At 62.5% G+C, this 55,584-nt stretch carries 54 protein-coding genes and 1 pseudogene (1 of these 55 only partly in view); 30 read left to right on the top strand and 25 right to left on the bottom strand.

The features are described from left to right. Positions 1-777, bottom strand: partial view of an NAD(P)/FAD-dependent oxidoreductase gene (locus AC4LFW_RS16090; protein ID WP_491820341.1) — the 5' portion only. The gene continues 534 nt to the left of window position 1, outside the view; only the first 777 of its 1,311 coding nucleotides appear in the window; its start codon is at positions 775-777; its stop codon lies off the left edge, out of view. Between the two features lie 112 nt (positions 778-889). After that, entirely contained in the window at positions 890-1,378 is a 489-nt protein-coding gene (locus tag AC4LFW_RS16085) for an Lrp/AsnC ligand binding domain-containing protein (protein ID WP_045431082.1), read from the bottom strand. A 149-nt stretch (positions 1,379-1,527) separates the two neighbouring features. Here AC4LFW_RS16085 and AC4LFW_RS16080 point away from each other — a divergent pair, with 149 nt between their 5' ends. From AC4LFW_RS16080 to AC4LFW_RS16060, 5 genes are all read left to right on the top strand, one after another. Then, complete coding sequence (locus AC4LFW_RS16080; RefSeq protein ID WP_491820340.1) at positions 1,528-2,826, top strand: D-amino acid dehydrogenase; 1,299 nt, start codon at positions 1,528-1,530, stop codon at positions 2,824-2,826. Next, the gene (locus AC4LFW_RS16075) at positions 2,801-3,157 is read left to right on the top strand and encodes a RidA family protein (protein ID WP_491820339.1); all 357 of its coding nucleotides are present in this window, start codon (positions 2,801-2,803) and stop codon (positions 3,155-3,157) included. Before AC4LFW_RS16080 ends, AC4LFW_RS16075 begins: the two co-directional genes overlap by 26 nt. 105 nt (positions 3,158-3,262) lie before the next feature. Then, complete coding sequence (locus tag AC4LFW_RS16070; protein ID WP_491820338.1) at positions 3,263-3,811, top strand: cupin domain-containing protein; 549 nt, start codon at positions 3,263-3,265, stop codon at positions 3,809-3,811. A 163-nt stretch (positions 3,812-3,974) separates the two neighbouring features. Then, positions 3,975-4,397: a c-type cytochrome gene (locus AC4LFW_RS16065; RefSeq protein WP_491820336.1), complete on the top strand. Its 423-nt coding sequence runs from the start codon at positions 3,975-3,977 to the stop codon at positions 4,395-4,397. A gap of 142 nt (positions 4,398-4,539) precedes the next feature. Further along, positions 4,540-5,058: a cupin domain-containing protein gene (locus AC4LFW_RS16060; RefSeq protein WP_491820335.1), complete on the top strand. Its 519-nt coding sequence runs from the start codon at positions 4,540-4,542 to the stop codon at positions 5,056-5,058. 9 nt (positions 5,059-5,067) lie between these two features. Here AC4LFW_RS16060 and xpt read toward each other — a convergent pair whose 3' ends face one another. The 4 genes from xpt to AC4LFW_RS16040 all read right to left on the bottom strand — a co-directional run bounded on the left by xpt (position 5,068) and on the right by AC4LFW_RS16040 (position 9,584). Continuing rightward, positions 5,068-5,640, bottom strand: coding sequence for a xanthine phosphoribosyltransferase (gene xpt / locus AC4LFW_RS16055; RefSeq protein ID WP_491820333.1), 573 nt, complete (start codon positions 5,638-5,640; stop codon positions 5,068-5,070). 190 nt (positions 5,641-5,830) lie between these two features. After that, positions 5,831-6,421, bottom strand: coding sequence for a 3-keto-disaccharide hydrolase (locus AC4LFW_RS16050; protein ID WP_491820332.1), 591 nt, complete (start codon positions 6,419-6,421; stop codon positions 5,831-5,833). Positions 6,422-6,426: 5 nt separating this feature from the next. Continuing rightward, positions 6,427-8,046, bottom strand: a complete 1,620-nt coding sequence (locus AC4LFW_RS16045; RefSeq protein ID WP_491820331.1) for an alpha-amylase family protein — start codon at positions 8,044-8,046, stop codon at positions 6,427-6,429. A 2-nt stretch (positions 8,047-8,048) separates the two neighbouring features. Next, the gene (locus tag AC4LFW_RS16040) at positions 8,049-9,584 is read right to left on the bottom strand and encodes an alpha-amylase family glycosyl hydrolase (RefSeq protein WP_491820330.1); all 1,536 of its coding nucleotides are present in this window, start codon (positions 9,582-9,584) and stop codon (positions 8,049-8,051) included. A gap of 175 nt (positions 9,585-9,759) precedes the next feature. Here AC4LFW_RS16040 and gap point away from each other — a divergent pair, with 175 nt between their 5' ends. Next, positions 9,760-10,767 (top strand): type I glyceraldehyde-3-phosphate dehydrogenase, encoded by a 1,008-nt coding sequence (gene gap / locus AC4LFW_RS16035; RefSeq protein ID WP_491820328.1) that lies wholly within the window; start codon positions 9,760-9,762, stop codon positions 10,765-10,767. 60 nt (positions 10,768-10,827) lie between these two features. On the opposite strand, the gene AC4LFW_RS16030 is transcribed toward gap, so the two are convergent. Further along, on the bottom strand, positions 10,828-11,595 hold the full coding sequence (locus tag AC4LFW_RS16030; RefSeq protein ID WP_491820327.1) for an IclR family transcriptional regulator: 768 nt from the start codon (positions 11,593-11,595) through the stop codon (positions 10,828-10,830). A gap of 105 nt (positions 11,596-11,700) precedes the next feature. On the opposite strand from AC4LFW_RS16030, the gene AC4LFW_RS16025 reads away from it, so the two are divergent. The 6 genes from AC4LFW_RS16025 (at position 11,701) to AC4LFW_RS16000 (ending at position 18,757) form a co-directional block, all read left to right on the top strand. Then, a complete protein-coding gene (locus AC4LFW_RS16025) occupies positions 11,701-13,257 on the top strand; it encodes an MFS transporter (protein ID WP_491820326.1) in 1,557 nt (518 codons plus the stop codon). A gap of 6 nt (positions 13,258-13,263) precedes the next feature. Next, entirely contained in the window at positions 13,264-14,277 is a 1,014-nt protein-coding gene (locus AC4LFW_RS16020) for an HlyD family secretion protein (RefSeq protein WP_491820325.1), read from the top strand. Positions 14,278-14,356: 79 nt separating this feature from the next. Next, positions 14,357-14,968, top strand: coding sequence for a cyclodeaminase/cyclohydrolase family protein (locus tag AC4LFW_RS16015; protein WP_491820324.1), 612 nt, complete (start codon positions 14,357-14,359; stop codon positions 14,966-14,968). A 247-nt stretch (positions 14,969-15,215) separates the two neighbouring features. Further along, on the top strand, positions 15,216-16,382 hold the full coding sequence (locus tag AC4LFW_RS16010) for an iron-containing alcohol dehydrogenase (protein WP_491820323.1): 1,167 nt from the start codon (positions 15,216-15,218) through the stop codon (positions 16,380-16,382). 3 nt (positions 16,383-16,385) lie between these two features. Continuing rightward, positions 16,386-17,888 (top strand): CoA-acylating methylmalonate-semialdehyde dehydrogenase, encoded by a 1,503-nt coding sequence (locus AC4LFW_RS16005; RefSeq protein WP_491820322.1) that lies wholly within the window; start codon positions 16,386-16,388, stop codon positions 17,886-17,888. A gap of 104 nt (positions 17,889-17,992) precedes the next feature. Beyond that, entirely contained in the window at positions 17,993-18,757 is a 765-nt protein-coding gene (locus AC4LFW_RS16000) for an IclR family transcriptional regulator (RefSeq protein WP_491820320.1), read from the top strand. Positions 18,758-18,905: 148 nt separating this feature from the next. On the opposite strand, the gene rep is transcribed toward AC4LFW_RS16000, so the two are convergent. Then, the gene (rep, locus tag AC4LFW_RS15995; protein WP_491820319.1) at positions 18,906-20,915 is read right to left on the bottom strand and encodes a DNA helicase Rep; all 2,010 of its coding nucleotides are present in this window, start codon (positions 20,913-20,915) and stop codon (positions 18,906-18,908) included. A 265-nt stretch (positions 20,916-21,180) separates the two neighbouring features. On the opposite strand from rep, the gene AC4LFW_RS15990 reads away from it, so the two are divergent. Next, on the top strand, positions 21,181-22,821 hold the full coding sequence (locus AC4LFW_RS15990) for a putative bifunctional diguanylate cyclase/phosphodiesterase (protein ID WP_491822146.1): 1,641 nt from the start codon (positions 21,181-21,183) through the stop codon (positions 22,819-22,821). Positions 22,822-22,854: 33 nt separating this feature from the next. Here AC4LFW_RS15990 and AC4LFW_RS15985 read toward each other — a convergent pair whose 3' ends face one another. From AC4LFW_RS15985 to AC4LFW_RS15975, 3 genes are all read right to left on the bottom strand, one after another. Then, entirely contained in the window at positions 22,855-24,825 is a 1,971-nt protein-coding gene (locus AC4LFW_RS15985; protein ID WP_491820318.1) for a BCCT family transporter, read from the bottom strand. Positions 24,826-25,049: 224 nt separating this feature from the next. After that, a complete protein-coding gene (locus AC4LFW_RS15980) occupies positions 25,050-26,549 on the bottom strand; it encodes a YifB family Mg chelatase-like AAA ATPase (protein ID WP_491820316.1) in 1,500 nt (499 codons plus the stop codon). 31 nt (positions 26,550-26,580) lie between these two features. Further along, complete coding sequence (locus tag AC4LFW_RS15975) at positions 26,581-26,844, bottom strand: accessory factor UbiK family protein (RefSeq protein ID WP_491820315.1); 264 nt, start codon at positions 26,842-26,844, stop codon at positions 26,581-26,583. A gap of 395 nt (positions 26,845-27,239) precedes the next feature. Between AC4LFW_RS15975 and glnK the strand changes: the two genes are divergently transcribed. From glnK to sutA, 5 genes are all read left to right on the top strand, one after another. After that, a complete protein-coding gene (glnK, locus tag AC4LFW_RS15970) occupies positions 27,240-27,578 on the top strand; it encodes a P-II family nitrogen regulator (protein ID WP_003096476.1) in 339 nt (112 codons plus the stop codon). Positions 27,579-27,701: 123 nt separating this feature from the next. After that, positions 27,702-29,018 (top strand): ammonium transporter, encoded by a 1,317-nt coding sequence (locus AC4LFW_RS15965; RefSeq protein ID WP_491820313.1) that lies wholly within the window; start codon positions 27,702-27,704, stop codon positions 29,016-29,018. A 79-nt stretch (positions 29,019-29,097) separates the two neighbouring features. Next, positions 29,098-30,351 (top strand): ammonium transporter, encoded by a 1,254-nt coding sequence (locus AC4LFW_RS15960; RefSeq protein ID WP_491820312.1) that lies wholly within the window; start codon positions 29,098-29,100, stop codon positions 30,349-30,351. A gap of 97 nt (positions 30,352-30,448) precedes the next feature. Continuing rightward, positions 30,449-30,874, top strand: a complete 426-nt coding sequence (locus AC4LFW_RS15955) for a secondary thiamine-phosphate synthase enzyme YjbQ (protein ID WP_491820311.1) — start codon at positions 30,449-30,451, stop codon at positions 30,872-30,874. A gap of 74 nt (positions 30,875-30,948) precedes the next feature. After that, a complete protein-coding gene (gene sutA, locus AC4LFW_RS15950) occupies positions 30,949-31,284 on the top strand; it encodes a dormancy-specific transcriptional regulator SutA (RefSeq protein WP_491820310.1) in 336 nt (111 codons plus the stop codon). A 111-nt stretch (positions 31,285-31,395) separates the two neighbouring features. Here the strand turns inward: sutA and AC4LFW_RS15945 are convergent, their stop codons facing one another. The 6 genes from AC4LFW_RS15945 to lptM are packed head-to-tail and all read right to left on the bottom strand — an operon-like array spanning position 31,396 to position 35,969. Continuing rightward, on the bottom strand, positions 31,396-32,091 hold the full coding sequence (locus AC4LFW_RS15945) for an HAD family hydrolase (protein ID WP_491820308.1): 696 nt from the start codon (positions 32,089-32,091) through the stop codon (positions 31,396-31,398). Then, positions 32,088-32,987 carry a tyrosine recombinase XerC gene (xerC, locus tag AC4LFW_RS15940; RefSeq protein WP_491822144.1) on the bottom strand — a complete coding sequence of 300 codons (900 nt, stop codon included), beginning with the start codon at positions 32,985-32,987 and terminating at the stop codon, positions 32,088-32,090. The genes AC4LFW_RS15945 and xerC overlap by 4 nt, the downstream gene beginning before the upstream one ends. A 50-nt stretch (positions 32,988-33,037) precedes the next feature. After that, a complete protein-coding gene (locus tag AC4LFW_RS15935) occupies positions 33,038-33,733 on the bottom strand; it encodes a DUF484 family protein (protein WP_491820307.1) in 696 nt (231 codons plus the stop codon). Beyond that, positions 33,730-34,560: a diaminopimelate epimerase gene (dapF, locus tag AC4LFW_RS15930; RefSeq protein WP_491820305.1), complete on the bottom strand. Its 831-nt coding sequence runs from the start codon at positions 34,558-34,560 to the stop codon at positions 33,730-33,732. Before dapF ends, AC4LFW_RS15935 begins: the two co-directional genes overlap by 4 nt. Positions 34,561-34,570: 10 nt before the next feature. Further along, entirely contained in the window at positions 34,571-35,818 is a 1,248-nt protein-coding gene (lysA, locus tag AC4LFW_RS15925; protein ID WP_491820304.1) for a diaminopimelate decarboxylase, read from the bottom strand. Between the two features lie 10 nt (positions 35,819-35,828). Beyond that, complete coding sequence (gene lptM, locus AC4LFW_RS15920; protein WP_019341253.1) at positions 35,829-35,969, bottom strand: LPS translocon maturation chaperone LptM; 141 nt, start codon at positions 35,967-35,969, stop codon at positions 35,829-35,831. Between the two features lie 200 nt (positions 35,970-36,169). On the opposite strand from lptM, the gene cyaY reads away from it, so the two are divergent. Next, positions 36,170-36,502 carry an iron donor protein CyaY gene (gene cyaY / locus AC4LFW_RS15915; protein ID WP_491820301.1) on the top strand — a complete coding sequence of 111 codons (333 nt, stop codon included), beginning with the start codon at positions 36,170-36,172 and terminating at the stop codon, positions 36,500-36,502. Positions 36,503-36,662: 160 nt separating this feature from the next. After that, positions 36,663-37,067 carry a nucleoside diphosphate kinase regulator gene (gene rnk / locus AC4LFW_RS15910; protein ID WP_491820300.1) on the top strand — a complete coding sequence of 135 codons (405 nt, stop codon included), beginning with the start codon at positions 36,663-36,665 and terminating at the stop codon, positions 37,065-37,067. 30 nt (positions 37,068-37,097) lie between these two features. Here rnk and AC4LFW_RS15905 read toward each other — a convergent pair whose 3' ends face one another. The 3 genes and pseudogenes from AC4LFW_RS15905 to AC4LFW_RS15895 all read right to left on the bottom strand — a co-directional run. Continuing rightward, positions 37,098-39,929, bottom strand: a complete 2,832-nt coding sequence (locus AC4LFW_RS15905) for a class I adenylate cyclase (RefSeq protein WP_491822142.1) — start codon at positions 39,927-39,929, stop codon at positions 37,098-37,100. A gap of 182 nt (positions 39,930-40,111) precedes the next feature. Next, complete coding sequence (locus tag AC4LFW_RS15900; protein ID WP_491820298.1) at positions 40,112-40,357, bottom strand: TIGR02647 family protein; 246 nt, start codon at positions 40,355-40,357, stop codon at positions 40,112-40,114. A gap of 78 nt (positions 40,358-40,435) precedes the next feature. Next, positions 40,436-40,699 (bottom strand): annotated as a pseudogene (locus AC4LFW_RS15895) (hypothetical protein); the annotation flags it as partial. 140 nt (positions 40,700-40,839) lie between these two features. Here AC4LFW_RS15895 and AC4LFW_RS15890 point away from each other — a divergent pair. After that, the gene (locus tag AC4LFW_RS15890) at positions 40,840-41,805 is read left to right on the top strand and encodes a magnesium transporter CorA family protein (RefSeq protein WP_491820297.1); all 966 of its coding nucleotides are present in this window, start codon (positions 40,840-40,842) and stop codon (positions 41,803-41,805) included. Here the strand turns inward: AC4LFW_RS15890 and AC4LFW_RS15885 are convergent, their stop codons facing one another. The 4 genes from AC4LFW_RS15885 to AC4LFW_RS15870 all read right to left on the bottom strand — a co-directional run bounded on the left by AC4LFW_RS15885 (position 41,806) and on the right by AC4LFW_RS15870 (position 46,364). Next, positions 41,806-42,333, bottom strand: coding sequence for a hypothetical protein (locus AC4LFW_RS15885; RefSeq protein WP_491820295.1), 528 nt, complete (start codon positions 42,331-42,333; stop codon positions 41,806-41,808). Positions 42,334-42,403: 70 nt separating this feature from the next. Beyond that, positions 42,404-42,886, bottom strand: coding sequence for a GNAT family N-acetyltransferase (locus AC4LFW_RS15880; RefSeq protein WP_491820293.1), 483 nt, complete (start codon positions 42,884-42,886; stop codon positions 42,404-42,406). Between the two features lie 54 nt (positions 42,887-42,940). Continuing rightward, positions 42,941-44,335 (bottom strand): argininosuccinate lyase, encoded by a 1,395-nt coding sequence (argH, locus tag AC4LFW_RS15875; RefSeq protein WP_491820292.1) that lies wholly within the window; start codon positions 44,333-44,335, stop codon positions 42,941-42,943. A 97-nt stretch (positions 44,336-44,432) separates the two neighbouring features. Then, positions 44,433-46,364: a methyl-accepting chemotaxis protein gene (locus tag AC4LFW_RS15870; protein WP_491820290.1), complete on the bottom strand. Its 1,932-nt coding sequence runs from the start codon at positions 46,362-46,364 to the stop codon at positions 44,433-44,435. A gap of 266 nt (positions 46,365-46,630) precedes the next feature. On the opposite strand from AC4LFW_RS15870, the gene AC4LFW_RS15865 reads away from it, so the two are divergent. The 9 genes from AC4LFW_RS15865 to AC4LFW_RS15825 all read left to right on the top strand — a co-directional run bounded on the left by AC4LFW_RS15865 (position 46,631) and on the right by AC4LFW_RS15825 (position 55,077). Continuing rightward, positions 46,631-47,713, top strand: coding sequence for a sensor histidine kinase (locus AC4LFW_RS15865; RefSeq protein WP_491820289.1), 1,083 nt, complete (start codon positions 46,631-46,633; stop codon positions 47,711-47,713). Continuing rightward, complete coding sequence (locus AC4LFW_RS15860; protein ID WP_491820288.1) at positions 47,710-48,456, top strand: LytR/AlgR family response regulator transcription factor; 747 nt, start codon at positions 47,710-47,712, stop codon at positions 48,454-48,456. The genes AC4LFW_RS15865 and AC4LFW_RS15860 overlap by 4 nt, the downstream gene beginning before the upstream one ends. Before the next feature lie 218 nt (positions 48,457-48,674). After that, a complete protein-coding gene (gene hemC, locus AC4LFW_RS15855; protein ID WP_491820286.1) occupies positions 48,675-49,613 on the top strand; it encodes a hydroxymethylbilane synthase in 939 nt (312 codons plus the stop codon). Then, positions 49,610-50,380 carry a uroporphyrinogen-III synthase gene (locus AC4LFW_RS15850; RefSeq protein WP_491820284.1) on the top strand — a complete coding sequence of 257 codons (771 nt, stop codon included), beginning with the start codon at positions 49,610-49,612 and terminating at the stop codon, positions 50,378-50,380. Before hemC ends, AC4LFW_RS15850 begins: the two co-directional genes overlap by 4 nt. A gap of 16 nt (positions 50,381-50,396) precedes the next feature. Continuing rightward, entirely contained in the window at positions 50,397-51,662 is a 1,266-nt protein-coding gene (locus tag AC4LFW_RS15845) for a uroporphyrinogen-III C-methyltransferase (RefSeq protein ID WP_491820282.1), read from the top strand. Beyond that, positions 51,659-52,897 carry a heme biosynthesis HemY N-terminal domain-containing protein gene (locus AC4LFW_RS15840; RefSeq protein ID WP_491820280.1) on the top strand — a complete coding sequence of 413 codons (1,239 nt, stop codon included), beginning with the start codon at positions 51,659-51,661 and terminating at the stop codon, positions 52,895-52,897. Before AC4LFW_RS15845 ends, AC4LFW_RS15840 begins: the two co-directional genes overlap by 4 nt. 115 nt (positions 52,898-53,012) lie before the next feature. Continuing rightward, entirely contained in the window at positions 53,013-53,504 is a 492-nt protein-coding gene (locus tag AC4LFW_RS15835) for a disulfide bond formation protein B (RefSeq protein ID WP_491820278.1), read from the top strand. A gap of 247 nt (positions 53,505-53,751) precedes the next feature. Then, positions 53,752-54,216, top strand: a complete 465-nt coding sequence (gene rsd / locus AC4LFW_RS15830) for a sigma D regulator (RefSeq protein WP_491820276.1) — start codon at positions 53,752-53,754, stop codon at positions 54,214-54,216. Between the two features lie 114 nt (positions 54,217-54,330). Then, on the top strand, positions 54,331-55,077 hold the full coding sequence (locus AC4LFW_RS15825) for an AlgP family protein (RefSeq protein WP_491820274.1): 747 nt from the start codon (positions 54,331-54,333) through the stop codon (positions 55,075-55,077). Here AC4LFW_RS15825 and AC4LFW_RS15820 read toward each other — a convergent pair. Further along, positions 55,050-55,535 (bottom strand): TIGR02444 family protein, encoded by a 486-nt coding sequence (locus tag AC4LFW_RS15820; RefSeq protein WP_491822140.1) that lies wholly within the window; start codon positions 55,533-55,535, stop codon positions 55,050-55,052. The two genes, AC4LFW_RS15825 and AC4LFW_RS15820, sit on opposite strands and share 28 nt — an antisense overlap. Positions 55,536-55,584: the final 49 nt, after the last annotated feature.

The raw sequence follows: 55,584 nt of genomic DNA, 5'->3' as shown, positions 1-55,584 counted from the left end.
CACCTTGCCCGCAAGCGATGTGTTCAGTTTGCCCAGATAAGCGTTGCAGGCCAGGACCAGCTGCCCAGCACGGACGCTGCCCCGCGCCGTGTGTACCTGAAGCTGCGGTCCGTATTGGATTCGTTCGACGGTGGACTCTTCGTACAACCGTACGCCCAGTGATTCTGCCGCCGCCGCTTCCCCCAGCGCCAGATTGAGCGGGTGCAGATGGCCGGAGCCCATATCGATCAAGCCTGCGATGTAACGATCCGAGCCGATGACGTCGCCCATGCCCTCTTTCGGTACGCGCCGCAACGGATGGGGATAGCCCAGGCGCTGGAGGTCGGCGTGATCGGCCTCAAAGCCGTCGACATGACGCTGCTTTGTCGCCAGGTCGCAGTAGCCCCAGGTCAGATCACACTCGATGCCATAGCGCTCGATGCGCTGGCGGACGATGTCCACCGCCTCGAAGCCCATGCGCTTGAGGCTGTCCACGCCATCGTCACCCAGCACTGGCTGGAATTGCTCGACGTCATGCCCGACGCCACGGATCAATTGGCCGCCGTTACGGCCGCTGGCGCCCCAACCGATCCGATGGGCTTCCAGCAACACCACGGACAGGCCGCGCTCAGCCAGCTCGATGGCGGTGTTCAGGCCGCTGAAACCGCCGCCGATAATGCACACGTCCGCCTGCTGCTCGCCCTGCAGGGGCGCGAATGCCAATGGCCGATTGGCGCTTGCAGCGTAGTAGGACGGGGCGTGGAGCTGTGCGGGTGCGGTCGGTTGCCGGGTCGTCATGGTCGAGCCTTGTTCGGTTTGCATGGGCCGAAGGGTAGACCGGATGTTTATTGCAGAGCAAAAGCAGCGCGGGACTGATGCCAAATCAGGCTGCTCACGGTTGCTTACGGCTCTATTCCGGCACCGGCAGTTCGAGCGATTCCTTGACCTCTTCCATGACGATGTAGCTCTTGGATTCGCGCACATGGGGCAGCTTGAGCAGGATGTCGCCGAGCAGCTTGCGGTATGAAGCCATTTCCGAAATTCTCGCCTTGATCAGGTAGTCGAAATCACCCGACACCAAATGGCATTCCAGCACATGTGGCAGCTTGAGCACGGCACGGCGGAACTCCTCGAAGATGTCGCCGGACTTGTAGGCCAGGCTGATTTCGACGAACACCAGCAATCCGCCTTTCAGATGCTGCGGATTCAGCCGTGCGGTGTAGCCCATGATGATGCCTTCGCGCTCCAGACGTCGAACGCGCTCCGTACACGGCGTGGTCGACAGGCCGATACGCTCGCCCAGCTCGGTAAACGGCATCCGCCCTTCGGCCTGCAGCAGGCGGAGGATCTGGCGGTCGATCTTGTCCAGCTCGCGCCGGGTCTGATGCTTGGTCCGCATAGGCGTATCGCCTCTGAAGTTGCCGTTAGCGGCGTGAATAAATCGCAAATATAGCCTTTTATATAGCGAAAACCACTGCCAGGCGCTTTCTATACTCCGTCTCAACAATGATTCGATAAAGCCCGTTAGCTTACGGGTGGGAGGCGGCGATGCGTGTTCTTGTCTTGGGTGGCGGTGTGATCGGAACCACCAGTGCCTACTATCTGGCGAGGGCCGGCTTCGAGGTGGTGGTGGTTGATCGTCAGCCGGCCGTAGCCATGGAGACGAGCTTCGCCAATGCAGGCCAGGTGTCTCCCGGCTACGCCTCGCCCTGGGCCGCCCCGGGAGTGCCGCTGAAAGCCATCCAATGGCTGATGCAGCGCCATGCGCCGCTCGCCATCAAGCTCACCGGCGACATCCAGCAGTACCTGTGGATGGCGCAGATGCTGCGCAACTGCACGGCGGCGCGCTACGCGGTGAACAAGGAGCGCATGGTGCGCCTGTCCGAGTACAGCCGTGATTGCCTCGATGAGCTGCGTGCCGAGACCGGTATCGACTACGAAGGTCGGCAGTGCGGTACCACCCAGCTGTTCCGTACCCAGGCGCAACTGGACAACGCGGCCAAGGACATCGCCGTGCTGGAAGCTTCCGGCGTGCCTTTCGAACTGCTCGACCGCGCCGGCATCGCACGCGCCGAGCCGGCACTGGGCCGGGTGTCAGACAAGCTCAGCGGTGCGCTGCGCCTGCCAAACGACCAGACCGGCGACTGTCAGATGTTCACCACTAAACTGGCGGACATGGCGCGCGCATTGGGGGTGGAGTTTCGCTTCAACCAGGACATTCAGCGCCTCGAGTACGCCGGTGATCGACTCGACGGCGTCTGGATCGACGGCAAGCTCGAGAAGGCCGATCGCTACGTGCTCGCGCTGGGCAGCTACAGCTCGCAGATGCTCAAGCCGCTTGGTATCCATGCCCCTGTCTACCCGCTCAAGGGCTACTCCCTGACTGTGCCGATCAGCGATCCCGCGATGGCGCCGGTGTCCACAGTGCTCGACGAAACCTACAAGGTCGCCATTACCCGTTTCGACCAGCGCATCCGAGTGGGTGGCATGGCTGAAATCGCCGGGCATGATCTTTCGCTCAACCCGCGGCGCCGGGAAACCCTGGAACTGGTCGTTGGTGACCTGTTCCCCCTGGGTGGCGACCCTCGCCAGGCTGAGCTGTGGACCGGTCTGCGTCCAGCCACGCCGGACGGTACACCGATCATCGGTGCCACGGCGTACCGCAACCTGTATTTGAACACCGGTCACGGTACCCTTGGCTGGACCATGGCCTGCGGATCCGGCCGTCTGCTCGCCGACCTGCTGGCGAACAAGCGCACCCGGATAAGCACCGACGGCCTGGATATTTCCCGCTATGGCACAACCAAGGAGTCGCACAAGCATGCCCATACAGCGCCTGCACACTAACGCTCGCATGAGCCAGATCGTCGTTCATGGCAGTACGGTTTACCTGGCCGGTCAGGTGGGTGAGGACATGAACGCCGGCATCGAACAGCAGACCCGCGAGACGCTGGAAAACATCGAGCGCCTGCTGGCCGAGGCTGGTACCGACAAGCAGCACCTCCTCTCGGTAACCATTTACCTCAAGGACATCGATGCCGACTTTGCCGGGATGAACGCCGTCTGGGATACATGGTTGCCGGAGGGCGTAGCGCCTGCGCGCGCGACGGTCGAAGCCAAGCTATGCGAGCCTGAAATCCTCGTGGAACTCTCGGTTGTGGCCGCACTGCCGGCCTGACCCCAGCCGGGGCGATTCGTCATTTCGCCCCGGTGTGTTGAAAATACTGAACGCCCTCGCCATCATAGCGCCCTCTGCCATCGCTCTTGATTGGGGGCTCCCGTATTGGACGTCGGTGTACGACTGCAAACCATCCGCAAGCTCAAGGGATTGTCCCAGCGTGAACTCGCCAAACGTGCAGGCGTTACCAACAGCACGATCTCCATGATCGAGAAGAACTCTGTCAGCCCATCCATCAGTTCGCTGAAGAAGGTGCTGAGTGGCATACCCATGTCATTGGTGGAGTTCTTTTCCCCGGATTTCGACCAGGACAGCGATACCCAGGTGGTCTACAAGGCGGAAGAGCTGATCGATATTTCCGACGGGGCGGTCAGCATGAAGCTGGTCGGCAAGGCCCATCCGGGACGAGCGATCGCATTCCTGACGGAAACCTATCCGCCCGGTTCCGACACCGGGATGGACATGCTCGCGCACCAGGGCGAAGAGGCTGGGATCCTGGTCGAAGGGCGGCTTGAGCTGACCGTAAGTGGACAGACCTATGTCCTCGAAGTAGGCGATAGCTACTACTTCGAGAGCAGCAAGCCGCATCGTTTTCGCAATCCGTTCGACGCGCCGGCGAGGCTGATCAGCGCGACCACACCTGCCAATTTCTAGCGTGTTCCGCTGAACCCGACCAAGGTCGCGGGTCGCTGCGACAAAGCGTCGCTGGGGATGACAGGGCCTTTCGTATTGTTTCGGCGGGCAGGGCTTGCCGTTATACTGACCGCCGCTCGCGATACCGTGGCCGCGGGCGTGTCTAGCCACATGAGGGTATAAGGTGAACCTGATTAAGAAGATCCTGGTAGCGCAGGCTGCCGTAGTCGCCCTGTGGGCAGTGAGCGCTCAGGCTGCGACCAATGATGACATCGCCGAGCGCCTCAAGCCGGTAGGCGAAGTCTGTATTCAAGGCGAAGAGTGCGCAGCGGCCGGTCCGGCTACTGCTGCAGCCGGCGGCGCTGCACGCAGCGGCGAGGCGGTGGTTGGCAAGTTCTGCAACGCCTGCCATGGCACCGGTCTGCTGAATTCGCCAAAAGTGGGCGACACAGCCGCCTGGCAAGCGCGGGCCGACGAGAAGGGCGGTCTTGACGTACTCTTGCAGCATGCCATCACAGGTATCAACGCGATGCCGCCGAAAGGCACCTGCGCCGACTGCTCGGATGACGAGCTGATGGCCGCCATCAAGCATATGTCCGGTCTCTAAGCTTCAGCCGGTCAGACAGAGCCGCCGCCGGGCGGCTTTGTCGTATCTGGCGGGGAGAAAAGCCGGGTGGCGCCGGGTCGAATCTGGAAACCCGTTCCCTGGACCGCGGCGATGCCGGTTCAGGCAAGAAGATGAGGTGGCCATGCCCAGTTCTGCCCCCCAACCCGAGCAACTGCACTTCGCCAGTGACGGTCGCACGCCCAACAGCTCGCATCCGGTACTGGTGTACCGTCAGTTGCCCCTGGCTGATGGCGATTACGCCGGTGCGTTCGAAAACCTGTTCAACAGTCACCTCTGGCCAGCGCAGTGGCGTGCGGGTGTTTTCGAATATCACCATTACCACTCCACGGCCCATGAGGTGCTCGGCGTGTCACGCGGCTCGGCACGGTTGATGCTCGGCGGCGAGCAAGGCCAGGAAGTCGAGGTGAGTGCCGGCGATGCCCTGGTGCTGCCGGCCGGAACCGGCCATTGCCAGCTCAGCGCCAGCGATGATTTCGAAGTGGTGGGTGGCTACCCGGTGGATCAGGAGTATGACCTGCTGCGCCCGGATGAAGGCAGCCACGATGAGGCGCGAGCCCGTGCCCAGCGGGTCGGTGTGCCGGTGAGCGATCCGGTTGCGGGCACCCAGGGCGCGCTGGTCGGGCTATGGCGCAAGGAGTAGGCGCTACGCTTACTCGACGAACACCACCTGGCCGTCGCTGAGGGCGGCCACGCGGGCCAGGGATTCGACACGGAAGCCCGCTTCTTCCAGCTCCTGGCGACCGGCCTGGAAGGACTTCTCGATGACGATACCGAGCCCGGCGATGCTTGCACCGGCCTGCTGGATAATCGATATCAGCCCCTTGGCCGCCTTGCCGTTGGCGAGGAAGTCGTCGATGACCAGTACCCGGTCACTGGGCGATAGGTGATTGGTGGAGATCGCGATGGTGCTTTCTACCTGCTTGGTGAAGGAGTACACCGAGGCGGTCAGCAGGTGATCGGTCAGGGTCAGCGACTGATGCTTGCGCGCGAAGATCACCGGCACACCCAGCTCCAGGCCGGCCATGATCGCCGGAGCGATGCCGGAGGCTTCGATCGTCACGATCTTGGTGATCCCTTCGTCGCGGAACCGGCGGGCGAATTCCTGGCCGATCTGCTGCATCAGCAGGGGATCGATCTGGTGGTTCAGAAAGGCATCGACCTTGAGTACGCGGTCGGAGAGTACGATGCCTTCGTTACGGATCTTCTGTTTCAGCTGGTCCACAGACGCGCTACCTCAAGCGTGAGCGGCCGGGTTTGCCTGACGAGTCATGGTGCTGAAAACCAGATGGGCGCTGCGCCATGGAGGCGAGCGCCCAGCCCGTATCGATCCAGCTCTTGTTCGTCACTGCGTTCCGCAGCCTGGAAAGCCGCGCATTCTCGCCTAATTCCGTGCGCGGGTCCAAGTGGACCGTTCAGTCCGGTGTTTCGATCGACAGGCGGCGAAAGCGCGCCGCCTCGCCATGGTGCTGCAGCACCACATGGCCTTCCCTGGCCTGGGCGAAGCCTGGATAGCCGCTGAATTTGCTGTGGCTGATGCGTTCGCGCAGGGCCGGGTCATCGAGACGGTAATGCAGCACCCGTTGCCCATCCAGCCAATGCTCGACCTCCCCTCTGCGTACGCTGAGCGCCGCTTCCACGAATCGCTCAGGCTCGATCTGCGTTTCCAGCTCAGGCCGGAGCAACCCATACAGCGCACCGTTGCGTGTGGTGGGCTCTCGGCCATCGGGATGACCGCGGTCATCGAGCAGCTGCATCTCCGGGCCGCTGTGCCAGCTGAGTTCGGCATCCTCGTCCACGCAACAGAACACGCCGGAATTGCCCGCAAAGGGCAGGGCGAATTCGAAGCGCAGGATGAAGTCCCGATAACGTTGCCGGGAGATCAGGTCGACGCGCCGCGTACCGGCGATGGCATGGAGCGCGCCATATGCGGTATGCCAGCAGTCATGGGGGAATCCTTCGCCATGCCAGGCGCGCCAGTGTGGAGCATCAAGCAGCTGGATCATCTGGTTCACCCGAACAGTTGCTGTTTACGCCGCAGCCAGCGGTAGCCGTATGGCCCGAGGCGAATCTTCAGTGGCGAGCCTTCGGGCTGATCGTAGTTGCAGTCGGCGAGCACATCGACCATGTCCTGCAGGTCGTCGGCTTCGATGGTCACCGTCGTTTCCTGGTCCGCCAGGTTGACCAGCATCAGCACGGTCGAGCCGTTGTCATGGCGAATGGCAAACACGGCCGGGTCATCGACCTCGACGGTGGAGCGCTTGCCGATGCCGATCTCACGCAACCCGATCCGGGTGCGAATCATGTTGCCGGTGCGCGCCATCAGCGAATCGCTGCGCAGGGTCTGGGCGAACACATTGATTTTCTCGAAGGTGAACGGTCCTTCATCGATCAAGGGTGCAGCCAGCTCACCGCTGGTGCAGGAAAACCCGGCGTTGGGCTCGTTGGACCACTGCATGGGCGTACGGACGGCCTGTCGTTCGGGGCGCTCCATGTCGTCGCCCATGCCGATTTCCTCGCCGTAGCGGATGATCGGCGTACCGGGCAGCGAGAACAGCAAGGCATGCGTGGCGGCGATGCGGCGCTCGTCGCCATCGAGCATGGGCGCGAGGCGCCGACGGATGCCGCGGTTGTAGGCGCGCATCTTCGGGTCGGGCGCGAAGGTGTCCATCACCTCGTTGCGCTCGCTTTCTTCCAGCCGGTCGAGGCTCAGTTCGTCATGGTTGCGAATCCACAACGCGTACTGCGAATGGCTGGGCGGCACGGGCTGGCTGTTGAGCGCACGGGTCAGGGGTTCTGCCTGCTGACGGGCAAGTGCCAGGAACAGGTGGTTGTTGGTCCAGAAATCCAGCAGCAAGGTGACACGGTCGGCCTCGTCGCCGAAGTACTCGACGTACTTTTCCGGGTCGGTGTCGATCTCACCGAGCAGTACCGTTTCGGGGCGGCGCATGGTGACGAAGTCGCGCATATGCTCGAGCAGCCAGTAGCCTTTTTTCAGGTCACCGCCGCCGGCCTGGCGGACCATGTGCACGGCCGCGTCGATGCGAAAACCGGATACGCCCAGGCGCAGCCAGAACGACATGATCCGTTCGATCTCATGAATCACGCGCGGGTTGGCCAGATCCAGGTCCGGCTCGTGCTTGTAGAACAGGTGGCGGTAGTACTGGCCGGCATCCTCATCCCAGGTCCAGATGCTGTCCTCGACCGTGGGAAAGATCGGCGCCATGGAGTCGTCTGGCTCGTCCGCCCAGATGTAGTAGTCGCGGTAGGGCGAGTCCCGGTCGCGGCGCGCCTCCTGGAACCACTTGTGTTCGCTGGAGGTGTGCTGGACCAGCAGCTCGATAATCACATGCAGGCCCAGTTCCTCGGCTTTTTCCAGCAGCGCAACCATGTCGGCCAGATCACCGAAACGGGGCGCGATCTGCAGATGGTCGGTGACGTCATAGCCGGCATCGAGGAATGGAGAGTCGTAGCAGGGCATGATCCAGATAGCGGTGGCGCCCAGCCCACGGATGTAATCCAGCCGTTCGGTGATGCCCCGCAGGTCTCCGCAGCCGTCGCCATTGCTGTCGCGAAAGAGGCTGGGGTCGATCTGATAGATCACGGCGTTGCGGTACCAGAGTGGGCGCATGTTCAGTTCTCCATTGGGCGCAGCAGGAGTGCTTGCCCTGGGTTAAGGGTGCCGGCATAGGGCTCGCCTTCACCGACACCGTCGCTGGCGATTTCCACATGCCAGTGGCCTGCGTGTGGGTAAGCGTGGGGCTGCTCGGCGAAGTTGATGCACACCAGCCGTTGATCGCCGTCGAGTTGTCTGCGATAGGCCAGCACTTCCGGGTGCGAGGGCAGCTCCTCGAAATCGCCGTGATGCAGCGCAGGGCTTGCTTTGCGCGCGGCGAGCAGGCGCTGGTAAAGCGCGAACATGGAATTGGCTGCGCCGGTCTGACGCTCGGCCGCAAGCTCGTCGGCCTCGGGTGGGAAGGGCAGCCAGGGCTTGGCGCCGCTCCAGCCATGGGGTGGCTCGGCCTGCCAGGGGATGGGCGCGCGGCAGCCATCGCGGCCGCCCGGATCGACACGGGTTTCAGCGGTGATCAGCGCATCCTCTAGCCCCAGCTCCTCACCCTGATAGATGAAGGGCGTGCCGCGCAGTGTCAGCAACAGCACCGCGGCTGCGCGGGCGGCCTGCTCGGAGCCCTGATAACGGCTGCGCTGGCGCACGTTGTCGTGGTTGGACAGCACCCAGGTGGGCCAGGCCCCGGCCGGTTGCAGCCAGTGCTGCACGTCGCGGATGCAGGTGCGAAAAAGCACCGGGTCCCAGGGGGCGTCGAGCGGATTGAAGTTGAACGCCAGGTGCAGCTCGTCGCCCGCGCCGTAGTACTGCAACACGCGCTCGGTGGAGCGGATGTTCACCTCGCCTACCAGCATGCGATCGCCCGGGTAGCTGTCGACCAGCTTGCGCAGGCCGCGCAGCACTTCGTGGCTGTAGGGCTGATCGTTGAAGTCCGACAGTGGCTGGCCGGCCTGACAGCGCGGATCGTCGGCGAAGCTTAAATCCTTGCCGGTGCAGTGGATGACGTCGATGCGAAAGCCGTCCACGCCGCGGTCGAGCCAGAAGCGCAGCACGTCGTGCATGGCCTCCACCACCTCGGGGTTGCGCCAGTTGAGGTCCGGCTGCTTGTCGAGGAACAGGTGCAGGTAGTACTGCTGGGTGTGCTCGTCCCAGGTCCAGGCGCTGCCGGCACCCAGCGCGGCGCGCCAGTTGTTCGGCTGGTCGCGCCAGATGTACCAGTCGCGTTTGGGGTTGTCCCGCGAGCTGCGCGACTCGACGAACCAGGGGTGTTCATCGGAGGTGTGGTTGGGCACGAAGTCCAGCAGCACGCGGATATCGCGGGCATGGGCTTCGGCGATCAGCCGGTCGATATCGGCAAGCGAGCCGAACAGCGGGTCGATGTCGCAGTAGTCGCTGATGTCGTAGCCGGCATCGGCCATCGGCGAGCGAAAGATCGGTGACAGCCACAGCGCATCGACGCCCAGCTGATGCAGATGATCGAGGTGGCGCAGTACGCCATTCAGGTCGCCGATGCCGTCGCCATTGCTGTCGGCGAAGGATCGCGGGTAGATCTGGTAAACCGTGGCGCCTTTCCACCAGGGTGGCTGGGTTGACTCGCTCATGCTCGTGCCCCTTTTTCCGGTGTGCGGCAGGCCCAGCGCAACGGGCCTGTGAGGTGTACGACTGACGAGCGGTGCCTGGGTTTCCCCGGTTCATTGATCTCCGTCGGACGGTACTGAACGCGACCGCTGATACTCCGACTAACCTTCACCAGCCTCAACGACCCAGGAGAGCACCATGTTGCGAGTTGCTATCAATGGTTATGGCCGTATCGGCCGAGCTGTACTGCGAGCCCTGTTCGAGCGAAACCTGGAAAACCAGATCCATATCGAAGCGATCAACGACCTCAGCGAGCGCTCGGCGATGGCGCATCTGACGCGCTTCGATACCACCTTCGGCCGTTTCCACGGCCAGGTGGATCTGCATGAAGACGTGATGCAGATCCGCGGTCAGTCGATCCGACTGCTGCAGGAGCGCGATCCTACGCAGTTGCCGTGGAAGCAGCTCGGGGTCGACGTGGTGCTGGAATGCTCCGGCAAGTTCAAGAAGCGCGACCTGATCGACCAGCACCTGCAGGCCGGTGCCCAGCGGGTGTTCGCCTCGCACCCGCTCGATGGCGCGGACCTGACCGTGGTCTACGGCGTCAACCATGAGTTGCTGGGCAGCCAGCGGGTGATCTCCAACGCCTCCTGCACCACCAACTGCCTGGCGCCGATGGCCAAGGTGCTGCACGAAGCGGTGGGCATCCGCCAGGGCTTGCTCAACACGGTGCACTCCTACACCAACGACCAGAGCCTGCTGGACAAGGCGCACAAGGACCTCTACCGCGCCCGTGCCGCGGCTGAATCGATGATTCCTTCGACCACCGGTGCGGCCAAGGCCATCGGTCTGGTGTTGCCCGAACTCGCTGGCCGTCTGGATGGGCTGGCGGTGCGGGTGCCGACGCCGAATGTGTCGCTGGTCGACCTCACCTTCACGGCGGAACGTGCGCCGGGAAGCGTCGAGGCGATCAACCAGATCCTCCGTGAAGGAGCGCAGAAATTGCCGCTCGGGGTGATGGAGTGCAACGACCTGCCGTTGGTCTCGCGCGACTTCTTCAGCCATCCGACCTCGTGCGTAGCCGACCTCAGCCATACGCGTGTCCAGGGAGATCTGGTCAAGGTGCTGGCCTGGTACGACAACGAGTGGGCGTTCTCCAACCGCATGCTCGATGTGTTGCTGGCCTGGAAAGCCACCAGCACCTGAGCCTGAGCTGTCTCGAAAGCTTCAGCCCGAGTCGGGTGGCTCTGGCTGAGGCCGATATGGCTACATTCCGCAACTCCGCTCGATCGCCTGCCTGCACTCGAGAAGCCCCTGGCGTAACCGTTCCACGGACGATTCGAAGCGGAAGGCGGGGGCCAGTATGCATACCGCGTAGGCCCCCCCACCCGCGTACAGGGCGGTACCGATGGCGCATACGCCTTGTACATGCTCCTCCCGATCATAGGCGAAGCCTTCCTGGCGGATTCGGGCAAGTTCGTCATGCAGCGCAGCGCGGCTGCTAAGGGTGTGAGCGGTGAGCCGCGGTAATGGGTCGGGCAGAAGGTCGTCTATGGCTTCGTCAGGAAGCCCTGCCAGCAGCGCCTTGCCCACGCTGGTCGCATGCATCTGCAGCAGATTGTCGGGCAGCGGCGCCACGCGCAGCTCCTGGTTGCAGATAACCGTGTGGACGATGCCAAGCGTGGTGCCCTTGGCCTGGGTCAGGCAGACGGTTTCATCGCAGGCCTCCGCCAGGTTTTGCAAGTGCGGGCGCGCTAGCGCGACGAAATCGGCATTGACCCCGGATGCCAACCGCAGGATTGCCGGACCCAAGCGCATTCCGCCTGGCCCGGTTTCCACCATGCCCTCGACTTCCAGCGCCGCCACAAGGCGCTGCACCGTGGAGCGGGGCAGGTCGATGGCCTTGGCAATCGCTCCTAGGCTCAATCCTTTTTCCTGACCTTCAAGAGAACGCAATACCGCTGCCGCACGTGCAATCACCTGGATAGCACCTCGACGAGTCCCGTTCTGGCTGTTTGCCTCACTGAAGTCCATCTGCTCGCCTGCGTTGTGTTTGTATCATTAGGCGGTACACTGTACCGATTAAACAGCTTCCATCCAATTATTGGAACCTGCGGCCATCCGTGGGTCGCGCTCATTATGGTCCCACCTGCAATACTAACCCCCAGTGCCGCAGCGCCGGTCGCAACAAGCCCGCCGGTGCCTACGCCCTTTAGCTTCAGGCTGGCACTCGGGTTGATCGGTGTTTTGCTGGCCACCCTTACCGCTGGCATCAACAGCCGAATCACATCCATTGCTCTTGCGGATCTGCGAGGCGCCTTCGGCATTGGTTATGACGCTGGTACGTGGGTCACCGCCAGCTACGCAGCTGCCGAGGTGGCGGCGCTGTTCATTGCGCCCTGGCTGGCGGTGACTTTTTCGCTTCGCCGCTTCGGCATCACGATGACGTTGATTTTCGCCGGTTTGGGCGTGCTGTGTCCGTTGGCGCCCAACAGCGACTGGCTGATTCTGTTGCGCGTTCTGCAGGGACTGGCTGCGGGCTCCCTGCCGCCTTTGCTGATGACCGCAGCACTGCGCTTTCTGCCCTGGCACGCGAAGATCTACGGCCTGGGTGCCTACGCCTTGACCGCAACCTTCGGGCCTAACCTCGCGCTGCCACTGTCGGCGTTGTGGACTGAAGGTCTCGGCTGGCAGTGGGTGTTCTGGCAGATCGTTCCGTCCTGTCTGCTTGGCGCCAGCTTGATCGCCTATGGCCTGCCACAGGACCCGTTGCGCCTGGAACGATTCAGGCAGGCGGACTGGCAGGGTGCGCTGTTGGGCTGCGTCGGCATTGTCTGCCTGGTGCTCGCGCTGGAGCAGGGGGAACGACTCGATTGGTTGAATTCGGGTCTGATCAGGGCATTGCTGGTCGGTGCGCTGGTGCTGTTGCCCCTTTTCTTGCTGCATGAGTGGTTTCATCCCCTGCCGCTGATCAAGCTTCAACTGTTCGCCCGGCGCAATTTCGCCTACGGCGTCTCGACGCTGGCCCTGATGATGGTGGTCGTTACGGTTGGCAACCTGCCGCTTTTGTATATGAGCCAGGTCCACGGCTTCCGGCCGGTGCAGGTCGCGCCACTGGCGCTGGGGCACGCGCTGGCGCAACTGTTAATGGCGCCATTGGTGGCTACGCTGATCAATCGACGAAATGTGGATGCTCGCTGGGTGGCGGGGGGCGGGCTGGTGCTGATGATCATCGCCAGCCTGGCCGGCAGCCAGTTGACCTCCGTCTGGGCAGTGGAAAACTTCTATCTGATCCAGGCATTGCAAGCCATTGGCCAGCCGATGGTGGTCGTCCCTCTGCTGATGATTTCCACCGGGGTGGTGCACCCCATGGAGGGGCCGTTCGCCTCCGCCATGGTTAATGGCATTCGCGGCATTTGTACCGTCGTCGGTGCTGCGCTGATGGAAGCCATCATTAGTCATCGTGAGCAGTTCCACTCCTTCGTTCTGCTCGACCAACTAGGGGCGCGGCCCCGGATCTGGAACGGCAGCCTGGCAGCTCTTGCCGGCCGTGTCAGCGACCAGGCCTACGTTCTGGCGATGGCGGATGCCTACCTGGCCGTCATCGCCGTGCTGATCTCGATGCTCCTTTTGCTGGTGCTTTTGCCGACCCGGGCTTACCCGCCACAACCACCCGCCACTACCGGTCCACGTTGAGTCTTTATGAAAGCGAAACTCTTGCTGTTGCCCGTTGCTGCCGTCCTGCTTGCCGCTGGAATCTATGCCTCTGCGGGCCTGTCGAATACCGGCACCAACGACGCCTATGTCCGGGCGGATGCCACCTGGATTGCGCCGAAGATAGCCGGCCATGTGGCCGAGGTGCTGGTGCACGACCATCAGACCGTGCAGCCCGGTCAGCCACTGGTGCGCATCGACGACCGCGACTACCGCATCGCCGTGCAGTTGGCTGAGGCAGATGTCGCCGCTGCCCGGGCGGCAATCGAAAATCTTCAAGCGACGCTGGTCCGCCAACAGGCCTCGATCGAACAGGCTGCTGCAACCATCCGCGCCGACGCCGCCTCGCTCGGCTTCGCGCGGGCCAACGCTGGGCGCTACCAGCAACTGTCCAAGCTTGGCGCAGTGCCACGGGAGGAGCAGGAGAAGGCCAGCGCTGAATTGCAGCAGTGGATCGCGGTTGTCGATCGCGATCGGGCTGCGCATGTAGCCGCCAGCAAGGAAACCAGCGTAATCGAGGCGCAAATCAGCCAGGCCAAGGCTGCCCTCGCCAGGGCGCAGGCTGTTCGCGATCAGGCTGCCCTGCAGCTTTCCTATACCGATATACGCGCACCTTTTGCAGGTACAGTCGGGGCTCGTTCCGTTACCCCTGGCGCCTACGTCGCGCCTGGCTCCAATCTCCTGGCAGTCGTGCCACTTGCCGAGTTGTACGTCACGGCAAACTTCCGCGAAACCGAGGTGGCGAAGATCCATGCAGGCCAGCCGGTAAGCCTGAGTGTCGATGCCCTGGCAGGCGTGGAACTCCTCGGCCATGTGCAAAGCCTGGCGCCCGCAACGGGCGTCACCTTCTCTCCTCTCGCGCCGGACAACGCCACCGGCAACTTCACCAAGGTAGTGCAGCGAGTACCCGTGAAGATCGTCTTCGAACCCGACCAGCCGGCGCTGGACCAGCTGCGCGTCGGCATGTCCGTCAGACCCACGTTACTGAGCGACGAGCGCTGATCCTCATCCGTCACCCCGGCAACTCTCGTGTGCCGCCCCGGTCTGAATGCAATCGGATCATGGTCAGGGGAGGCTGCAGATGCTCGAGGCGACAAGCGTTCTAGACCAGTCCCTGGCTGACTTTCGCGCTGCCATTGCGGCTGATCAGCCGACCCCCGGATGCGGCGCAGCGGCGGCCGTCACGGCCGACATCGGGCTGGCACTGGTGGCCAAGGGCTTGAGTATCAGCGAGGCGCACGGATCTGACCCTCGCCGTCTCGAGTTGCTGCGCGCCGTCAAGCCGCTACTCGGCAGGCCAGGTGCTTTCGCTGACGATGACATACAGGCCTTCGGTGACTACCTGAGTGCTGCCCGCAAGGGTGAACCCGAACAGAAGCAGGCGGCGTCTCGTCAGGCCTGCGCCGTGCCGTTGGCGCTGGCGCATTGTTGCCTGGAGGCGCTCGAGCTGGCCGTCGAAGCCTGGTGGTGTACCGATCCGAACGTCCAAAGCGATGTTCAAGCCGGGGCCATCCTTATTCATGCGGGGATCAGCGCGGCCTTGATCAATGTCGATGCGGATATGACGAGTCTCGATGACGCCTCTGCCCGAGAGCAGGCCTGGCGGTCACGCCGCCGTCTGCAGGCCGAGGGGGACGATCTGTTGCAGCAATTGCTCGATCAAGTCGAATTCAATCGACCAGCTTCGGAGTAGGTACACCCTTCCAGCTAAGACTGTTGCAGCAGCTGCCCGGACCTATGTATTCCGGAGCGCGCACTCTCGTCTCGGGCGCTATAACGAGATGAAACGTCTCATTATCTGTTGACGTGTGAAGCCATTTTTTCTAGTCTCGACTGCAAATGAGACAAACCATCTCAAAATAACAATCGAGACCCGAGGTCCCCGTTCGTGCAGCGCGCCCTGTCTGCAAAGCGCATCGCGAACACCACCGGAGAGCACCATGAGCCATCGCATCGTCCTGCCGCGTCTGATGGAAGTCGGCGCCGGCGCCGTTCAGCAGATCGTTTCCGTGCTGCACAACCTGGGCTGCAAACGTCCATTGATAGTGACCGACCGGATGATGGTCGAGCTCGGCTATGTCACCCGGATCAGCAAGATCCTGACGGAGGCCGACATCCCCAGCGACTGCTTTGCCGACACCCTTCCGGAGCCGACTGCGGCATCGATTCGTGCCGGCGTCGAGATGGTGCGCCAGGGCAGCTACGACTCGATCATTGCCCTCGGCGGCGGCAGCCCGATCGACTCGGCCAAGGCCATCGGCATCCTCGGCAAGTTCGGCGGCGAGATGCGCGACTACCGCTTCCCGCGCGATGTCAGCGAAGCCGGCCTGCCGCTGATCGCCATTCCGACCACCGCCGGAACCGGTTCGGAAGCCACGCGCTTCACCATCATCACTGACGAAACCAGCGACGAGAAAATGCTTTGCGCCGGCCTCGGCTTCATGCCGGTAGCCGCGCTGATCGACTACGAGCTGACCCTGTCGCTGCCGCCTCGGGTGACCGCCGACACCGGGATCGATGCGCTGACCCACGCCATCGAGGCCTACGTCAGCCGCAAGGCCAGCCTCTATAGCGATGCCCAGGCGTTGCAGGCCATGCGGCTGTTGGCCCCGAACCTGCGCGCGGCCTATCACGAGCCCGGCAATCGCCAGGCCCGCGAGGCGATGATGCTTGGCGCCACCCTGGCTGGCGTTGCCTTCTCCAATGCCTCGGTGGCGCTGGTGCATGGCATGAGCCGGCCCATCGGCGCCTTCTTCCATGTGCCGCACGGGCTGTCCAACGCCATGCTGCTGCCAGCGATCACCGCCTTCTCGATTCCCGCCGCGCCCGAGCGTTATGCCGACTGCGCGCGTGCCATGGGCGTGGCGGGCGAGGGCGACAGCGTCGAGGCAGCCAACGAACAGCTGCTGACCGAGCTACGCGCAATCAACAAGGAATTGCAGGTGCCCAGCCCCGAGAGGTTCGGCATCACCCGCGAACGCTTCTTCGAACTGCGCGAAACCATGGCCAAGCAGGCGCTGGCCTCGGGTTCGCCCGGCAACAACCCGCGTGTGCCTACGGAAGCGGAAATCATCGACCTCTACGAAATCGTCTGGAACCAGGAGTAACCCATGCAGACCCTCGGCAACCTGATCAACAACGAGGCCGTCGCTGGCCGCTCCGAACGACACGCGACCGTCTACAACCCGGCTACCGGTGAGCCGCGGCTCTACGTCTCGCTGTCTTCCGCGGATGAAACCCGAGAAGCCATCGCTGCTGCCCAGGCCGCCTTCGAAGGCTGGTCGAAGACGCCGCCGTTGGTGCGCGCTCGCGTCATGTTCCGCTTCAAGGCGCTGCTCGAGGCGCGTCGCGATGAGGTTGCGCGGCTGATCTCGTTGGAGCACGGCAAGGTGTTTTCCGATGCGCAGGGCGAAGTGACTCGCGGCCTCGAAGTGGTGGAGTTCGCCTGTGGTATTCCGCACCTGCTCAAGGGCGAGTTCTCACCCAACGTCGGGCGTGACATCGATTCCAACTCGCTGATGCAGCCGCTGGGCGTCTGCGTCGGTATCACCCCGTTTAACTTCCCGGCCATGGTGCCGCTGTGGATGCTGCCGGTGGCCATTGCCTGTGGTAACACCTTCGTCTTGAAGCCGTCTGAAAAGGACCCGAGCGCGACCATGCTGCTCGGCGAACTGCTGGCCGAAGCTGGGCTTCCGGCGGGCGTGCTGAACATCGTCAACGGCGACAAGGAAGCGGTGGACGTGCTGCTCACCGACGAGCGCGTGCAATCGGTGAGTTTCGTCGGCTCGACGCCTATCGCCGAGTACATCTACAGCACTGCTTCGGCCCACGGCAAACGCTGCCAGGCCCTGGGCGGGGCGAAGAACCACATGGTGATCATGCCCGACGCCGATCCACAGCAAGTGGTCGGCTCGCTGATGGGCGCGGCTTATGGATCGGCCGGCGAGCGCTGCATGGCGATCTCGGTGGCGGTCTGCGTCGGTGACGAGGTGGCGGACAACCTGGTCGAGATGCTCAAGGGCGAAATCAGCCAGATGCGCACCGGCCCGGGCACGGGCGTCGAACCCGAGCCGCACATGGGGCCGCTGGTTACCCGCGAGCATCAGCAGAAGGTGTCCGGCTACATTGATCTGGGTGTGGAAGAAGGCGCGACCCTGGTCTGTGATGGTCGCGGGTTGAAGGTCGAAGGTTACGAGAACGGCTTCTATGTCGGCCCGACGCTGTTCGACCGGGTGACCCCCGGGATGCGGATATACAAGGAGGAGATTTTCGGCCCGGTATTGGCGGTCATGCGGGTCAAGACCTTCGACGAGGCGCTGAAGCTGGTCAACGACCACGAGTTCGGTAACGGCACCTCGATTTTCACCCGTGACGGTGACACGGCACGGCAGTTCGAGGAGGAGGTCAAGGTCGGCATGGTCGGGGTCAATGTGCCCATCCCGGTGCCGATGGCGTTCCACTGCTTCGGCGGCTGGAAGCGTTCGATCTTCGGCCCGCTGAACATGCATGGCCCGGACGGCGTGCGTTTCTTTACCCGGATGAAGACAGTGACCCGGCGCTGGCCGACCGGAATCCGCGCGGGGGCGGATTTTTCGATGCCGACAATGAAGTGATACGGCGACCTGGGGTTTGCCTTGCTCCGGTCCGAAATCTTTCGTTTTGACTTTGCCGCCCTCCGGGGCGGTCGTTTTTTATCTACCGCAACGGGCAACGATCCATGCGCAGTACCTCCCGTGAAAAAGGCTCTTCCATCACCCGCGTGCTGGAAATCATCGAAGCCGTGGCCGGCGCCGCAGAGCCGCTGACGCCGAGTGCCTTGGCCGAAAAACTGGACATTCCCAGAGCCAGCGCCCATCGCCTGGTGCAAACCCTGGAAAAGGAAGGCTTCCTGCAGTTCGGTCTGCGTGGCGGCTTGCTGCCGGGTGATCGGCTGCACGCGACGGCGGTCAATATTCTCGGTAGCGGTCGGCACAAGGCGCTGCGTCAGGCGATCCTGCGGCAGCTTTCCGATGAGATCGGCGAAACCTGCGGCCTGTCCGTGCCGGATGGCCTTGATATGCTCTATTTCGATCGAGTGCAGACCAACTGGCCGCTGCAGATCAATCTACCCATCGGCAGCCACACACCGCTCTGGTGCACCGCCAGCGGCAAGCTCTATCTCGCCTCACTGCCTGGCGACCAGCTGGAGCGCATCCTGCCGCGCTTGCCGATTCGGCAGCTGGCGCGCAATACCCTCACCGAGCTCAGCGCCCTGCGGGACGACCTGGCGCGTATCCGCGAGGAAGACCTGGCCACCGACTCCGAGGAATTCATCGACGGCATGGTGGCTTGTGCCGTACCGGTGCGCGATGCCCGTGGCGAGCTGAGCGCCTGCCTGTTTTCCCATGCGCCGGTGATTCGTTGTTCCATGGAGCAGCTTCTCAACTTCGTACCGCGCCTGCGCGTGGCGGCGAAGGAGTTGGAGGCAATTGTCGCCGGATGAGTGGGTGGATGACGCTCTGTTCATCCCCCGATTCCGCTCGGTGAGCGTTACCCCCACGAATGCATGCGCCACCCCGGTGGATCGCCACTGGTGGATCGGTGAAGCGTGATCCACCCTACGTCATCTAGCTTCCAGCTTCGAGCTGCTGCTATTTCTTCAACATCGCCCGCATCGCTGCCAGCGCGTCGTTGCCGCGCGCAGCTTTGACTTCCATCGGCGCGTCTTCCTGGCCTTCCCACTCCAGGTCTTCCTGCGGCAGCTCGTCGAGAAAGCGGCTGGGCATGCATTCGATGATCTCGCCGTACTGCTTGCGCTTGGCGGCAAAGGTCATCGCGAGGTTCTGCCGCGCGCGGGTGATGCCGACATAGGCCAGGCGGCGCTCTTCCTCGATGGTGTCGGCTTCGATGCTGGAGCGATGGGGGAGGATTTCTTCCTCCATGCCGAGGATGAAGACGTAAGGAAATTCCAGTCCCTTGGACGCATGCAGCGTCATCATCTGCACACCGTCGGCGCCTTCTTCCTCTTCCTGCTGGCGTTCGAGCATGTCGCGCAGCACGAGTTTGGCGATGGCCTCCTCGATGGTCATTTCGCCTTCTTCGCCTTTCTCGAGCGTGTTCTTCAGCGCATCGATTAGGAACCAGACGTTGCCCATGCGGAAGTCGGCGGCCTTGTCGCTGGAGGTTTGCCCGCGCACCCAGGTCTCGTAGTCGATGTCCATGACCATGCTGCGCAGGGCGGCAATCGGGTCGTTTTGCGCGCACTGCATGCGCAGGTTGTCCATGTAGCGTTTGAAGCGCGATAGGCGATCGGTGAAGCGGCTGTCGAGGTGTTCGCCAAGGCCCATTTCGTCGCAGGCGGTGTACATCGAGATCTTGCGGGCGGTGGCGTAGTTGCCGAGCTTTTCCAGCGTGGTTGAGCCGATTTCCCGGCGCGGCACGTTGATCACCCGCAGAAACGCATTGTCATCGTCCGGATTGACCAGCAGGCGGAAGTAGCTCATCAGATCCTTCACTTCCTGGCGGGCAAAAAAGCTGGTGCCGCCGGACAGCCGATAGGGGATCTGGTGGTGCTGCAGCTTCAGCTCGATCAGCTTGGCTTGATAGTTACCGCGATAGAGGATGGCGAAATCACTGTAGGGCCGCCCGGTCTTCAGGTGCAGCGTGAGGATTTCCATCGCCACGCGCTCGGCTTCGGCTTCCTCGTTCCGACAACGGATGACTCGTATGGCGTCGCCGTGCCCCATTTCGGACCACAACTGCTTTTCGAAAGCGTGCGGGTTGTTGGCGATCAGCACGTTGGCACATTTGAGGATGCGGCTGGTGGAGCGGTAGTTCTGCTCGAGCATCACCACTTTCAGCGACGGGAAGTCCTCCTTCAGCTGCATCAGGTTTTCCGGACGCGCGCCGCGCCAGGCGTAGATCGACTGGTCGTCGTCGCCCACCACGGTGAAGTGCGCCCGCTCCTGCACCAGCAGTTTGACCAGCAGGTACTGACTGGCATTGGTGTCCTGGTATTCGTCCACCAGCATGTAGCGAACCTTGTTGCGCCATTTCTCCAGCACATCGGGATGGTTCTGGAACAGCTTGACCGGCTGCATGATGAGGTCGTCGAAATCCACCGCGTTGTACGCCTTGAGCGTGCGCTGGTAGTGGGTGTAGACGATGGCGGCGGTCTGCTCCTTTGGATTGCGCGCGTTTGCCAGGGCTTCTTCGGGCGTGATCAGGTCGTTCTTCCAGTTGCCGATGTAGCCCTTGATCTCGTCCACGCCGTCGTCGCCGGCGTATTCCTTCTGCATGATGTCGGTCAGCAGCGCCTTGATGTCGCCCTCATCGAAGATTGAAAAGCCGGGCTTGTAACCCAACTTGGCGTATTCCTTGCGAATGATGTTCAGGCCGAGATTGTGGAAGGTCGAGACCGTCAGGCCGCGGCCTTCTCCGCCGCGCAGCAGGCTGCTGACGCGCTCCTTCATCTCGCGGGCGGCCTTGTTGGTAAAGGTCACCGCGACGATGTACTGCGCGCGGATGCCGCATTGCTGGATCAGGTAGGCGATCTTGCGGGTGATCACGCTGGTCTTGCCGGAACCGGCGCCGGCGAGCACCAGCATGGGGCCGCCGACGTAGTTCACGGCTTCCTGCTGCCGGGGATTGAGTCGGGACATCGTCGTTTGGTCTGTTGAAACGGGGGCGAGAGTTTAGCAGGGCTGGCCCCGCTAATTGAGGCTGTCGACAGGCTGCAACTACCGGTCGTCGCCGGCAAGGCTGGGTTATGTGCTGCAATGCTCTAGGCTATGCGCCGCGGCGCCCGCTTTAGGCTGCTCAGCTTGCCGCCCCGCTTCACACAAGGAGGTGTAACCGTCGAGGTGGCAATGCCACCTCCTGCTCCGTACGAACCGGGGAAACACTGTGACATCGTCTATACAACCGATGCGTCTGGTCCTGCTGGCCAGTGAGCCCGAGTGGGCCGAACAACTGCAGGCTGCGCTGGCGATTCTACGCAGTCGCGATCAGCTGATGATCGCCAACGATTGGTCTGCTGCCACGGCGCTGCTTTCCGAAAGCGGGCACAACCTGCTGCTTGCGACACCTGGCTGTCGCCCTCCCTCGGCGCACTTCCCCTGGCCGACCGTGCTGTTGCTTGCGGACGAGCCGCTGGAAACCCCGGATGGCGTGATCGACTGGCTTCCGGGCCCCAACGTTGGCGCTGAGATGTTGCGTCGCTGCCTGCGCTATGCCCGCGAACGCTGCAACCTGCAGGGGGCGCTGCAGCGCCTGGCGGTACAGGATGCGCTGACCGGCATCGCCAACCGTCAGGGTTTCCAGGCCTTGCTCGCATCGCGCCTGGCCGAACATGAAGGCGAGGGTTTGGCCCTGGGCTTTCTGGATCTGGATAATTTCCGTCGCGTTAACGACGCGCTGGGCCATCAGGCCGGGGACAGCCTGATCCTGCAGGTGGTGGCACGCTTGAGGTCACAGCTTGAGGTGGGTGACATCCTGGCTCGACTCGGCGGTGATGAATTCGCACTGTTGCTGGATACCGAGCGGCGACCGGGTCGCGCCGAGCTTGTTGCAGACCGTGTGGTGGAAGCCCTGGCTGAACCCTACTGGATCGATGGCGAAAGCCTGATGCTGGGCTGCAGTCTCGGTATCGCCCATGCCAAGGCGGACACCGATTCGGATCAGCTGCTCTGGCTGGGGCAGGTCGCCATGCGCCATGCCAAGGCCAGCCAGGGTTGTACCTGGTACCTCTTCAACGAGCGGGTCAACCGCAGCGCCAGCCATCTCGCCGATCTGGAAGGCGAGTTGCGCCGGGCGCTACGCCGCGACGACCTGGAGCTGCATTATCAACCGCGCCTGTGCATCGACACCGGGCGCATCGTCGGCATGGAGGCCCTGGTGCGCTGGCCGCATGCCGAGCGTGGCCTGCTGGGGCCGGATGAGTTCATCCCCATGGCCGAGGAAAGCGGCCTGATCGTGCCGCTGGGGTACTGGGTGATCGCGCGGGCGCTGCGCGACATGCAAAGCCTGCGCGAAAGCGGTGCAGGCGAGCTGCACATGGCGATCAACCTTTCGTTTCGGCAGTTCCAGGACAGCCAGATGCTGGCGACCCTGCAGCGGTTGATCGAGGAGCGCGGCATAGACCCGCACTGGCTGGAATTCGAGCTCACCGAAACCGCTGTGATGCGGCGCAGCGACCAGGTAAGCGGCACCATGAGCGCACTGGCGGCGCTCGGTGTGCGCTTCTCGCTGGACGACTTCGGGACCGGGTTCTCGTCGTTCGTGCACCTCAGTCGCCTGCCCATCAGTCTGTTGAAGATCGACAAGAGCTTTGTCGATCAGATGGCCGCACGGCCTAAGAATGGCCGGCTGGTTCGGGCGATGATCAGCCTGGCCCATACGCTGGGACTGGAAGTGGTGGCAGAAGGAGTAGAGGGCGCATCGCAGCTCGGGCAGCTGCGACGCTTTGGAGCGGATCAGATCCAGGGATACCTGATCAGCAAACCGCTGCCGTTGGCCGAGCTTCGGCCATTCCTCGACAAAAGCCGGACGGCTTACGCCAGTCTCTGAAACGAAGCGCCGGGCATGGGCCCGGCGCAATGGTCAACGGACCATGTGCAAGAAGTGCATGTGCTTCTCGTACTGGTCCAGGATGTCGCCGATTACCCCATCACGGCTCCAGCCCATCACATCGTAATTCTGCCCACCCTCCTTGAGGTGAACCTCGGCACGGAAGTAGGTGGCCTCGTCGGTATCGCCCTCTTCGGTTGCGACGAAACTCGGCATCGGATAACCGCGCGGGCGGATCTGGTAGATGAAGTCGGGTGCGCCTTCATGGGTGATCTGTAACCCGGTGCGGTTGTCTTCCCCGCCGGTAAGCTCCACGGCGTAGCCTTGCTTGCGAAGTTCTTCAGCCACTTCGGCGCAAGCGGGCGCTGCGATTTCGCTGATGAAACGCTCCACGTCACGACGGCGCGGATACTTGGTCAGGTTCTGTACGCGGCGCCGCCAGCCACCTTCGGACTGTGGAGCGGTGGGCGTGGTGCTGACCGTCTGGTAGCGCAGACCCTGCTTGGTCGCATCCACGCGCAACGCCTTGAGTAAGCCCCACATGGCGCAGAGCAACACGAGGGTGAAGGGTAATGCGCTGGCGATGGTCGCGGTTTGCAGCGCCGTCAGGCCGTCGGCAAGCAGCAGGGCGATGGCGACCGCACCCATGGAACCGGCCCAGAAGACTCGCTGCCATACAGGCGTCTGGCCTTGACCGCCCGAGGCGAGCATGTCCACGACGAGTGCACCGGAGTCCGCCGAGGTGATGAAGAACACCACCACCATGATGATCGCAATCAGTGACAGCAAGGATGCAAACGGAAAGTGCTCCAGGAATGCGAACAGCGCCAACGAGCTGTCACGCTCGATCGCTTCGCCCAGGCTGGTGACATGTTCCCAAAGGATCATGTGGATCGCGGTATCGCCAAAAACGGTCATCCACAGCAAGGTGAAGGCGGTCGGGACCAGCAGTACGCCGGTGACGAATTCGCGGATGGTGCGGCCGCGCGAGATGCGCGCGATAAACAGGCCCACAAAGGGCGACCATGCCAGCCACCAGCCCCAATAGAACAGCGTCCAGCCACCGATCCAGTCGTTCGGTTCGTAGGCGTAGAGGTTGAAGGTTGCAGTGACGATCTGCGAAAAGTAATTGCCGGTGTTTTGTACGAAGGTCTGCAGGATAAACACGGTCGGCCCGGTCACCAGTACCAGCACCAACAGCAGGACGGCCAGCGTCAGGTTCAGTTCCGACAGTCGGCGTACGCCTTTATCCAGGCCCGTCACCACCGAGATGGTGGCCAACACGGTTGTGCCGGCGATCAATGCGATCTGCACCGGAACCGAGATAGGCAGGCCATAAAGATGGTTGAGCCCGGTGTTGATTTGAGTGACGCCCAGCCCCAGTGACGTTGCAACGCCCAGGACGGTGCCGATGATGGCGAAGATGTCCACGGCGTGGCCGATGGGGCCATGGATGCGCTCGCCGATGAGTGGGTACAGCGCCGAGCGCAGCGTCAGTGGCAGGCCCTGGCGAAAGCTGAAGTAGGCCAGGATCATCGCCACGATGGCGTAGATGGCCCAGGCGTGCAGGCCCCAGTGAAAGAAGGTGATTTTCATGGCCTCGCGTGCCGCAGCGACCGTGCCACCTTCGCCAACCGGCGGCGAGAGGAAGTGCATGACCGGTTCGGCGACGCCAAAGAACATGAGACCGATGCCCATGCCCGCGGAGAACAGCATGGAAAACCAGGTCGGGTAGCTGTAGTCCGGCTCGCTGTGGTCAGGGCCCAGCTTGATCTCGCCATAACGGCTGAGCGCCAGCAACACGACCATCAACAGTATGACCGCGACAGCAAGAATGTAGAGCCAGCTGACGTTGGCGATGATCCAGGCCTGGACATCGCTGAACATGCTCTGCGCATGCTCCGGCGCGGCGACGCTGTAAACCACCAGCATCAGAATCAGGATGGCTGAGCCGTAGAAAACCGGGGGATTGAGGGTGGGAGAAGAAGACTTGTTGGCCTCCATGCTGCGCTCCTTTTAGTTACCAATTAGGGAGTGGCCGCCTGTGGCGAAGAGGGCGCAATCTAGCATACTGGTCGGTTTTCAACCGGTGGATTGCCAATTGCAACGAGGCTGCTCAACAGAATGGACCATCTAAACAGGCAAGTTGCAGCGGAAATTAAGCTTCTCCAAGACGCGTAGCTTCGTTTTCGGCGCGCTTTCTCGGTGCAGTCCGAAAGCCTCCCAGCTCAGCCAGCCTGGCCTCCAGGGCGGTATTGCAGTGCCTCGGCCAGGTGCACGCGGCCAATGGATTTGCCCTGTTGAAGGTCGGCCAGCGTGCGCGCAACCTTCAGTATCCGGTGTGCAGCACGCAGAGAGAGACCCAGGCGTTCGCAGGCGCGCTCCAGCCAAAGCTGATCGTCGGGCTGCAATTGGCAGTGGCTGCGCAAGCCTGAAAGGTCAAGAAAGGCGTTGGCGCAGCCTTGGCGGCGCAACTGAATCTGCCGTGCCTCGGCTACCTGTGCGGCCACCTGCTGTGTGGTATCGGTGCTGGCGAGCGGCACATTCAGGGAAGTGGCCTCGCGTGCGACCGTCAGATGCAGGTCGATGCGATCCAGCAGCGGCCCGGAAAGCTTGCCACGATAGCGCTGGATCTGATCGGGAGAGCAGCGGCATCGGCCGCTGGGGTCGCCAAGGTAGCCACAGGGACAGGGGTTCATTGCCGCGACCAGCTGAAAACGCGCCGGGAAGCGGACCTTGTCTCGCGCGCGGGCAATCACGATGCAGCCGGACTCCAGCGGCTCGCGCAGAACCTCCAGCACCTTGCGGTCGAATTCGGGCAGCTCGTCGAGAAACAGCACGCCCTGATGTGCCAGGGTGATTTCCCCAGGCCTCGGCCGACTGCCGCCGCCGACCAGAGCAGGGCCCGATGCACTGTGATGGGGCTGCCGGAATGGGCGCTGAGGCCAGTGTTCAAGCGGAGACTGGCTTGCAACCGAATGAATCGCGGCCACTTCCAGCGCCTCCTGCTCGTCCAGCGGGGGCAGCAAGCCGGGCAAACGGCTTGCCAGCAGGGTCTTGCCGGTCCCGGGAGGGCCCGAAAAGAGCAGATTATGCGCGCCGGCTGCGGCGACCAGCAGGCCGCGCTTGGCGGCGGCCTGCCCCTGCACATCCGCAAGGTCAGGGTAAGGCAGCACCTGGCGCAGCAGCCCTTGCGCCTTGAAGGGCTCGATGGTGGTTACGCCGTTGAAGTGCGCGGCCACTTCAAGAAGATGGTCAGCGACGTAGACCACCAATCCCGAGGCCAGGCTGGCTTCTTCGGCATTGGCTTGAGGTACCAGCAGCGCGCGTCCGGCCTGGCGTGCTGCCAATGCTGCAGGCAGCACCCCCTGAACCGGGCGTAGTGCGCCGGACAGGGCCAGTTCCCCCAGGCATTCCAAGGTGTCGAGGCGATCGCCGGGTATCTGTGCGCTGGCGGCCAGAATGCCGAGAGCGATGGCCAGGTCGAAACGGCCTCCATCCTTGGGCAGATCAGCAGGTGCCAGGTTGAGGGTGATGCGGCGCGCCGGGAAATCGAAGCCGGAAGTCAGGATCGCGCTGCGCACGCGGTCCTTGCTTTCCTTGACCGCGGTTTCCGGCAGCCCGACCAGTGCGAGCGAGGGCAGGCCGTTGGCCAGATGCGCCTCTACCGTTACGGCAGGCGCTTCCACGCCCAGCTGGGCGCGGCTGTGAACAATTGCGAGGGACATCCGATCACTCCTTTGATCGTTTCCTCCGGGTTCACTCGGAGGTGGGGGGCGTTAACTTCTCTTCGAGCTCGGCGACCTTGGCTTCGAGGGCTTCCAGCCTGGCTCGGGTGCGGGCAAGCACCACCATCTGGGTGTCGAACTCATCACGGCTGACCACATCGAGTTTGTTCAGAGCTCCCTGCACGATGCCTTTGAGCTGGGCTTCGATCTCCGCACGGGGCAGGGGATTTTCACCGTTGAAAAGGCGCGAGGCTTGCGAGCCGACGGCATCCAGGAACGCTTTGGGTGGGAACATGGGGATCACCTTTCTTTGAGCGACCGGCAGTGTAGCACGGCCGGTTCGCGCGTCATTTTTGCGCCCGTGCACGTTTTCGGGCATGTCGCCGCAGCAGGGCGCACTGAACTGGTGCGCAGGCAAAGGGCTTTGAGTCCGCATGATCTTGCGGGCCTGCAGTGGATCGCGCCAAACCGGCTATCCGACAAAATTGGCATCGATTCTGCTTGGTTCCTCGTGACGCAAGCACCTGCAGGTTGCGGGTCATAGGCGATTCGGGACGTTTCGTCGGATCGGTTGATGGTGTCGGATGCTCGCTCGGCGACGCCGGCGCGTTACAAGAGCCAGACACTGCGCTTAGACTTGAGCCGGGTTCGTACTTCTGGGGCAAGTCCACCTAAACGGGAGAAGTTTTCATGAAACTAGTCACTGCCATCATCAAGCCGTTCAAGCTGGACGACGTGCGCGAGTCGCTGTCCGAGATTGGCGTCCAGGGCATCACGGTTACCGAGGTCAAGGGCTTCGGTCGCCAGAAGGGCCATACCGAGCTGTACCGTGGCGCTGAGTACGTGGTCGATTTCCTGCCGAAGGTAAAGATCGACGTGGCCATCGCCGACGATCAGCTCGACCGTGTGATCGAGGCCATCACCAAGGCAGCCAACACCGGCAAGATCGGCGACGGCAAGATATTCGTCGTCAACCTGGAACAGGCCATTCGCATCCGTACAGGCGAAACCGATACCGACGCAATCTGACGGCCTGGCGCGTAGCGAACTGACGAGTCGGCATTAACGCCCTACGCCTCGCCACGCGCCACCGAGTATTTGCGATTGCCTGCTTGGCAGGCCTACGAACCCCCACGCCCCAGGAGTAAAACCATGACTCTGCGAAAATTCGCAGGGCTAGGAGCCCTTTTGTCTCTGATTTGCCCCGGCATCGCCATGGCGCAGGAGGCAACGCTTGATTCCGGCGATACGGCATGGATGCTCACGGCCACTGCGCTGGTGCTGCTCATGACGATTCCAGGCCTGGCGCTGTTCTATGGCGGCATGGTCCGTTCCAAGAACATCTTGTCGGTCATGATGCAGTGCTTCGCCATCACCGGCCTCATGAGCATCCTCTGGATGGTCTACGGCTACAGCCTGGCGTTCGACACGGCTGGCATGGAAGCAGGCGTCACCAACCTCAATTCGTTCGTCGGCGGGCTCGGTCGTGCCTTTCTCAGCGGCCTGACGCCTGACAGCCTCACCGGTACCGTACCGGAGAGTGTGTTCATCACCTTCCAGATGACCTTCGCCATCATCACACCAGCGCTGATCGTCGGTGCGTTCGCCGAGCGCATGAAGTTCTCCGCGATGCTGGTGTTCATGGGCGTCTGGTTCACGCTGGTCTATGCACCTATTGCACACATGGTCTGGGGTGGCGATGGCGGCCTGATGTGGGACTGGGGCGTGCTGGATTTTGCGGGCGGCACCGTGGTGCATATCAATGCCGGTATTGCCGGGCTGGTGGCGTGCCTGGTGCTCGGCAAGCGCAAGGGCTACCCGACCACGCCGATGGCACCTCACAACCTCGGTCTGACCCTGGTCGGCGCCGCGATGCTCTGGATCGGCTGGTTCGGTTTCAACGCCGGCTCCTCGCTGGCCGCCAACGGCACGGCCGGAATGGCTATGCTGGTGACCCAGATCGCCACCGCTGCGGCTGCGCTGAGCTGGATGTTCGCCGAATGGATGACCCACGGCAAACCCAGCGCCCTGGGTATCGCCTCCGGTGTTGTTGCCGGCCTGGTAGCCATCACCCCGGCGGCTGGCACGGTGGGCCCGATGGGCGCCCTGATCATCGGCTTGGCCTCGGGCGTTATCTGTTTCTTCTGCGCCACCAGCCTGAAACGCAAGCTCGGGTACGACGACTCGCTCGATGCCTTTGGCGTGCACGGCGTCGGCGGCATCGTTGGTGCGTTGCTCACTGGTGTGTTCGCAGCGCCGGCGCTGGGCGGCTTCGGTGAGGTGGAAAACATCGCACTGCAGCTGTGGATCCAGTTCAAGGGCGTGCTCTTCACGGTCGTGTACACCGCCATCGTCACCTTCGTGATCCTCAAGGTGATCGATGTGGTGATGGGGCTACGTGTCAGCGAAGAAGAAGAAACGGTCGGCCTGGATCTCAGCCTGCACAACGAGCGCGGCTACAACCTGTAAGCACACGGAGTGCGCCCGGAGCCAACCCGGGCGCCTTAACCGAACAGCGCCCACGGCGCTCGGCAAAAGGTGATAAAAAATGGATAGCACAGCTTTGATACCCGTCCAGTACGGACTCGATACCTTCTATTTCCTCATCTGCGGTGCGCTGGTGATGTGGATGGCGGCCGGTTTTTCCATGCTCGAAGCCGGTCTGGTCCGGGCGAAGAATACCGCCGAGATCCTCACCAAGAACATCGTGCTCTACGCCGTGGCCTCGATCATGTACCTGTTGATCGGCTACTACATCATGTACTCCAGCCCCGACGGCGGCATCCTGCCGAGCCTGGGCTTCCTGATCGGTGACGAGAACGCCGTGGACGTAGTCGCCGCCGGTGGCGAAGACGCACCGTACTACTCGACCCGTGCCGACTTCTTCTTCCAGGTCGTGTTCGCCGCGACCTGCATGTCGGTGGTCTCCGGCGCGGTGGCCGAGCGGATGAAGCTCTGGGCCTTCATCGCCTTCGCAGTGGTGATGACGGGCGTCATCTACCCGGTGCAGGGTTTCTGGAAATGGGGCGGTGGTTTCCTTGATGCAGCCGGCTTCCTGGACTTCGCAGGCTCCGGTCTGGTGCACATGGCCGGTGCTTCGGCGGCCTTGGCTGGCGTGTTGCTGCTGGGCCCGCGCAAGGGCAAGTACGGTCCGAACGGCCAGATCAATGCGATCCCCGGCGCCAACCTGCCGCTGGCGACCTTGGGTGCGTTCATCCTGTGGATGGGCTGGTTCGGTTTCAACGGCGGTTCGCAGCTGAAGATGAGCACCATCGAAGACGCCAATGCTGTCGCCCAGGTGTTCACCAACACCAATATGGCAGCTGCCGGCGGCCTTGTTGCAGCACTGATAACGGCGCGTCTGCTGTTCGGCAAGTCCGACCTGACCATGGTCCTCAACGGTGCACTGGCTGGTCTGGTTGCCATCACTGCCGAGCCGCTGACCCCGAGCGCGCTGCAGTCCGTGTTGATCGGCGGCGTAGGTGGCGTGCTGGTGGTGTTCAGCATCCTCGGCCTGGACAAGCTCAAGCTGGATGACCCGGTCGGTGCCATTTCGGTGCATGGCGTCGTAGGCATGTGGGGACTGCTGGCGGTGCCGCTGACCAACGCCGATGCGTCCTTTGGCGCTCAGCTGTTGGGCCTGGCTTCGATCTTTGCCTGGGTATTCATCGCCAGTCTGGTTGTCTGGGGGATTCTCAAGGCTGTCATCGGTTTGCGCGTGAGCGAAGAGGAGGAGTACGAGGGCGTCGATGTGGTCGAATGCGGCCTCGAGGCCTATCCGGAGTTCACCAACAAGCGTTGATTCATCATTTACCGACAGGGGCGCCTCAGGGCGCCCTTTGTTTTTTTTGGCACCGCGCTAGAATGCGCCCGTTCACGTGGTTGAGGAGCCGTGAAGCATGTGGCTACAGACGATGATCACGCTGCGTCCAAGGCCGCGAGGCTTCCATCTGATAACCGACGAGCTGCTTGCTCAACTGCCGGAACTGCAACAATGCCAGACCGGTCTGTTACACCTGTGGCTGCGGCATACCTCGGCGTCGTTGACGGTCAATGAGAATGCCGATGGTGCAGTCCGGCGCGATTTCGAGCGATTCTTCAATCGCTTGGTACCGCAGGGGCAGGGTGGCTACGAACACGATTATGAAGGGCCGGACGATCTACCCGCGCATTTCAAGGCAAGCCTGTTGGGCTGCCAGGTGAGTCTGCCTGTCAGTGAGGGGCGGCTGGCGTTGGGGACCTGGCAAGGTGTTTATCTCGGTGAGCACCGGGATCAAGGCGGCGCCAGGCAGGTACTGGCCACGTTGCATGGGATGGCGAGTTGAATTTTTTTTGGCGATGGCGAACAAAGCACATCGCTGGGCTATAACTTCCGCTTTGGCAAGGTACGAGGTTGAACATGAGTGACGAAGAACTAGAACAAGACGATCTGGACACTAGCGACGAGGACGAAGGCGAGGAGCTGGCTGCTGCCGATGACGGCGAAGTCGATAACAGCGCCGACGACGAAAGCACCGACAGTGACCGTGCGACGCCCACCAGTAAAAAGAAGGCCAAGGCGGTTGTAGTCGAAGAGCTGCCGAGCCTGGAAGCCAAGCAGAGGGAACGTGACGAGTTGGCTCGAGCAATGGAGGAGTTCCTGGCTCGCGGGGGGCGTGTACAGGAAGTCGAACCCAACGTGGTCGCGGATCCACCCAAGAAGCCCGACAGCAAATACGGAAGCCGTCCTATATAGATCCGGAAGGGTCGGGATCACACTAAGCTTCGCTCCGCAAGGCGTGACCGCAACAAAGCCCAACACCTGTGTTGGGCTTTGTTGTATCTGCGCTGCGGGTTCGTTGACCTGTTATCGCCACCTTGCGAGCAGGGCGGGGAGCTCTGCCAGGCTGCGAACCTCGGCGTCAGGCTGGGCCTCCTGCTGCCACGCTTTACTGCCCGGATTGAACCAGACGGCACGCATGCCGGCGCGCTGCGCACCACCGATATCGTCGTCAGGGTGATCGCCAATGTGCACCGCATGCTCGGCGGCTACTCCCGCTCGCCCAAGCGCCTCCCGGAACGGTCTAGGGTCCGGCTTGCCGATGCCCAAGTCCTCTGCGCACAGGGTGAACTGGAAGTAGTCGGCCAACCCCAGCCGCCGGACGTCCGCATTCCCGTTGGTCAGCACACCAAGCGTGTAGTGATTGGCCAGGCGCTCCAGTGTTGGGTGCACGTCCGGGAAAAGATCGATGGCATGCCGCGCTTCGAGAAAGACTTCGAATGCCTGGCTGGCAAGGTCTCGGGCGTCGCCCTCCGGGTAGCCGGCGTCATGCAAGGCATGGAACAGGATGCGTCGACGTAGCTCGCTGATGCGGTGCTTCAGGTCCGGCTCGGACTCGACCAGCATGCGGCGGATTGCAGCGAGCGACTCCACCGGAAACCCGCCCAGCCGAGGTGCATGCTGCCCGAGCCAATCGCGCAGACAATTTTCGGCGCTGTGAATGACCGGGCCGACATCCCACAAGGTGTCATCGAGGTCGAAGGTGATCAGTCGAATGGTCATGAGTCACTGCCTTGCTTGCGTTTGGCGCGAGGGTGCGCCTGGTCATAGACCTTGGCCAAATGTTGGAAGTCCAGGTGCGTATAAATCTGGGTAGTACCGATATCGGCGTGGCCGAGCAGTTCCTGCACCGAGCGAAGGTCCTGGGATGATTCCAGCAGATGACTGGCGAAGCTGTGCCTGAGCATATGCGGATGCAGGTGCTGGCCCAGCTCGCGAACGCCGGCCTGGCGCACCCGCAGCTGCACCGCGCGTGAGCCCAGACGCCGGCCTTGCTGGCTGACGAAAACCGCACCATCTGGCGGATTGCTCAATGCTCGCTGTGGCAGCCAGGCTTCGAGGGCTTCACGCGCCTTGCGGCCGACGGGCAGCACCCGCGCCTTGTTGCCCTTGCCATGAACCTGAACCAGCCCTGCGGGCAGGTCCAGCTGGTCGAGGTTCAGCCCGACCAGCTCGGCCAGACGCAACCCTGACGAATAGAACAGTTCGAGCATGGCCTGGTCACGATAGCCGATGAAGTCGCCTTCAACCCCGCCATCGAGCAGTTGCATGGCCCGATCGGTGTCGAGCAGTCGCGGTAGCCGCCGTTCACCCTTGGGGGCCGATATGCCCACCGCCGGGTCGTGTGTGCAACGGCCTTCCTGATTGAGGTAGCGGTACAGTCCGCGCAGCGAGGATAACAGGCGCGCAAGACTGCGCCCTGATTGACCCTGGCGATGCTGTTCGGCGATCAGTTGGCGGACATGAACACTCTTCAGCGAAGACCAGGTATCGAGCTGCTGCTTCTCGCAGAATGCCATGACCTTGCCGAGATCGCGCCGGTAGCCATCCAGCGTGTGCGGTGACACCTGCCGCTCGCTGCGCAGGTGCTGGAGATAGGCATCCAGATCAGTTTGCATCATCACGCTCTCAAGCCGGCACCACGTCCAGGCCGCGCTGGCTTCCAGCTTCAGCGTACCGACCGAAGCGGCGTGTAATAGCTAGGAAGCACCCGCGTCAGTACTTCGGCGATATAGCCGAGAAACAGCGTGCCCAGCGAACTCTTGTAATGCTGCGGATCCGCGCTGCCGATCGCCAGGATGCCCTGTTGCTTGTCCAGCGCGACCACAGCCGCCGAGCCGATGCCGTGGCTTTCTTCCTCGCCGAAGAGAAAGGCCAGCTCGTGCGGGCGAAGCACACCGCAGACGGTCTTGCCGCTGCCGAGCAATCCACCGATGGATTGCTGGGCTTCAGCGTGGGTAACGCTGCGGCCTACCGGAAGCGGCGACTCGCTGAACAGGATCAGGCTTACGAAGGGGACCTGGAATTCGTGCCGCAGGCTTTCGTCCACCGCGCTGATGATTTCCTCCAGGCTGTTGGCATCCAGCAAGTCGAGTACCAGCCGGCGCGTCTTGTCGAACAGTCGATCATTATCGCGGGCAACATCCATCAGGTGCGCCAGCCGATGACGCATCTCGATGTTGCGCTCGCGCAGCAGTTTCACCTGACGCTCGACCAACGACACGGCGCCGCCGGGGAGATGGGGTATGCGAAGTTCGGGGATCAGTTCGTCGTGGTCAACAAAGAACTCCGGATGGGCCCGCAAATAGGCTGCGACGGCTTCTGCATCCGGCAACGATGGCTTTTCCTGGTTTTGCTCGGTCATAGGCGAACCTGTCCTTCGAATACGCGAACGGCGGGGCCGGTCATCATAACGGGCTGTCCGGGACCTGCCCATTCGATGGACAAACGGCCGCCGGGCAGATCGAGCTGTACCGGCGAATCCATCCAGCCCTGGCGAATCGCTGCAACCGCCGCCGCACAGGCACCGGTGCCACAGGCCTGGGTTTCACCGGCACCGCGCTCCCAGACGCGCAATTTCGCGTGCTGACGGTCGATGACCTGCAGGAAGCCGGCATTGACCCGCTGTGGAAAGCGCGGGTGATGCTCAATCTTCGGCCCGAGCTGATGAACCGGAGCAGTATCGATGTCCGCCACGCGGAGCACCGCATGGGGATTGCCCATGGACACTGCCGCGATCTCAAGCTGCTGGCCATCGACATCCAACCGGTAGCTCAAGGCTTCGCTGTCCGCCTGAAAGGGGATTTCGCTCGGCACCAGACGAGGCGGTCCCATGTCCACAGTGATCTGGCCGTCAGGCCGGACATGGAGCTCGATGATGCCGCCCTTGGTCTCGACGCGGATCTGACGCTTCATGGTCAGCCGCTTGTCCAGCACGAAGCGCGCAAAGCAGCGGGCGCCGTTACCGCATTGCTCCACTTCCGAACCATCGGAGTTGAAGATGCGATAGCGGAAGTCCACGTCCGGGTTATGCGGTGGTTCGACCAGCAACAGCTGATCAAAGCCCACGCCCGTATGCCGGTCACCCCACTGCTTGGCGTGCTTGGGCTGGATATGCGCGTGCTGGCTGATCAGGTCGATGACCATGAAATCGTTGCCCAGGCCGTGCATCTTGGTAAAACGCAAAAGCATCGTCTTGGCCTCAGGCGGGCAGCAGGCTTTCGCCAGCGTATAGCTCCTGCACGCTTTCGCGGCGGCGCACTTCGTAGGCTTCGTCGCCGTCCACCAGCACCTCGGCGGCGCGGCCGCGGGTGTTGTAGTTCGAACTCATGACGAAACCATAGGCTCCGGCCGAGCGGACCGCCAGCAGATCCCCTTCGGCGAGCACCAGCGGTCGCTCCTTGGCGAGGAAGTCACCGGTTTCGCAGATCGGGCCAACGATGTCGTAGTGGCGTGCCTCGCCTTCGCGTGGCTGGACTGGCACCACGTCCATCCAGGCCTGATACAACGCCGGACGGATCAGGTCATTCATCGCCGCGTCGACAATGGCGAAGTCCTTGTGCTCGGTGTGCTTGAGGTATTCCACTCGCGTCAGCAGCAAGCCCGCATTGGCAACGATCGAACGGCCCGGCTCGAACACCAGCGCCAAATCGCGGCCGTCGATGCGCTTGCGCACCGCCTGGATATAGTCGCCGGCCAGTGGCGGTTGCTCCTCGCGATAGCGCACGCCCAGACCGCCGCCCAGATCCAGGTGACGTATGCGAATACCGCGCACGGCGAGGCGGTCGATGAGCGCCAGCAGTCGATCGAGGGCGTCAAGGAACGGTGGCAAGGTGGTGAGTTGTGAGCCGATATGGCAGTCGACCCCTATCACTTCGAGGTTGTCGAGTTCGTGAGCACGTTGGTAAACCGCCTCGGCATCGGCAATGGCGATGCCGAACTTGTTTTCCTTAAGCCCGGTTGAAATGTACGGGTGGGTGCCTGCGTCCACGTCCGGGTTGACCCGCAACGAAACCGGCGCCACTGCGCCCAGCTCGGCGGCAACTTGCTGCAGCCGTTCGAGCTCTTCGGTGGATTCGACGTTGAAGCAATGCACACCGACCTGCAACGCGCGGCGCATGTCGTCACGGGTCTTGCCGACGCCGGAAAAGACGATGCGATCCGGCTGGCCGCCTGCGGCCAGGACGCGCTCCAGCTCTCCGATCGATACGATGTCGAAGCCCGCACCCAGGCGGGCCAGTACGTTCAGCACGCCAAGGTTCGAGTTCGCCTTGACCGCAAAACAGACCAGATGCGGCATGCCGTCCAGCGCATCGGCATAGGCGCGGTACTGCGCCTCGATATGCGCTCGGGAATAGACGTAGGTGGGGGTGCCGAAGCGTTGCGCGAGAGCGGGCAGCGCCACGCCCTCCGCGAAGAGTTGACCGTCGCGGTACGTGAAGGCCTCCATGATTGCCTCCTTACAGTTCGAATCGGTCTTTGGAACGTTCTTTGGCGGTAGCCTCGTCGTCCGGTAGATAGAGCGGGCCTTTCTGGCCGCAGCCGGTCAGCGCGGAAGCGAGAACCGCCAGTGCGATGAGTGGAAGCAACAGACGCTTCATTGGGGGGCAATCCTAGAAAAATCGATGGGCCGGAGTATACCCAGCACCCACCGGATTGCCTATGTGGCCGCGCCCGCCGGCAGGAGATGAAGAAGGGATGTCTGGTCCGCTGCTCGCTAGACGCCGCGGTCGCCTGCTAAGCTCGCGGCCATCGTCGGGTGGCTGTGCGCTGCCCTGCCACCGTACCGAGGAAATCATTCATGAGTCTTAGCGAAGCGCGTTTTCACGATCTGGTCGATGCCGTGCAGGAAGAAATCGAGGACGTGTTCGATCACAGCGGAATGGACGTCGACCTGGAGAATTCCGGTGGTGTGCTGACCGTGCGTTTCGAGAATGGCACGCAACTGATCTTCAGCCGCCAGCCTCCATTGCGTCAGCTATGGGTCGCGGCGCGCTCGGGTGGTTTCCACTTTGACTATGACGAAGCCAGTTCGCTGTGGATCTGCGATGCCAATGACGAGCGCCTGGGCGAGCTGCTGTCTAGGGTCGCGCTGGAGCAGAGCGGCGAATCGCTGGATTTCGAAGACCTTTGAGCGTGCCGAGTTGGCCAGTGGACGCGCCTGATGTGAAATTCCAGGTGGGTTGCTAAATCGAAGAGCTGTGGTAGGGTCGTCTTAGGTTAAAAACCCCGCTTTCTGGCGGGGTTTTGTTTTTCTATCGCTCAACTTTGTTTGCAGGAGCTAACCCGGACCCATGACCAGTGCACCCTCTATCATCATTACCCAGCCCGACCTGCAGCGAATCGAGCGTCTGCTCGATGGCCTGGCCGACTACGGTCCGGCCGCCGAGGCGCTCGAAGAAGAGTTGTCCCGCGCCCAGGTGGTCGAGCGTAGCGAATTGCCTGCTGGTGTGGTCTCGATGAACTCCCGGGTGCATTGTCGGGAAGAGGGCAGCGGCAAGGATTACCACCTGACGCTGGTTTATCCTCAGGACGCGGGCAAGGAAGGCACCGTCTCGGTATTGGCTCCGGTAGGCAGTGCTCTCCTGGGGCTCAGCGTCGGGCAGCATATCGATTGGCCGACCCCCGGTGGCAAAGTGCTCAAGCTGACCCTTCTCGCCGTGGAGTACCAGCCCGAAGCGGCCGGTGACGTGGCTTGAATCAGCGGATGCGACGCCATGCCGGCCGCGTCAAACCGTCTGCAGCGCCTGATTGAGGGCGGTCTCCAGATGGGTCTTGTAGCGCAAATGCTGAACGGTCTGGGCGCGACCGGTGCCGTGCATCCCGGATAGATCAAGGTCGGTGATGTAGCAGGGGTAGCGCTCGCCGTCCCGCCGCTGGGCCAGGATATAACGAGCCACGGCGGCAAAAAGTTCGCTGCCGTATTCCGGGCTGGAAAATTCCTGGTGGTTGCAATAGAGCGAGACCTGCGAGCGTCCCCGTTCGCTGGGCTCGACAATGGCCTGGATATCGTGGAGTGGATCACCGGGCTCGTCGCGTGGAGCTGGCCTGCGCTCCACCGCCAAGGGGCGGCCTGGAGCGGTCGATGACAGTTGGTAGAACAGGATATCCATGGCCGCCAAACGGCTTTCTTCGAAGGGCAGCTGGGTCGTACGGCGATAGCGCACCGCCTGAAGAAAGCGCAGCAGCGGCGTGAGCAGGCTTTGCTCATCCCGATAGGCTTGCTGTTGACGCCAAAGCGCGTTGAACTCGTCGAGCACCGTTAATTCTGCCATGGCCCCCTGTATGCGATAGAACACTTGAAGGCAATACGGCCTGGCCTGGCCGAGAATCAACGAAAGGTCGGTGCCTTCCAGTGCGTGCCGGTCCACCCGGATCGGGCGCACCCCTTGGTGGGCCTCGCCGAGGTGCTCCAGCAGCGCAGGCATGTCGCTCAGGGCGGTATGGCGGATATTGCCGGCGATGAGATCAAGCACATGGAAATGCTGACGGACCTGTAGCAGATAGCGGCTCTCGCCCGGCTCATCGAGCATCGTCTGAGCATCAAGAAAAACCGTTTCGACCCGTCGCGCAATCGCCATGCCGGCGTTGCGGCTGAAGCAACGAACCTGCAGGTTTGGTCGCACGCCCTGTGCCGGCAGCGACTGCAGGTAATCCTGCAGGCAATCGGCCAGAGGGGCGGGACTCTCGTAACGAGTCGCAAGCAGCTCGCCCCAGCTGTTGAGCGTCAGTTGATCGATGCTCAGGACCAGGTTCTCCCGTGCCGCGCCAAGCCCGAGGGAGTCGGTCAGTTCGTCGAACGAAAGTGGTTGGGCCGGGCTGAGGGGGTCGAGGCCAACGTTCGCCAGTAGCAGAACCCTGGCCGGTGTGGCTGCGCTGAGCAGGGCTTCGTCGGCCACCGGCTGCGGTGGCATGGGGAAGGCTTGCCGCAGGTCCGTCAGCAATGCAAACAGCTCGGCTTCCGTCAGTCCGCTGTCTCCCGGGTGCAGGGCAACATGGGTCGCCGCATCGACCACACCGTTGCGATGGCACCAGGCCAACAGGGGGATCAGCTCGCGCGAACGCTTCAATGGCGAGAAATCGCTGATCTGCCTGGCATTCAGGCTGCCTTCGTAGAGCGCCCAGGACACGTCATCTGCTGCATCGTAACCCTGCACCAGCGTCAGGCTGTGCTCGGCCAGGTCCGGCGCGATTCCCAGGTTGATGGCTTCGATCTTGCCAGACTTGCGTTCGATCGCTGCATGCAGGCGTCGTCCGAGTACGCCGAAGTCGCGGCCGTTGATGCAGCTGGTGATCTGCAGTCGCCTGGCAAACTCGCTCAGGAATCGATAGGCATAGGTCAGTTCATTGACCAGCGCTCGTCGTTCTTCGACGACACGTCGAACCTTCCACTGGCTGCGTGCATCGAGCTGGGCAAACTGGCGCTCGTCCCAGCCCCAGTCCGATGTCAGGCGTTCGAGCAGGCGGCGTTGCCAGCTCTTGCTGCGCCCTGTTGGAGGGCGGCTGAGTGGCTTGTTGACCTTCAGGTAGAGGCAGCGACGCAGGAGTGCCAGCCGCTCATGGTCACCGCGTTGCGCCAGATAGCGCTCGATGCGGCGGTAGGCAACGATATAGGGATCGAGCTCGTCCAGCTCCAGACGATTGGCATAGACGGCCTGCTTGAAGTCCAGCCCCAGGCAGCGCACCTGCGGATGCTCGCTGGCGTACACCTCAACCAGCAACAGCTTGAACAGCGACTTGTAGGGTGATTCGACGGCCTTGTAGAGCTGCCAGAGCCCGGCGCCAAGGTACTCACCGGGCGGAATGTTGCCGAGATGGCCCAGATCCAGGACGTCGTCACTGCGCACGAAGCGCTTGTCCAGCAATATGCGTACATATGCGTCGTAACGATGCTCCTCATACGCCGGCACCAGCCACCAGAGCGGTGTGCGGCCGCCCAGCCAGATGGCGGTGCGGTAGAACTCGTCAAGCAACAGGTAGTGTTGGGTAGTACCGCAATCGTCGGAGGTCAGCCTGGTGTCGCGTGCGCCCTGGGTAAAGCGCTGGGGATCGACCAGAAAAAAATGCGCCTCGCTACCCTGAGTTGCAGCCCAGGCTTGCAGCTGGTCGCACTTGCGCCGGAGTTCATCGAGCTGGTCTGCGGACAGTTCCGGATCGTGGCAGACCCAGACATCGAGATCGCTTTGCTCTTCCTGCGCGACGGTACCCAGACTGCCCATCAGAAACAGTCCGAGGATCGATGCGGGCGGTTTTCCCCGTAGCGGCTTGTAGTGGAAGGATCGGCTGAGGCGCTGGGCTTCAGCCAGTGTTTCGGCATCCGGATCGAAGCCGGCGAGGCCGGCCGGCGTGGCGGCAGTGGTGTAGCCGGGCAGGATCGGATGATTGACGTGAAACAGCAGCGGCAACAGCTTCAATACGGCCTGCTGGCGAACGGACATCGCCTGCCGGGTGCGCTCCAGGCGGCCTGAATTCACGGTGAGAAAGCGAGCCCGCAGCGAAGCCAGCAGTTTGCGATCGATACCTTCCTCAAGGATCGGACGAATTTCCTGATGACCGTTCATTCGCAGGGAGTGGGCAATGTTTGAGGTGTCCGGTGGCGGGTCGAAGGCGGCATGGGCGGAAAAATAGCACGGCAGTCGCTTCCGTGGAAAAGCGAAACGGAGCCGTCGCTGGCTGAGCATGGCCAGGTCGGCAGCAGGGCTCACCCAGGCCCGGCCTACAGCCGGGGTGGGATGGGTGGGCTTCAGGCCGCTGCGGTTTCCGATAGGATGGTCAGCAGCACCTGGGCATGCTCGGCGGCATCGCGACCGAGCCCTGTCAGATAGCCACCGTCCGGTTGGGTTGTCAGGCCTTTTGCATGCAGCCGCTGGGTTGCGGCAATCGCTGCGTTGCCGGCGTCATGGTGGACCTTCAGCCCTTCGAGCGTGCTGTCGAGGTTGAACAGTCGGAGAATTTCCAGCTCGGCTACTAGTTCGGGTGTGTACGCCATGTTCGCTCCTCGGATTGGTGGGCCTGCGCCCGGTTCGTCAAGTGTAGATGCTCAGCCCGGGGCTGCCTTGATCGGTGTCTACTCAGGCAGATCAGGCAAGGCACGCAGAAGGGTTTCATAACGCTCGACATCGAAAGGGCGGTCGTCTGCAAGCATCTGGCGAATCTCGTCCGCCAGCACGAGCGCCATCATCTTCAGCGTTTCGTTGCGTTCATAACCTACCAGGGTCAGCTTGTTGAGGGTGGCCTGCGCCGCAGCGGGCTCGCCGCTTTCAAGCTGATTCTCGATGGCCTGGATCAGGGTTTCTTCGGCGAAGGTTTCGTCATCGTCGGAGGTGGTGGTCATGGTGCGGTTCTCGTTGGCGGATATTGATAATCTGATGCGGTTTCCTGCCTGCAAGCTAGGCGCTGACATTGTATGAACGCTTCGCTTGAGGCGGTTTCTATTCCTACTATGGACCATCAGGGAACGCGACCCCAGCAATGATCATTCTTCACACCCTAGAAAACGGCGCACTGGTGCGGCGCGCCGCCGAGAATATTCAGCAACTGCCAGACAATGTGTTGTGGGTGGACCTGCTGGCGCCGGATCAGCAGGAGGAGCGCTTTGTCGAAAGGGCTCTGGGCCTGGACATACCCACCCGAGAAGAGCTGGCCGAAATCGAGGATTCATCGCGCTTCTACGATGAAAACGGTGCCATATTCATGACCACGACGGTGGTGATGGGAATTGCCGAGCACCGACCGGAAAATGCGCAGGTCACCTTCGTGCTGACCCGCCGTTGCCTGGTAACGGTGCGCTATTCCGAGCTCAGTGCCTTCCGCCAGTTCGAAACCAAGGTGGCGCGCCAGCCTACTGCCTACTGTGCGAGCCATCAGATTTTCCTCGGGCTGGCCGATGCCGTGGTGGATCGCATTGCCGATGTGCTGGAGAGCGTTCAGGGTGAACTGCAGACCTTGTCCCGCTGCATCTTCGACAAGCGTAAAGAGCAGCGAACCGATCTTCAGCAGATTATCCAGCAGCTTGGGCAGCATCGTTCTCTGCTCTCGCAGCTGGGCGAAAGCCTGTTCAGCTCGAACCGCCTGATCGCCTTCTACCGGCTGCACGTGGGCGATGCCAAGCAAGGTGGCGCCAAAGGCTCGTTGAAGGCACTCGAGCGTGACGTGCGTTCGCTTGGGGAGCACCAGGCGCGACTGCTCGGTGATATCGCCTTTCTGCTGGACGCTACGCTGGGCCTGATCAACATCGAGCAGAACGCCATCATCAAGGTGTTTTCCATTGCTGCCGTACTGTTTCTGCCACCGACGTTGGTCGGTACCGTCTACGGCATGAACTTTGAAAACATGCCCGAGCTCGGCTGGCCATTCGGTTATCCCATGGCGCTCGGGATGATGGTGGTCTCGGCGATCATCCCCTACGCCTGGTTCAAGTTTCGTGACTGGCTCTGATCATCCGAAAAAGTGGAGCACGACACAAAAGATGCCCAACAGCGCCCAGACGCTACCGAACATGATCGGCGTACGCAGGGAGAACAGCAGTGTACGTTTGTAACGTTCGCCGCCCGCCGGGCTGTTGCCTTCGCCGAACAAAGCCGAATCATGGTTGGGCAGCAGCCCAACACTACCTTCGGTTTGCAGCAGTTCGGCCTGCTTGCGATGCCAGCGCTCGATCACATCAAAACTCGCACGAATGCCGGGTATGGCGTGCAACGAAGTAAGCAGGCCGAGCACGGCCAGCAGGCTGGGCACGACCAGACGGAACAGGCTGCCCCAGTCGGGGTTGGTGTTCGCCATTGACGACGCGAACGCGATCATCAGAAACGATTGGGAAGACAGGTAGCCACTGGTGCGACTGGCCAGCAGCGTCGATTCGAAGTGGATTTCCGAACGATAGAAATTCAGGCGCTCCTTCGCCGAGTCGAAGACTTCGGCACCCTGTGTGTCCTGATTGAGCAGCAACGTTTTGAGGTCGGCCATCGGAGGCAATCGCTGAGGTAACAACGATCTTGGGCGTCATGCAGACGCCTGAGTTCCCCTACGGCGATGGCTAAGGTTGCTCTGCCAGAGCCTGGAGTGCCGCGCCGGTCAAGCGATAGGTTGTCCACTCGTCTTGCGGTCGCGCACCGAGCGACTCGTAGAATCTTATCGCCGGTTCATTCCAGTCCAGCACCGACCACTCGAAGCGGCCACAGCCACGCGACACTGCCAGCCGCGCCAGATGCTTTAGCAGCGCCTTGCCCGCCCCGGTTCCGCGGGCTTCGGGCGTCACATAGAGATCTTCGAGATAGAGGCCGTTACGGCCGAGCCATGTCGAATAGTTGAAAAAGTAGACCGCGTAGCCAATCGGCTGGCCATCGCGCTCGCATATGAGGGCACTGGCGCTGGCATCCTTCGCGAACAGGCTGGATTCAATGCCGGCAACATCGGTTTTTACTTCTTGCTCGGCGCGCTCGTAGATAGCCAGCTCTGTGATGAAGCGCAGGATCAGCGCGGCGTCGCCGGTTGTAGCGGGGCGGATGTTAAGGGGCATGCAGCTCTCCAATGTGGCAGGCGCGAGCCGCCTCGCGCCTGCCACTGTCAGGACTCAGCGAGCGGCCAGCAAGTCACTGCCACGCTGAACGGCCGCACGAACCTGTGCCGGCGCAGTGCCGCCGATATGGTCGCGGGCGTTCACCGAGCCTTCCAGGGTCAGCACGGCGAAGACGTCGTCGCCGATCTCTCCGCTGAACTGGCGCAGCTCGTCCAGCGTCATCTCGGCCAGATCCTTGCCGGTCTGCACGCCGTACTTCACCGCGTGGCCGACGATCTCGTGACAGTCGCGGAACGGCAGCCCCTTGCGCACCAGGTAGTCGGCCAGGTCCGTGGCGGTGGAGAAGCCGCGCAGCGCCGCTTCACGCATGATTTCGCGCTTGGGCTTGATCGCCGGGACCATGTCGGCGAAGGCCCGCAGCGAGTCGCGCAGGGTGTCGGCGGCGTCGAACAGGGGTTCCTTGTCTTCCTGGTTGTCCTTGTTGTACGCCAGCGGCTGGCCCTTCATCAGCGCCAGCAGGCCGGTCAGCGCGCCGAACACGCGGCCGGTCTTGCCGCGTACCAGCTCGGGCACGTCCGGGTTCTTCTTCTGCGGCATGATGGAGGAGCCGGTGCAGAAGCGATCCGGCAGGTCGATGAACTGGAACTGGGCGCTGGTCCAGAGCACCAGCTCTTCGGAGAAACGCGACAGGTGCATCATCGCCACGGAGGCGGCGGCGCAGAATTCGATGGCGAAGTCGCGATCGGAGACGCCGTCCAGCGAGTTGCCGGAAATCGCTTCGAAACCCAGCAGCTCGCAGGTGATTTCCCGCTGGATCGGGTAGGTGGTGCCGGCCAGTGCGGCCGAGCCGAGCGGCATGCGGTTGGTGCGCTTGCGGCAGTCGACCAGGCGCTCGTAGTCGCGGCTGAGCATCTCGAACCAGGCCAGCAGATGGTGGCCGAAGGTCACCGGCTGGGCGGTCTGCAGGTGGGTGAAGCCGGGCATGATGGTGTCGGCTTCGGCCTCGGCGAGCCCCAGCAGACCCTGCTGCAGACGAGTGATTTCGCCGAGGATCACGTCGATTTCGTCGCGCAGCCATAGGCGGATGTCGGTGGCGACCTGGTCGTTGCGGCTGCGGCCGGTGTGCAGCTTCTTGCCGACGATGCCGATGCGGTCGGTTAGCCGCGCCTCGATGTTCATGTGCACGTCTTCCAGGTCCACGCGCCAGTCGAAGTTGCCGGCCTCGATCTCGCCCTGGATGTCCTTCAGGTTGGCGATGATCTGGTCGCGCTCGGCATCGGTCAGCACGCCGGCCTTGGCGAGCATGGTGGCGTGGGCGATCGAGCCCATGATGTCGTGGCGGTAGAGGCGCTTGTCGAACTCGACGGAGGCGGTGAATCGGGCGACGAAGGCGTCGACGGGCTCGCTGAAACGGCCGCCCCAGGACTGGTTGGTCTTGTCGGTGCTCATGAATGCGCTCGCTGGATCGGATGGGCAAATTGAAGGGCCCGAATAATAACAGGGTTATGCACGGCTTCCGTATTGGCACTCTGCAGCGAGCGGTTTATCAGGCCTTGAACTGTCCGAGACTGGCTTCGAGCCTCTGCGCGAGAACACCCAGCTCTTTTCCGCTGGCCGCGGTTGCAGTCACCGCTTCGGCCGCGCGCTCGGCTTCGGTGAGGATGACCTCGACCCGCTCGCGCACGGCCGTTGCGTTACCAGCTTGTTGCTCCGCGCCCTGGGTTGCCTCCCTTACGACCTGATGCACTTGCTCGACGGCGGCCTGCAGCGCGCGCTGCAGATCGCGACTGCTACCCAGGGAAACCAGGCCGCTTTCGGCTTGCTTGCCAGCCGTGTTGATTGCCGATACGGCATCACGTGCACCTCGCTGCAGGCTTTCGATATGCGTCTGGATATCGCCGGTAGATTGCTGGGTCTTGCTGGCGAGCGCCCGCACCTCATCGGCCACCACGGCGAACCCACGGCCGCTTTCGCCGGCGCGAGCGGCTTCGATGGCAGCGTTCAGCGCAAGCAGATTCGTCTGCTCGGCGATGCCCTGAATCACGGTCAGTACCACCTCGATCTGTTCGCTCTGCTTGGCCAGTTTTTCGATGACCGAGGCGCTGGTCTGTACACCGCTGCCAAGCGCCTCGATCGTCCGTCCCACCTGCTCTGAGATCGCCTCGTTATCGACCGCTGCCTTGCGAATCGAGGCGACCTGATCGAGTGCGGTCTGCATGGCTCGGCTTTCGTTCTGCGCGCGCTGGGTCATGTCGGCCAGCGCCTGCAGGCTTCCGGCGACTTCGTCACGTTGACGCTCGGCGGCGGCTGCTGCTGAGCGGCTGCGGTGGCCCAGGGTGTCGATTTCCGCTCCCGTCTGGACGGCGATGCGGCGTGCTTCCTGGACGATCGGCTGAAGCTTGGCCAGAAACACGTTGACCGCGTCAGCCATTTCACCCACCTCGTCTGCACTGTGGATCTCGACGCGCTGGGTGAGATCGCCGTGGCCGGCCGAGAGGCCGCGCAGTGCGGTGCTGAGCAGGCCCAGCCGGCGCAGTACCTGACGCCCAAGCACCAAGGTGACGGCGAGCAGGAGCAGCGCGCCGGTAACGGCGAGGGCGACACTGATTTTCCATAGCAGCGCCGAAGCCGAACGCTCCACCGCCTTCTGGCTATTGGATTCGATGCTCTGTGCCACTTCCGTCGCAGCGGCCAGGCCTGACGCCATGATCTTCGCGCTGTCGTTGGCGGTGGTTGCGAGACCGGTCTCCACCAGCTTGGCTCCGCCAGCGACAAGAGCCTGAAAGCGGCTGTCGAAGGCCGCCAGTTCGGTGCTCACCGCGGAGGTGGAGAAGCCGAGGACCACCTGGCCGATATCCGCACCCTTGGGGTTGATCGAAGTCTTGGCGAGATAGAGCGTGGGGTCGTTCTCGGCGGCCGACAGCACCTTGTCGAACGCGGTGCGACCGGTGCCCTTGTCCAGCAGTGCCTTGACTCGGGGATCCTGGCGGTTCAGGTGGCGGGTGAGCTGGTTGCCACTGGCATCGAAATAGACGACGAAGACGACCGCCGGGTTGCGGTGAGCCATCCTGACGAACTCGGTCAGCGCCGGTACGTCGTTGTCCCAGATCGCTGCTGGCGCAACGCCGGCAAGCAGCGTGGCGAGGTCGTCTCCGGACTGCTTGAGATGGCGTTCCAGCACGTCTTTCAGCTGCTTCTGCTCTTCGGTCAACTGCTGCGTCAGTCCCTGGGACAGGTCGCCCGTCATGCGTTCGGCCAGATTGGTAATGCCGCCCCGGACCTCGGCATCTGCCGAACGCAGCGCGTGCAGCAGGCGCGCCGAATCCTCGCCCAGGCTTTGCTCAATGTCGTGTTCGAGCCCGTCGATAGTGCTCCGGGTCAAGGCCAGCGCCACCAAGACTTGCACCAGAACGGCGCCGCACAGCGTCAGGAATACCGGGCGTAGCAAGCGGCTACGCAGAGAGGAAAACAGCAGCACGGATCAATACTCCTTGGACAGCGGTAGCGGTTAGCGTGAAATGGTTGCAATGCAATCATTACGCCATCATCCGCTATAACGAGTCGTTCGTAGAAGTCCTTATCGGCCGATACGGGCGGTGCATAACTGCCAAAGGGTGGAACTGGCGACCGCTCGTCACCTTCTGATCGCGCCAAGCCGATAGACTGGCCTGCGGCTGCGCCACGGCGGGCATCCGCCTTGCCGGGCTACCTTGCGTTGCGCCTTCGCGGCGCGGAACTCTGAACATGCGAACAAGAAAACCTGATCGAACGCCGCCAGCGCCCCTTGTCGATGATTTTTTCGTGCCTGAGCTATGCCAGCCCGATGCGCTGCTTGGCCTGGTGCTGCTCGCCGAGCTGCTGGTGCTGGTGCTGGTGCTGGCCGAGCCGATGCAGCCTGGGTTCAACTGGATGCGCCTGGCGCTGACCTCGCTGTTCGTGCAATGGGTGATGCTGCTGTCGGCCGGAGTTACCTGCCAGTTACGACCACTGCTGGCGCGGCTGCCGGCCTGGCTGGCCGGGCTCGCCTGCTGCTCCATGGTGGTCGGGCTGACGCTGGCGTGCACGGCGGTCGCCGATATCTACCAGCTCGGTGGCCCGCTGACGCGCGTTGGTGAGGTGAATCTGTACCTGCGCCATGCGTTGATCAGCCTGATCATGTCAGGGCTGCTGCTGCGCTATTTCTACCTGCAGAGCCAGTGGCGGCGTCAGGAGCAGGCTGAGCTCAAGGCGCGAATCGAGTCGCTGCAGGCGCGAATCAGGCCGCATTTCCTGTTCAACAGCCTGAACAGCATCGCCAGCTTGGTCGTTACCGATCCGGCCAAGGCCGAGCAGGCGGTCCTCGATCTTTCCGATTTGTTTCGGGCGAGCCTGGCCCGCCCTGGTACGCTGGTGCCCTGGCGCGAAGAGCTGGAACTGTCGCGTCGCTATCTTTCCATCGAGCACTACCGCCTGGGGGATCGCCTGGTGGTCGAGTGGCAGGTGGATGCCGTACCTGATGATGTGCCGATTCCGCAGTTGACCCTGCAGCCGCTGCTTGAGAATGCCTTGATTCATGGCATTCAGCCGCGCGTCGAAGGCGGAGTGGTGTGCGTAACGGCTGGTTATGCCGACGGCGTGTTCCAATTGGAGGTCAGCAATCCGTTCGACGAGGCCGCTCAAAAGCTGCCGTCACAGGGTACGCAGCAAGCGCTGCAGAACATAGCCGCACGATTAACGGCACTTTTCGGTCCTGCAGCGAGTCTCAGCGTGGAGCGGCGTAACGCCCGTCACTACACCTGTCTACGCTATCCGTGTGCGACACAAAAGCAGGAAGCCAGATCCATATGAATGTGCTGATTGTCGATGACGAACCTCTAGCCCGCGAGCGCCTCAGCCGACTGGTAGGTGACCTTGACGGCTATCGTGTCCTGGAACCTTCCGCCTCAAATGGCGAGGAGGCGCTGTCCCTGATCGAGGAGCTGCGTCCCGATGTTGTGTTGCTGGATATCCGTATGCCCGGCCTTGATGGCCTTCAGGTCGCAGCCAGACTGTGTGAGCGTGATGCTCCCCCTGCCGTGATCTTTTGCACGGCCCATGACGAGTTTGCCCTCGATGCCTTCCAGGTCAGTGCGGTGGGCTATCTGGTTAAGCCGGTGCGTCCCGAACACCTTGTCGAGGCGCTGAAAAAGGCTGAACGGCCTAACCGGGTGCAGCTCGCTGCCCTGACGCGTCCGGCTGCCGTGAGTGGCACCGGTCCGCGCTCCCACATCAGCGCCAGGACCCGAAAGGGTATCGAACTGATCCCGCTGCCCCAGGTGATCTACTTTATCGCCGATCACAAGTACGTCACCCTGCGGCACGAGACGGGAGAGGTTCTGCTGGATGAACCGTTGAAGGCGCTGGAGGATGAGTTTGGCGAACGCTTTGTTCGCATCCATCGCAACGCGTTGGTCTATCGCGACCGCATCGAGCGTCTGCAGCGCACCCCGCTCGGCCATTTCCAGCTGTTTCTCAAGGGGCTCGAAGGCGAGCCGCTGACCGTAAGCCGGCGGCACGTCGCCGGGGTGCGGAAGTTGATGCAGAATCTGTGAAGCCGACAAGAGCGCATGAGGCAGAAGGCTGAACGATAACGGCGGGATGTGCGTGTCGCCGGATCCAGCGATCCGTTCATACCGCCTAGGCAAGCTACGCTGACGTCCGTTTAGCCTCCAGCCTCCAGCCTCCAGCGGCTTCTTATTGATCCCCGCCAACCCAGCCGCGCTGCCTGGCCTGTTATCATCGCCGCCAGTTCATTTGTCTGGAATTGCTCATGTCCCGCGAAATTCGCATTGCCACCCGCAAGAGTGCCCTGGCCCTGTGGCAGGCCGAATACGTCAAGGCGCGCCTGGAGGAGGCACATCCCGATGTGACGGTCAGCCTGGTGCCGATGGTCAGTCGTGGCGACAAGCTGCTGGATGCGCCGCTGGCAAAGATCGGCGGCAAGGGGTTGTTCGTCAAGGAGCTGGAAACGGCTCTGATGGAGAACGAAGCGGACATCGCAGTGCATTCCATGAAGGATGTGCCGATGGAGTTTCCCGAGGGGCTTGGCCTGTACTGCATCTGCGAGCGGGAGGACCCGCGGGACGCCTTTGTCTCCAATCACTACGAGAATTTCGACGCGCTTCCGGCCGGTGCGGTTGTGGGCACATCCAGCCTGCGTCGCCAGGCCCAGCTGCTCGCACGTCGGCCTGATCTGAAGATCCAGTTCCTGCGCGGAAACGTGAATACTCGCCTGGCAAAGCTCGATGCGGGCGAGTATGACGCCATCATACTGGCGGCGGCAGGCCTGATCCGTCTCGGTTTCGGCGAGCGCATCCGTGCCAGCATCAGTGTCGAAGACAGCCTGCCGGCCGGAGGGCAGGGCGCGGTCGGGATCGAATGCCGGACCGGCGATACCGAGCTGCACCAGCTCCTGCAGTGCATGAACGATCCGCAAACCGCTACTCGGGTCAGCGCCGAACGTGCCCTCAACCGCCATCTGAACGGCGGCTGCCAGGTGCCCATCGCCTGCTACGCCGTGCTCGAAGGTGACCAGCTGTGGTTGCGCGGTCTCGTTGGGCAGCCTGACGGTGCCCAGCTGCTGCGAGCCGAAGGCCGCGCGCCTGCCTCCGAAGCCGAAGCGCTTGGCGTGCGCATCGCCGAAGAACTGCTGCAGCAGGGCGCGGGCAAGATTCTCCAGGATATCTATGGCGAGGCCGGTCGCGAGTGAGTGGCTGGCGTCTGCTATTGACGCGTCCGGCTGAGGAGTGCGCTGCGGTGGCAGCTGCGCTCGCGGAGCAGGGGGTCTACAGCGCCAGTCTGCCGCTTCTCGCAATCGAAGCCCTGGCTGAAACGCCGGAGCACCGCCAGACCGTGCTGGGGCTGGATCGCTACACCGCCGTGATTGTCGTGAGCAAGCCTGCGGCCAGGCTGGGCCTGGAGCTGCTCGATCGCTACCGACCGAAACTGCCCTCGGCTCAGGCATGGTTCAGTGTGGGCGGGGCCACCGGCGCGATACTGGCTGACCGCGGCCTGCATGTCAGTTGGCCATGCACTGGTGACGACAGCGAAGCCTTGCTGCGGTTGCCACGACTGGCTGAAGCGTTGGCGGTACGCGATCCGAATGTTCTGATCCTTCGGGGGGAAGGTGGGCGTGAACATATTGCCGATACGCTGCGCGCACGCAACGTGGCGGTCGACAGTCTGGAACTGTACCGGCGCTACCAGCCCCATTACCCGCCCGGGACGCTACTTCAGACCCTTCGCTCGGAACGGCTGAACGCCGTGGTGGTCAGCAGTGGACAGGGTTTGCAGTCGTTACGCGAGCTGGCCGGTGCCGACTGGGCCGAGCTGCTTGAGCTACCCTTGTTCGTACCGAGCCCGCGCGTGGCACAAATGGCTGCTGAGTTGGGTGCGAAAAGAATTGTGGACTGCCGTGGTGCCGGTACCACGGCTTTGCTAGCGGCGTTACGGGACTGTCCCGAGCCCGCTTCCTGATGCAAAGGATGGAAACGTGAGCGAAGTAGATTCCGACAAGCCAGCGCAGCAACCCAAAAGCAACATTGATCCTGTGATCCCCGCGAAAGAGATGCCGCCCAAGCAGCCTGCCAGCAGTTCGCCCAAGCCCGGCAAGGGCGGTCGCGGGATGGCTGGTGTCGCGCTGGTGGTGGGGCTGGCAGGCCTGGCTGCCGGTGGGTATAGCCTATGGCAGACCCAGCAGCTGGCCGATCAGGAACAGCAGCGGCTGCAGTCTGCTCAGGCCACGAGCGAGCAGACTCGCCAGTTGAGCGAGCGCAGTCAGCAATTGGCCAGCCGGCTCGGCAGGCTTGAGCAATTGCCTTCGGCGGAGCAGCTGGAGGATCGTCGGCGCCTGCTTTCGCAATTGCAGAGCGATCAACAGCGTCTGTCAGGGCGTGTGGAGCAGGTTCTCGGAGCCAGCCGCGAGCAATGGCGGCTCGCCGAGGCAGAGCATCTGGTGCGCATGGCCATGTTGCGTCTGTCGGCAATGCAGGATGTGAACAGTGCTGAATCGCTGCTGGCCGAAGCCGACCTGATTCTGCGCAAGCAGGATGATCCTGGCTCCTACGCGACAAGGCAAAAAATGCTGGAAGGACTCGAGGCGTTGCGCAGTCTGCCTGAGCTGGATCGCACCGGGCTGTTTCTGCAGCTTGGCGCCCTGCGCGGCCAGGCCAACCAGCTCAATGGCCTGGCACCGCAATTCGAAATGGGGCAGGGCTCGGAGAGTGGGCAGGCGGACAGTCGCTGGCAGCGTTGGTTGAACGAATTGACACGCTATGTGCGCATCGACTTCCAGGCCGGGAATAGCGTCAAGCCTCTGTTGGCCGGCCAGAGCCTGGCTCAGGTCCGGCTGGCGCTGTCACTGGCCATCGAACAGGCACAATGGGCCGTGCTCAACAGCAACGAAAAGGTCTACCAGCAATCGCTGGATCAGGCGGCCCGGTTGATCGAGGACCACTTCAGCGAGGAGAACGGCCAGAGTCGTGGGCTGCGCGACCGCATCGAGGCACTGAAGGAGCGTCAGGTGTCGGTTACGCTGCCCGACCTTGCGCCGGCCCTGCAAGCTCTCCAGGCCTATGTGCAGAAGCGGGACTCGGCCGACGATGCCGCAGCGCCTGCCAACGGCAACGACAAGCAGCCATCGAACGAGGAACCTGAGCAGCCGGCTACTGGCGAGCCGACCACTGAGAAACCTGAGCAGTCGACCCCTGATGAGCAACCTGCTAACAATGAATCTGCGGAAGAGGGGCAGCGCACATGAAGCGATTTGCCTTCATCCTGATCATCCTTATCGCGATCATTGGTTTTCTTGGCTGGGCCATTGCTCGGGATTCAGGATATGTCCTGATCAGTTATGACCAATTCCGCTACGAGTCGAGTTTCTGGATTTTTCTCGGCCTGATTGCCTGCCTGTGGTTGCTGGCCATGGCGGTCCACTGGGTGCTTGGCCTGCTGCATACGTCCGGCGCGCTGGTCAATCCCTGGTCGCGTCGCCATCGTGAGCGGCGAGTCGGCAAGGCTTCACGTAGCGGTCTGCGGGAGTTGGCCGAAGGACAGTGGAACCAGGCGCTGGCTCACTTGCGTACCGCGGCGGAGCACGACCAGCAACCATTGGTGCACTATCTCGGCGCTGCACGTGCGGCCAATGAACTGGGCGAGCATGAGCAAAGCGACGAATTGCTGCGTAAGGCACGCGAGCGCGACCCTGGGTCCGGGCTTGCAATCGGCCTGACCCAGGCACAGCTACAGATTGCCCGCGGCCAGTACAGCCAGGCGCGGGAATCCTTGAACACGCTGCATGCCGATCACCCACGTCATCCTTATGTCTTGACGCTATTGCAGCAGCTCTATGTTCAATTTGAAGACTGGCCGGCGCTGTGCCGGCTGCTGCCCGAGCTGCGCAAGCATCGCGTGCTATCCCCGGCTCGTCTGAGCGAACTCGAACTGCTGGCCTGGACGGCTGCGCTCGAGCAGGCCGGCCACGCCCCGGCAATCAGCAACGAGGATGCCCAGCAGGCCCTGAACCAGCGCTGGCAAACCGTCCCTTCCGGGCTGCGCAACGAGCCCCTGTTGGTGCGTGCCTATGCAGATGGCCTCAGCCGTCTCGGTGCTGATGCCAAGGCCGAAGAGGTGCTCTACGGCGCCCTCAAGCGGCATTTCGATGATCGGCTGGTGGAACGCTACGGCCGGATAGGCGGTCAGGATCCTGCGCGTCAGTTGGCCCAAGCCGAGGGTTGGCTCAAGGCAAATCCAGAGAATGCCGAACTGTTGCTCGCGCTGGGCCGATTGAGCATGCGCAACGCTCTATGGGGCAAGGCGCGTGATTATCTCGAGGCCAGCTTGCGCGTCGAACATCGACCGCAGACCTGCGCCGAGTTGGCGCGGCTGTTGGCGCAGCTTGGTGACAACGAGCGTAGCAATCGCCTCTTTCAGGAGGGGCTCGGGTTGCTTGAAAGTCCCCAGGCGGCGCCACCCCAGGCTGCTACCAGTCAATAGCAGCGGGCTCGCTCGTGATGGCCGTCCCGTGTTGCTGTTCTGGCTTGCGCGCAGCGCTTGCAGCACCGGGCCGGCGGCACTAACGTAGCGGGCTTTTCCTTCCTGCGGAGTCACCATGAACCTGGCCAGCCCACGTTCGCTGTTCTTCCTGGCCTTCATTGGCTGTGTGCTGATGATGGCCGCAGCCTTGTATCTCGAGCACGTTGTTGGCCTTGCGCCCTGTCCGTTGTGCATTGTCCAGCGCATCTGCGTTATCGGCTTTGGCCTGGTCTGCCTGATCGCAGCGATTCATGGTTCGGGCAAGACGGGGCGTCGCGTCTACTCGGCGCTCGGATTGCTCTTCGTGTTTGCCGGCGGCGCCACTGCGATCCGTCAGATCTGGCTGCAGAATATTCCCGCCGATCAACTTCCGAGTTGCCTGCCCAGCCTGGAATACATGATGGACGCCCTGCCGTTCCAGGAAATCGCAAGGCTGGTCCTGCATGGCACCGCCGAGTGCGCCGAGGTCACCTGGACATTGCTGGGCATGAGCATCCCCGAATGGACCTTGCTGGCCTTTATCGCTATGGCGGTGTTCTGCGTCTGGATGGCGCTACGGCGAGACTGAGGCGGTTTTTGCTTGGGGCGGCGAATCATCGCTCTCCCTGACGGTCAATGATCCTGCCGCAGCAATTGCTCGTATGAACGGTCGGGCAATTTGGTTCTTGATGCTTCGATCATCGCGGCTTAGTCTGCTCTGGCGGCGTCGGGTTTCTGCCATTTGGCGCTGCCACTCACCCAATGCCGATATCCCAAGACAAAAACCCGTCTCGGAAGGCGCAACAAGCACTATCAATTAGGGAAGTGAGGTCACCATGCTCGAGAGCTGTCGGAACGCCCAGGAACGCTGGGGAGGTGTGCACCTGTTGATCGATCGCTGGCTGCAGGAACGTCACGCTCTGATCAATGCATTCGATGGGCTGCATGTGGGTGCCGAAGCGGCAACTCGGCCGGCCTTGCAGAAGTTTTGCGAAATACTGCTCGATTACGTGTCGGCTGGTCATTTCGAGATTTACGAGCAGTTGCTCAACGAAGCCGAAGCCTTCGGCGACACGCGCGGCCTCGATCTGGCCCGCCAGATCTACCCCCGCATCGAGGCGATTACCCAGGTGGCGGTCGCCTTCAATGACCGGTGTGACTCGGGCGAGTGCCTGGACAGCCCCGGTCTTCCCGATGAGCTCAAGCATCTTGGGCAGTTGTTACACGAGCGCTTCGAACTGGAAGATTGCCTGATCGAAGTGCTGCATACCGCTCATAAAGAACCTGCCGCTACCGCCTGAGGCGTGTTGGTTTGGAGCGAGGGATCGCTCGTACAGACCATCCTCGTCTGGCTGTTGGCGGATGCCTGGCGCCCGTCTAGTATGGCTGCACCAACCCCGCCAGGAGGCACTTTCATGCCAGCGAAAAAAAACGCGGTCATGACCCCGCTGCACTTGCTTCAGCAGTTATCGAAGAGTCTGGTCGTGCATCTGGAGAAAGCTTGTACCGATGCGCAGAAGGACGCTGAAATCCTGCTTGCCAAGCTCGAGAAGCAGCGAGGCAAGACACAGGAAAAACTGATCAAGGCGCGCGCCAAGCTCGACGAGGCCGGCAACGCAGGCAAATCGAAAGCGCAGACCAAGGCCCGCTCAAGGCTTGCCGAACTGGACGACATGCTAGCTGTTCTGCAGTCCCGGCAGAGCGAGACGCTGACGTATCTGTCCGACCTCAAACGTGATGCCGAACATAGCCTGACCCTGGCGCAGGGCATTTCCCAGGTGGAAAAAGCGGCTGGTGAGGCACTCGCGTCGCGCGGCAAGACGACCACGTCGCGCTCGGCTTCGGCAACAAGCAAAACCGCGTCAGCCAGCAAGCCGGCACCTGCCAGGCAGGCAGGCGTAAAGCCGAACCCGGCCCCAGCCAAGTCTCCCGCCAATCGCGCAAGCAATACCAAGGAACAAAACCCATCGACGGCGAAAGCGCCCACAGCCCAGCCTGCATCGGGCAACACTACCTCTCGGCCTACAAGCCGGGGTAAGAACCCGGCCGCAAAACCATCCCGCGCTTCCAAGCCCGCCACTGCACGCAAGCCGGCTGCCACGCGCAAGCCAGCCGCCAAGGCGGGGGATGACAATCAGCCCTCGCCGGGCGCTTCCAGCTGAGCCTGAGCCGCTCGCCGTAGCAGGTGCAGCGATGCGCGGGGCTCTCCCTGGAGTCCCGCGCAGAGCCGCTCCAGCCACTGGACAGGGCCTTTACCTGCAGGCCAACCCCCGGAGGCCTGCTGCAGGCGATCGAGTTCAATCCGCTCAGCATCCAGTTCCAGCGTCTTGATGCGCTCGCGCAAGTTGGCCAGCGCTGCGTCGTTGGCTGTTTGTTCGCGCCAGCACAGGCGCAGGCTGCGCAATGGCGCGACCACCTCCTGCTGCCAGTCGCGACTGAGCTGTTTCAACTGCCGCAAGCGCTGCTCGTTGCAGGCTACGCCACGTATTTCCAGCCAGGCGCCGCTGAGCAAGAGGCAAACATCGGCGCCCATCGCCTGAAGGTCTAGGCATGCCTTCTCGACACCTGGCGCCGCATAGCAGGCGAGGGCGAATGTCCAGAGGTCGTCGTCGTTGTTCATCGAACTAGTTTTTTTATGGGCAGCCGGATGGATTTCCAGGCGTTTTGCT

It is taken from the genome of Stutzerimonas sp. C6.4V, assembly GCF_058536345.1.
The sequence above is the reverse complement of the archived record's forward strand: the minus strand, read 5'-3'. Positions and strand labels throughout refer to the sequence as shown.

What these genes read in the sequence shown, in the direction of transcription:
- AC4LFW_RS15975 (WP_491820315.1), bottom strand. Translation starts at nt 26,844, where the DNA reads ATGTTCCCACCCAAAGCGTTCCTGGATGCCGTCGGCTCGCAAGCCTCG.
- argH (WP_491820292.1), bottom strand. Translation starts at nt 44,335, where the DNA reads ATGAGCACCGACAAGACCAACCAGTCCTGGGGCGGCCGTTTCAGCGAG.
- AC4LFW_RS15820 (WP_491822140.1), bottom strand. Translation starts at nt 55,535, where the DNA reads ATGAACAACGACGACGACCTCTGGACATTCGCCCTCGCCTGCTATGCG.
- AC4LFW_RS16005 (WP_491820322.1), top strand. Translation starts at nt 16,386, where the DNA reads ATGCAGACCCTCGGCAACCTGATCAACAACGAGGCCGTCGCTGGCCGC.
- gap (WP_491820328.1), top strand. Translation starts at nt 9,760, where the DNA reads ATGTTGCGAGTTGCTATCAATGGTTATGGCCGTATCGGCCGAGCTGTA.
- sutA (WP_491820310.1), top strand. Translation starts at nt 30,949, where the DNA reads ATGAGTGACGAAGAACTAGAACAAGACGATCTGGACACTAGCGACGAG.
- AC4LFW_RS16010 (WP_491820323.1), top strand. Translation starts at nt 15,216, where the DNA reads ATGAGCCATCGCATCGTCCTGCCGCGTCTGATGGAAGTCGGCGCCGGC.
- dapF (WP_491820305.1), bottom strand. Translation starts at nt 34,560, where the DNA reads ATGCTTTTGCGTTTTACCAAGATGCACGGCCTGGGCAACGATTTCATG.
- AC4LFW_RS15960 (WP_491820312.1), top strand. Translation starts at nt 29,098, where the DNA reads ATGGATAGCACAGCTTTGATACCCGTCCAGTACGGACTCGATACCTTC.
- cyaY (WP_491820301.1), top strand. Translation starts at nt 36,170, where the DNA reads ATGAGTCTTAGCGAAGCGCGTTTTCACGATCTGGTCGATGCCGTGCAG.
- rsd (WP_491820276.1), top strand. Translation starts at nt 53,752, where the DNA reads ATGCTCGAGAGCTGTCGGAACGCCCAGGAACGCTGGGGAGGTGTGCAC.
- AC4LFW_RS16075 (WP_491820339.1), top strand. Translation starts at nt 2,801, where the DNA reads ATGCCCATACAGCGCCTGCACACTAACGCTCGCATGAGCCAGATCGTC.
- AC4LFW_RS15935 (WP_491820307.1), bottom strand. Translation starts at nt 33,733, where the DNA reads ATGACCGAGCAAAACCAGGAAAAGCCATCGTTGCCGGATGCAGAAGCC.
- AC4LFW_RS15865 (WP_491820289.1), top strand. Translation starts at nt 46,631, where the DNA reads ATGCGAACAAGAAAACCTGATCGAACGCCGCCAGCGCCCCTTGTCGAT.
- AC4LFW_RS15885 (WP_491820295.1), bottom strand. Translation starts at nt 42,333, where the DNA reads ATGGCCGACCTCAAAACGTTGCTGCTCAATCAGGACACACAGGGTGCC.
- AC4LFW_RS15965 (WP_491820313.1), top strand. Translation starts at nt 27,702, where the DNA reads ATGACTCTGCGAAAATTCGCAGGGCTAGGAGCCCTTTTGTCTCTGATT.
- AC4LFW_RS15980 (WP_491820316.1), bottom strand. Translation starts at nt 26,549, where the DNA reads ATGTCCCTCGCAATTGTTCACAGCCGCGCCCAGCTGGGCGTGGAAGCG.
- AC4LFW_RS15825 (WP_491820274.1), top strand. Translation starts at nt 54,331, where the DNA reads ATGCCAGCGAAAAAAAACGCGGTCATGACCCCGCTGCACTTGCTTCAG.
- glnK (WP_003096476.1), top strand. Translation starts at nt 27,240, where the DNA reads ATGAAACTAGTCACTGCCATCATCAAGCCGTTCAAGCTGGACGACGTG.
- AC4LFW_RS16000 (WP_491820320.1), top strand. Translation starts at nt 17,993, where the DNA reads ATGCGCAGTACCTCCCGTGAAAAAGGCTCTTCCATCACCCGCGTGCTG.
- AC4LFW_RS15905 (WP_491822142.1), bottom strand. Translation starts at nt 39,929, where the DNA reads ATGAACGGTCATCAGGAAATTCGTCCGATCCTTGAGGAAGGTATCGAT.
- AC4LFW_RS15990 (WP_491822146.1), top strand. Translation starts at nt 21,181, where the DNA reads ATGCGTCTGGTCCTGCTGGCCAGTGAGCCCGAGTGGGCCGAACAACTG.
- AC4LFW_RS15835 (WP_491820278.1), top strand. Translation starts at nt 53,013, where the DNA reads ATGAACCTGGCCAGCCCACGTTCGCTGTTCTTCCTGGCCTTCATTGGC.
- AC4LFW_RS16025 (WP_491820326.1), top strand. Translation starts at nt 11,701, where the DNA reads ATGGTCCCACCTGCAATACTAACCCCCAGTGCCGCAGCGCCGGTCGCA.
- AC4LFW_RS15900 (WP_491820298.1), bottom strand. Translation starts at nt 40,357, where the DNA reads ATGGCGTACACACCCGAACTAGTAGCCGAGCTGGAAATTCTCCGACTG.
- xerC (WP_491822144.1), bottom strand. Translation starts at nt 32,987, where the DNA reads ATGCAAACTGATCTGGATGCCTATCTCCAGCACCTGCGCAGCGAGCGG.
- AC4LFW_RS15985 (WP_491820318.1), bottom strand. Translation starts at nt 24,825, where the DNA reads ATGGAGGCCAACAAGTCTTCTTCTCCCACCCTCAATCCCCCGGTTTTC.
- lptM (WP_019341253.1), bottom strand. Translation starts at nt 35,969, where the DNA reads ATGAAGCGTCTGTTGCTTCCACTCATCGCACTGGCGGTTCTCGCTTCC.
- AC4LFW_RS15945 (WP_491820308.1), bottom strand. Translation starts at nt 32,091, where the DNA reads ATGACCATTCGACTGATCACCTTCGACCTCGATGACACCTTGTGGGAT.
- AC4LFW_RS15890 (WP_491820297.1), top strand. Translation starts at nt 40,840, where the DNA reads ATGATCATTCTTCACACCCTAGAAAACGGCGCACTGGTGCGGCGCGCC.
- AC4LFW_RS16015 (WP_491820324.1), top strand. Translation starts at nt 14,357, where the DNA reads ATGCTCGAGGCGACAAGCGTTCTAGACCAGTCCCTGGCTGACTTTCGC.
- AC4LFW_RS15880 (WP_491820293.1), bottom strand. Translation starts at nt 42,886, where the DNA reads ATGCCCCTTAACATCCGCCCCGCTACAACCGGCGACGCCGCGCTGATC.
- AC4LFW_RS15840 (WP_491820280.1), top strand. Translation starts at nt 51,659, where the DNA reads ATGAAGCGATTTGCCTTCATCCTGATCATCCTTATCGCGATCATTGGT.
- AC4LFW_RS16020 (WP_491820325.1), top strand. Translation starts at nt 13,264, where the DNA reads ATGAAAGCGAAACTCTTGCTGTTGCCCGTTGCTGCCGTCCTGCTTGCC.
- AC4LFW_RS16060 (WP_491820335.1), top strand. Translation starts at nt 4,540, where the DNA reads ATGCCCAGTTCTGCCCCCCAACCCGAGCAACTGCACTTCGCCAGTGAC.
- AC4LFW_RS16030 (WP_491820327.1), bottom strand. Translation starts at nt 11,595, where the DNA reads ATGGACTTCAGTGAGGCAAACAGCCAGAACGGGACTCGTCGAGGTGCT.
- AC4LFW_RS16085 (WP_045431082.1), bottom strand. Translation starts at nt 1,378, where the DNA reads ATGCGGACCAAGCATCAGACCCGGCGCGAGCTGGACAAGATCGACCGC.
- rnk (WP_491820300.1), top strand. Translation starts at nt 36,663, where the DNA reads ATGACCAGTGCACCCTCTATCATCATTACCCAGCCCGACCTGCAGCGA.
- AC4LFW_RS15860 (WP_491820288.1), top strand. Translation starts at nt 47,710, where the DNA reads ATGAATGTGCTGATTGTCGATGACGAACCTCTAGCCCGCGAGCGCCTC.
- rep (WP_491820319.1), bottom strand. Translation starts at nt 20,915, where the DNA reads ATGTCCCGACTCAATCCCCGGCAGCAGGAAGCCGTGAACTACGTCGGC.
- AC4LFW_RS16050 (WP_491820332.1), bottom strand. Translation starts at nt 6,421, where the DNA reads ATGATCCAGCTGCTTGATGCTCCACACTGGCGCGCCTGGCATGGCGAA.
- AC4LFW_RS16080 (WP_491820340.1), top strand. Translation starts at nt 1,528, where the DNA reads ATGCGTGTTCTTGTCTTGGGTGGCGGTGTGATCGGAACCACCAGTGCC.
- AC4LFW_RS15955 (WP_491820311.1), top strand. Translation starts at nt 30,449, where the DNA reads ATGTGGCTACAGACGATGATCACGCTGCGTCCAAGGCCGCGAGGCTTC.
- AC4LFW_RS16040 (WP_491820330.1), bottom strand. Translation starts at nt 9,584, where the DNA reads ATGAGCGAGTCAACCCAGCCACCCTGGTGGAAAGGCGCCACGGTTTAC.
- lysA (WP_491820304.1), bottom strand. Translation starts at nt 35,818, where the DNA reads ATGGAGGCCTTCACGTACCGCGACGGTCAACTCTTCGCGGAGGGCGTG.
- AC4LFW_RS16045 (WP_491820331.1), bottom strand. Translation starts at nt 8,046, where the DNA reads ATGCGCCCACTCTGGTACCGCAACGCCGTGATCTATCAGATCGACCCC.
- hemC (WP_491820286.1), top strand. Translation starts at nt 48,675, where the DNA reads ATGTCCCGCGAAATTCGCATTGCCACCCGCAAGAGTGCCCTGGCCCTG.